At 71.2% G+C, this 54,599-nt stretch carries 54 protein-coding genes, 1 tRNA gene and 3 pseudogenes (2 of these 58 running past the window's edge); 28 read left to right on the plus strand and 30 right to left on the minus strand.

Annotated features, from left to right (window positions below; genetic code table 11):
• The 3 genes in view from AC4IHM_RS26410 to AC4IHM_RS26420 are tightly spaced (each overlapping or abutting the next) and all read right to left on the minus strand, a layout consistent with a single transcriptional unit that may run on beyond the window.
• Positions 1-19, minus strand: partial view of a polysaccharide deacetylase family protein gene (locus tag AC4IHM_RS26410; RefSeq protein WP_490869481.1) — the beginning only. Its footprint begins 794 nt before the window's first position; only the first 19 of its 813 coding nucleotides appear in the window; it begins with the start codon at positions 17-19; its stop codon lies beyond the left edge, outside the window.
• Positions 12-1,022 (minus strand): glycosyltransferase family 2 protein, encoded by a 1,011-nt coding sequence (locus AC4IHM_RS26415; protein WP_490869482.1) that lies wholly within the window; start codon positions 1,020-1,022, stop codon positions 12-14. The genes AC4IHM_RS26410 and AC4IHM_RS26415 overlap by 8 nt, the downstream gene beginning before the upstream one ends.
• Positions 1,019-1,897, minus strand: a complete 879-nt coding sequence (locus AC4IHM_RS26420) for a glycosyltransferase family 2 protein (RefSeq protein WP_490869483.1) — start codon at positions 1,895-1,897, stop codon at positions 1,019-1,021. Before AC4IHM_RS26420 ends, AC4IHM_RS26415 begins: the two co-directional genes overlap by 4 nt.
• Positions 1,898-2,519: 622 nt before the next feature.
• Here AC4IHM_RS26420 and AC4IHM_RS26425 point away from each other — a divergent pair.
• The gene (locus AC4IHM_RS26425) at positions 2,520-3,326 is read left to right on the plus strand and encodes an SGNH/GDSL hydrolase family protein (RefSeq protein ID WP_490869484.1); all 807 of its coding nucleotides are present in this window, start codon (positions 2,520-2,522) and stop codon (positions 3,324-3,326) included.
• Here the strand turns inward: AC4IHM_RS26425 and AC4IHM_RS26430 are convergent.
• The 4 genes and pseudogenes from AC4IHM_RS26430 to AC4IHM_RS26445 all read right to left on the minus strand — a co-directional run bounded on the left by AC4IHM_RS26430 (position 3,296) and on the right by AC4IHM_RS26445 (position 9,601).
• Positions 3,296-4,936, minus strand: coding sequence for a serine/threonine-protein kinase (locus AC4IHM_RS26430; RefSeq protein WP_490869485.1), 1,641 nt, complete (start codon positions 4,934-4,936; stop codon positions 3,296-3,298). The two genes, AC4IHM_RS26425 and AC4IHM_RS26430, sit on opposite strands and share 31 nt — an antisense overlap.
• 78 nt (positions 4,937-5,014) lie before the next feature.
• Positions 5,015-6,488, minus strand: a pseudogene (locus AC4IHM_RS26435) (nickel transporter).
• On the minus strand, positions 6,485-7,942 hold the full coding sequence (locus tag AC4IHM_RS26440) for a tetratricopeptide repeat protein (RefSeq protein ID WP_490869486.1): 1,458 nt from the start codon (positions 7,940-7,942) through the stop codon (positions 6,485-6,487). The pseudogene AC4IHM_RS26435 and the gene AC4IHM_RS26440 overlap by 4 nt, the downstream one beginning before the upstream one ends.
• Positions 7,943-8,074: 132 nt before the next feature.
• Positions 8,075-9,601 (minus strand): DUF4331 domain-containing protein, encoded by a 1,527-nt coding sequence (locus AC4IHM_RS26445; protein ID WP_490869487.1) that lies wholly within the window; start codon positions 9,599-9,601, stop codon positions 8,075-8,077.
• A gap of 288 nt (positions 9,602-9,889) precedes the next feature.
• On the opposite strand from AC4IHM_RS26445, the gene AC4IHM_RS26450 reads away from it, so the two are divergent.
• The 3 genes from AC4IHM_RS26450 (at position 9,890) to AC4IHM_RS26460 (ending at position 11,624) form a co-directional block, all read left to right on the plus strand.
• A complete protein-coding gene (locus AC4IHM_RS26450; RefSeq protein ID WP_490869488.1) occupies positions 9,890-10,432 on the plus strand; it encodes a sigma-70 family RNA polymerase sigma factor in 543 nt (180 codons plus the stop codon).
• Complete coding sequence (locus AC4IHM_RS26455) at positions 10,429-11,238, plus strand: anti-sigma factor (RefSeq protein ID WP_490869489.1); 810 nt, start codon at positions 10,429-10,431, stop codon at positions 11,236-11,238. The genes AC4IHM_RS26450 and AC4IHM_RS26455 overlap by 4 nt, the downstream gene beginning before the upstream one ends.
• A 116-nt stretch (positions 11,239-11,354) precedes the next feature.
• Positions 11,355-11,624: a hypothetical protein gene (locus tag AC4IHM_RS26460; protein WP_055416136.1), complete on the plus strand. Its 270-nt coding sequence runs from the start codon at positions 11,355-11,357 to the stop codon at positions 11,622-11,624.
• A gap of 336 nt (positions 11,625-11,960) precedes the next feature.
• Here AC4IHM_RS26460 and AC4IHM_RS26465 read toward each other — a convergent pair.
• The 3 genes and pseudogenes from AC4IHM_RS26465 to hmgA all read right to left on the minus strand — a co-directional run bounded on the left by AC4IHM_RS26465 (position 11,961) and on the right by hmgA (position 15,238).
• Positions 11,961-13,122 (minus strand): annotated as a pseudogene (locus AC4IHM_RS26465) (type ISP restriction/modification enzyme).
• A gap of 22 nt (positions 13,123-13,144) precedes the next feature.
• On the minus strand, positions 13,145-13,894 hold the full coding sequence (locus tag AC4IHM_RS26470; RefSeq protein WP_490869490.1) for a GntR family transcriptional regulator: 750 nt from the start codon (positions 13,892-13,894) through the stop codon (positions 13,145-13,147).
• Between the two features lie 26 nt (positions 13,895-13,920).
• Positions 13,921-15,238 (minus strand): annotated as a pseudogene (gene hmgA / locus AC4IHM_RS26475) (homogentisate 1,2-dioxygenase).
• Between the two features lie 203 nt (positions 15,239-15,441).
• Between hmgA and AC4IHM_RS26480 the strand changes: the two are divergent.
• The 5 genes from AC4IHM_RS26480 to AC4IHM_RS26500 all read left to right on the plus strand — a co-directional run bounded on the left by AC4IHM_RS26480 (position 15,442) and on the right by AC4IHM_RS26500 (position 19,668).
• Positions 15,442-16,011: a hypothetical protein gene (locus AC4IHM_RS26480; RefSeq protein ID WP_490869491.1), complete on the plus strand. Its 570-nt coding sequence runs from the start codon at positions 15,442-15,444 to the stop codon at positions 16,009-16,011.
• Between the two features lie 67 nt (positions 16,012-16,078).
• Complete coding sequence (locus AC4IHM_RS26485; RefSeq protein WP_490869492.1) at positions 16,079-16,696, plus strand: TetR/AcrR family transcriptional regulator; 618 nt, start codon at positions 16,079-16,081, stop codon at positions 16,694-16,696.
• Between the two features lie 136 nt (positions 16,697-16,832).
• Positions 16,833-17,036: a hypothetical protein gene (locus AC4IHM_RS26490; RefSeq protein WP_490869493.1), complete on the plus strand. Its 204-nt coding sequence runs from the start codon at positions 16,833-16,835 to the stop codon at positions 17,034-17,036.
• 122 nt (positions 17,037-17,158) lie between these two features.
• The gene (locus AC4IHM_RS26495) at positions 17,159-18,547 is read left to right on the plus strand and encodes an aldehyde dehydrogenase family protein (RefSeq protein WP_490869494.1); all 1,389 of its coding nucleotides are present in this window, start codon (positions 17,159-17,161) and stop codon (positions 18,545-18,547) included.
• 23 nt (positions 18,548-18,570) lie between these two features.
• Positions 18,571-19,668, plus strand: a complete 1,098-nt coding sequence (locus tag AC4IHM_RS26500; RefSeq protein ID WP_490869495.1) for a zinc-binding dehydrogenase — start codon at positions 18,571-18,573, stop codon at positions 19,666-19,668.
• A gap of 357 nt (positions 19,669-20,025) precedes the next feature.
• Here the strand turns inward: AC4IHM_RS26500 and AC4IHM_RS26505 are convergent, their stop codons facing one another.
• Both AC4IHM_RS26505 and AC4IHM_RS26510 read right to left on the minus strand, forming a co-directional pair.
• Positions 20,026-20,739, minus strand: a complete 714-nt coding sequence (locus AC4IHM_RS26505) for an ArsR/SmtB family transcription factor (RefSeq protein WP_490869496.1) — start codon at positions 20,737-20,739, stop codon at positions 20,026-20,028.
• Between the two features lie 64 nt (positions 20,740-20,803).
• Positions 20,804-21,445, minus strand: coding sequence for a TetR/AcrR family transcriptional regulator (locus AC4IHM_RS26510; RefSeq protein WP_490869497.1), 642 nt, complete (start codon positions 21,443-21,445; stop codon positions 20,804-20,806).
• 90 nt (positions 21,446-21,535) lie between these two features.
• On the opposite strand from AC4IHM_RS26510, the gene AC4IHM_RS26515 reads away from it, so the two are divergent.
• From AC4IHM_RS26515 to AC4IHM_RS26525, 3 genes are all read left to right on the plus strand, one after another.
• Positions 21,536-22,687 (plus strand): acyl-CoA dehydrogenase family protein, encoded by a 1,152-nt coding sequence (locus tag AC4IHM_RS26515; RefSeq protein WP_490869498.1) that lies wholly within the window; start codon positions 21,536-21,538, stop codon positions 22,685-22,687.
• A gap of 61 nt (positions 22,688-22,748) precedes the next feature.
• Positions 22,749-23,039 (plus strand): YiaA/YiaB family inner membrane protein, encoded by a 291-nt coding sequence (locus AC4IHM_RS26520; protein WP_490869499.1) that lies wholly within the window; start codon positions 22,749-22,751, stop codon positions 23,037-23,039.
• An 82-nt stretch (positions 23,040-23,121) separates the two neighbouring features.
• The gene (locus AC4IHM_RS26525; protein ID WP_490869500.1) at positions 23,122-23,766 is read left to right on the plus strand and encodes a TetR/AcrR family transcriptional regulator; all 645 of its coding nucleotides are present in this window, start codon (positions 23,122-23,124) and stop codon (positions 23,764-23,766) included.
• On the opposite strand, the gene AC4IHM_RS26530 is transcribed toward AC4IHM_RS26525, so the two are convergent.
• Positions 23,757-24,218 (minus strand): MaoC family dehydratase, encoded by a 462-nt coding sequence (locus AC4IHM_RS26530; protein WP_490869501.1) that lies wholly within the window; start codon positions 24,216-24,218, stop codon positions 23,757-23,759. The genes AC4IHM_RS26525 and AC4IHM_RS26530 overlap by 10 nt on opposite strands.
• Positions 24,219-24,354: 136 nt before the next feature.
• On the opposite strand from AC4IHM_RS26530, the gene soxR reads away from it, so the two are divergent.
• Positions 24,355-24,876, plus strand: coding sequence for a redox-sensitive transcriptional activator SoxR (soxR, locus tag AC4IHM_RS26535; RefSeq protein WP_490869502.1), 522 nt, complete (start codon positions 24,355-24,357; stop codon positions 24,874-24,876).
• Between the two features lie 209 nt (positions 24,877-25,085).
• Here soxR and AC4IHM_RS26540 read toward each other — a convergent pair whose 3' ends face one another.
• Positions 25,086-25,688 (minus strand): hypothetical protein, encoded by a 603-nt coding sequence (locus AC4IHM_RS26540; RefSeq protein WP_490869503.1) that lies wholly within the window; start codon positions 25,686-25,688, stop codon positions 25,086-25,088.
• Positions 25,689-25,910: 222 nt separating this feature from the next.
• Here AC4IHM_RS26540 and AC4IHM_RS26545 point away from each other — a divergent pair, with 222 nt between their 5' ends.
• Complete coding sequence (locus tag AC4IHM_RS26545) at positions 25,911-28,718, plus strand: penicillin acylase family protein (protein WP_490869504.1); 2,808 nt, start codon at positions 25,911-25,913, stop codon at positions 28,716-28,718.
• Positions 28,719-28,734: 16 nt separating this feature from the next.
• Here the strand turns inward: AC4IHM_RS26545 and AC4IHM_RS26550 are convergent, their stop codons facing one another.
• On the minus strand, positions 28,735-29,991 hold the full coding sequence (locus AC4IHM_RS26550; RefSeq protein ID WP_490869505.1) for an exo-beta-N-acetylmuramidase NamZ family protein: 1,257 nt from the start codon (positions 29,989-29,991) through the stop codon (positions 28,735-28,737).
• A 162-nt stretch (positions 29,992-30,153) separates the two neighbouring features.
• Between AC4IHM_RS26550 and AC4IHM_RS26555 the strand changes: the two genes are divergently transcribed.
• The gene (locus AC4IHM_RS26555; RefSeq protein ID WP_490869506.1) at positions 30,154-30,924 is read left to right on the plus strand and encodes an SDR family oxidoreductase; all 771 of its coding nucleotides are present in this window, start codon (positions 30,154-30,156) and stop codon (positions 30,922-30,924) included.
• 106 nt (positions 30,925-31,030) lie between these two features.
• Positions 31,031-31,624 carry a TetR/AcrR family transcriptional regulator gene (locus AC4IHM_RS26560; protein WP_490869507.1) on the plus strand — a complete coding sequence of 198 codons (594 nt, stop codon included), beginning with the start codon at positions 31,031-31,033 and terminating at the stop codon, positions 31,622-31,624.
• 303 nt (positions 31,625-31,927) lie between these two features.
• Here AC4IHM_RS26560 and AC4IHM_RS26565 read toward each other — a convergent pair whose 3' ends face one another.
• The 6 genes from AC4IHM_RS26565 to AC4IHM_RS26590 form a co-directional block, all read right to left on the minus strand.
• Positions 31,928-33,142, minus strand: a complete 1,215-nt coding sequence (locus AC4IHM_RS26565) for an acyl-CoA dehydrogenase family protein (RefSeq protein ID WP_490869508.1) — start codon at positions 33,140-33,142, stop codon at positions 31,928-31,930.
• Positions 33,143-33,148: 6 nt separating this feature from the next.
• The gene (locus AC4IHM_RS26570; RefSeq protein WP_490869509.1) at positions 33,149-34,174 is read right to left on the minus strand and encodes a phosphotransferase family protein; all 1,026 of its coding nucleotides are present in this window, start codon (positions 34,172-34,174) and stop codon (positions 33,149-33,151) included.
• A 135-nt stretch (positions 34,175-34,309) separates the two neighbouring features.
• On the minus strand, positions 34,310-34,642 hold the full coding sequence (locus tag AC4IHM_RS26575; RefSeq protein WP_490869510.1) for a DUF202 domain-containing protein: 333 nt from the start codon (positions 34,640-34,642) through the stop codon (positions 34,310-34,312).
• Between the two features lie 2 nt (positions 34,643-34,644).
• Positions 34,645-35,037, minus strand: coding sequence for a YidH family protein (locus AC4IHM_RS26580; protein WP_490869511.1), 393 nt, complete (start codon positions 35,035-35,037; stop codon positions 34,645-34,647).
• Between the two features lie 46 nt (positions 35,038-35,083).
• On the minus strand, positions 35,084-35,593 hold the full coding sequence (locus AC4IHM_RS26585; protein ID WP_490869512.1) for an NUDIX hydrolase: 510 nt from the start codon (positions 35,591-35,593) through the stop codon (positions 35,084-35,086).
• 85 nt (positions 35,594-35,678) lie between these two features.
• Positions 35,679-36,572 carry a DMT family transporter gene (locus AC4IHM_RS26590; RefSeq protein WP_490869513.1) on the minus strand — a complete coding sequence of 298 codons (894 nt, stop codon included), beginning with the start codon at positions 36,570-36,572 and terminating at the stop codon, positions 35,679-35,681.
• 268 nt (positions 36,573-36,840) lie between these two features.
• Here AC4IHM_RS26590 and AC4IHM_RS26595 point away from each other — a divergent pair, with 268 nt between their 5' ends.
• Positions 36,841-37,791, plus strand: a complete 951-nt coding sequence (locus AC4IHM_RS26595) for a hypothetical protein (RefSeq protein WP_490869514.1) — start codon at positions 36,841-36,843, stop codon at positions 37,789-37,791.
• A 34-nt stretch (positions 37,792-37,825) separates the two neighbouring features.
• Positions 37,826-39,364, plus strand: a complete 1,539-nt coding sequence (locus AC4IHM_RS26600; protein WP_490869515.1) for an APC family permease — start codon at positions 37,826-37,828, stop codon at positions 39,362-39,364.
• 72 nt (positions 39,365-39,436) lie between these two features.
• Here the strand turns inward: AC4IHM_RS26600 and AC4IHM_RS26605 are convergent, their stop codons facing one another.
• Together AC4IHM_RS26605 and AC4IHM_RS26610 are read right to left on the minus strand one after the other, a co-directional pair.
• Positions 39,437-40,834: a GntT/GntP/DsdX family permease gene (locus AC4IHM_RS26605; RefSeq protein WP_490869516.1), complete on the minus strand. Its 1,398-nt coding sequence runs from the start codon at positions 40,832-40,834 to the stop codon at positions 39,437-39,439.
• A 46-nt stretch (positions 40,835-40,880) separates the two neighbouring features.
• Positions 40,881-41,408 carry a gluconokinase gene (locus tag AC4IHM_RS26610; RefSeq protein ID WP_490870943.1) on the minus strand — a complete coding sequence of 176 codons (528 nt, stop codon included), beginning with the start codon at positions 41,406-41,408 and terminating at the stop codon, positions 40,881-40,883.
• Positions 41,409-41,545: 137 nt separating this feature from the next.
• Here AC4IHM_RS26610 and AC4IHM_RS26615 point away from each other — a divergent pair, with 137 nt between their 5' ends.
• The 3 genes from AC4IHM_RS26615 (at position 41,546) to AC4IHM_RS26625 (ending at position 43,655) form a co-directional block, all read left to right on the plus strand.
• Positions 41,546-42,247, plus strand: coding sequence for a FadR/GntR family transcriptional regulator (locus AC4IHM_RS26615; protein ID WP_490869517.1), 702 nt, complete (start codon positions 41,546-41,548; stop codon positions 42,245-42,247).
• 192 nt (positions 42,248-42,439) lie between these two features.
• The gene (locus AC4IHM_RS26620; protein WP_490869518.1) at positions 42,440-43,174 is read left to right on the plus strand and encodes a dienelactone hydrolase family protein; all 735 of its coding nucleotides are present in this window, start codon (positions 42,440-42,442) and stop codon (positions 43,172-43,174) included.
• 46 nt (positions 43,175-43,220) lie between these two features.
• On the plus strand, positions 43,221-43,655 hold the full coding sequence (locus AC4IHM_RS26625; protein WP_490870944.1) for a hypothetical protein: 435 nt from the start codon (positions 43,221-43,223) through the stop codon (positions 43,653-43,655).
• 26 nt (positions 43,656-43,681) lie between these two features.
• Here AC4IHM_RS26625 and AC4IHM_RS26630 read toward each other — a convergent pair whose 3' ends face one another.
• The 3 genes from AC4IHM_RS26630 to AC4IHM_RS26640 form a co-directional block, all read right to left on the minus strand.
• Positions 43,682-44,065, minus strand: a complete 384-nt coding sequence (locus tag AC4IHM_RS26630; protein ID WP_490869519.1) for a YchJ family protein — start codon at positions 44,063-44,065, stop codon at positions 43,682-43,684.
• A 162-nt stretch (positions 44,066-44,227) separates the two neighbouring features.
• Entirely contained in the window at positions 44,228-44,998 is a 771-nt protein-coding gene (locus AC4IHM_RS26635; protein WP_490869520.1) for an ISAs1 family transposase, read from the minus strand.
• The gene (locus tag AC4IHM_RS26640) at positions 44,995-45,432 is read right to left on the minus strand and encodes a transposase family protein (protein WP_490869521.1); all 438 of its coding nucleotides are present in this window, start codon (positions 45,430-45,432) and stop codon (positions 44,995-44,997) included. Before AC4IHM_RS26640 ends, AC4IHM_RS26635 begins: the two co-directional genes overlap by 4 nt.
• A 621-nt stretch (positions 45,433-46,053) precedes the next feature.
• On the opposite strand from AC4IHM_RS26640, the gene AC4IHM_RS26645 reads away from it, so the two are divergent.
• Positions 46,054-46,776, plus strand: coding sequence for an HAD family hydrolase (locus AC4IHM_RS26645; RefSeq protein ID WP_490869522.1), 723 nt, complete (start codon positions 46,054-46,056; stop codon positions 46,774-46,776).
• Here the strand turns inward: AC4IHM_RS26645 and AC4IHM_RS26650 are convergent.
• Positions 46,773-47,990, minus strand: a complete 1,218-nt coding sequence (locus AC4IHM_RS26650; protein ID WP_490869523.1) for an NsdA family TPR-like regulatory protein — start codon at positions 47,988-47,990, stop codon at positions 46,773-46,775. The genes AC4IHM_RS26645 and AC4IHM_RS26650 overlap by 4 nt on opposite strands.
• 418 nt (positions 47,991-48,408) lie before the next feature.
• On the opposite strand from AC4IHM_RS26650, the gene AC4IHM_RS26655 reads away from it, so the two are divergent.
• The 4 genes from AC4IHM_RS26655 to tmk all read left to right on the plus strand — a co-directional run bounded on the left by AC4IHM_RS26655 (position 48,409) and on the right by tmk (position 51,804).
• Positions 48,409-48,807: an ATP-binding protein gene (locus AC4IHM_RS26655; protein WP_490870945.1), complete on the plus strand. Its 399-nt coding sequence runs from the start codon at positions 48,409-48,411 to the stop codon at positions 48,805-48,807.
• 135 nt (positions 48,808-48,942) lie between these two features.
• Entirely contained in the window at positions 48,943-49,749 is an 807-nt protein-coding gene (locus tag AC4IHM_RS26660) for a DNA glycosylase family protein (RefSeq protein ID WP_490869524.1), read from the plus strand.
• The gene (locus AC4IHM_RS26665) at positions 49,733-51,196 is read left to right on the plus strand and encodes a B12-binding domain-containing radical SAM protein (RefSeq protein ID WP_490869525.1); all 1,464 of its coding nucleotides are present in this window, start codon (positions 49,733-49,735) and stop codon (positions 51,194-51,196) included. The genes AC4IHM_RS26660 and AC4IHM_RS26665 overlap by 17 nt, the downstream gene beginning before the upstream one ends.
• Positions 51,193-51,804, plus strand: coding sequence for a dTMP kinase (gene tmk, locus AC4IHM_RS26670; RefSeq protein WP_490869526.1), 612 nt, complete (start codon positions 51,193-51,195; stop codon positions 51,802-51,804). Before AC4IHM_RS26665 ends, tmk begins: the two co-directional genes overlap by 4 nt.
• Before the next feature lies 1 nt (position 51,805).
• Here tmk and cyaB read toward each other — a convergent pair whose 3' ends face one another.
• Complete coding sequence (cyaB, locus tag AC4IHM_RS26675; RefSeq protein WP_490869527.1) at positions 51,806-52,345, minus strand: class IV adenylate cyclase; 540 nt, start codon at positions 52,343-52,345, stop codon at positions 51,806-51,808.
• 127 nt (positions 52,346-52,472) lie between these two features.
• On the minus strand, positions 52,473-52,820 hold the full coding sequence (locus tag AC4IHM_RS26680; RefSeq protein ID WP_490869528.1) for a hypothetical protein: 348 nt from the start codon (positions 52,818-52,820) through the stop codon (positions 52,473-52,475).
• Between the two features lie 368 nt (positions 52,821-53,188).
• Between AC4IHM_RS26680 and AC4IHM_RS26685 the strand changes: the two genes are divergently transcribed.
• Positions 53,189-53,695 (plus strand): hypothetical protein, encoded by a 507-nt coding sequence (locus tag AC4IHM_RS26685; RefSeq protein ID WP_490869529.1) that lies wholly within the window; start codon positions 53,189-53,191, stop codon positions 53,693-53,695.
• Here the strand turns inward: AC4IHM_RS26685 and AC4IHM_RS26690 are convergent.
• A tRNA-Leu gene (locus tag AC4IHM_RS26690) sits at positions 53,677-53,761 on the minus strand. The genes AC4IHM_RS26685 and AC4IHM_RS26690 overlap by 19 nt on opposite strands.
• A gap of 149 nt (positions 53,762-53,910) precedes the next feature.
• Here AC4IHM_RS26690 and AC4IHM_RS26695 point away from each other — a divergent pair.
• Positions 53,911-54,599: the 5' portion of a M20/M25/M40 family metallo-hydrolase gene (locus AC4IHM_RS26695; protein ID WP_490869530.1), read on the plus strand. Its footprint extends 637 nt past the window's final position; the window shows 689 of its 1,326 coding nt (coding positions 1-689); the start codon lies at positions 53,911-53,913; its stop codon lies off the right edge, out of view.

Genomic DNA, 54,599 nt, shown 5'->3' on the forward strand with positions numbered 1-54,599 from the left:
GCGCGTCGGCCTCAGCCATGCGCGCCCCCTCCGGCCGGCCCGGCCGGCGCCACCGGGAACGTGGTGCCGCCCCGCCGCGCCCGTACGCTCCCCACCACATAGCCGCCCGCCGCCGTGAGCACCCCGGCGACGATCGCGCCCGCCCGCCCCGCGCCGCCCGGCCGGGCCAGTACGGCGTCGCGCAGCCCGCGCACCACGCCGGCCGGCAGCACCCGGGTGGCGTACCGGCGTTCGGACTCCAGGCCCTTGGCCGCGCCGACACTGCGGGCCACCAGGGCCTTGGACAGCCCCTCGGCGTAGGCGCGGGTGCGGAAGTAGCCGAAGCGCTCGCGTACTTCGGGCACCCGGTGGTGGATCACCGCCCGGTCGTCGATCAGCAGTACGGCGTCGGGCCGGGCGCGGGAGAGCCGGATGCACAGCTCGGTCTCCTCGCAGCCCAGCGGGCGCCGGTCGCCGTCGCGTCCGATGCCGGTGGCGAAGCCGCCCGCCGCGTCGAACGCCGCGCGCCGGAAGGAGGCGTTGCCGCCGAGCACGTTGCGCACCCGGACCCGGCCGGGCGGCAGACCGCGGTACGTGCAGCCCACCACCCAGTCGAACTCCTCCGGGAACCAGTCGGGCCGGCGCCCCGACGCCCAGAGGGGCACCGTGCGCCCACCGACGGCGACGACCGCCGGATCGGCGTACCCCTCGGCGAGATGCCGCAGCCAGTCGCGCTCGGCCACGGCGTCGTCGTCGAGGAAGGCGATCACCTCGCCGTGCGATGCGGCGATCCCGGTGTTGCGGCCGGCCGACAGGCCGCGGGGGCCCGCGTTGGCGAGCACCCGCACGTCCCCGCTCTCCGCGTATGTTTTCGACAGCCGCTCCCGCAGCGCCTCGTTGTGGTCGACGACCAGCAGTGTCTCCCGGGCCGGGCGGGACTGCGTGCGCACCGAGGAGACCGCCGCGAGGATGTCCTCCCAGCGGTCCTCGGTGTAGACGCAGATCACGACGGAGATCGTGGGGGAGGCGGCGGAACCGCTCAAGACGCCTTCCCCCGCACGGAACCCACCGACTCCACCGAGCGGGCCGCGCCCACGGAACCGACCGGGCCGAGCGTCGGCGAGTGGGTACGGCTGCTGCGCAGCGCACGCCGGTTGGAACGCTCGCCGAGGATCACTCTGAGCACCCGCAACCCGTCCCGCACGGCCCGCAGATTGCTGACGCCGTGGATGCGCAGGTACTCGTGGCTGGGTATCTCCTGCACCTTCAGACCGGCCTTGACGACCCGGATGTTCATCAGGGTCTCCACCTCGAAGCCGGTGCAGTCGAGGTCGATCTTGTCCAGGCAGTGCCGCCAGAACGCGTTGTAGCCGTAGCACAGATCGGTGTAACGGGCGCCGAACTTCCGGTTGACCACCGCGCACAGCGCGCGGTTGCCGAGCTTGCGGATGAAGGTCATGTCGTCGGTGCCGCCGCCGTTGGCGAAGCGCGAGCCCTTGGCGAAGTCCGCGCCCGAGACGAGGGCGGAGACGTACGACACGATCTCCTGGCCGTCCGCCGAGCCGTCGGCGTCGACCATCACGACGATGTCCCCGGTGCACGCCTCGAAGCCGGTGATCAGCGCGTCCCCCTTGCCCTTGCCGCGCTGTTCGACGACCTTGACGCCCGGCCACAACTCCCGGGCGACCGCCACGGTTTCGTCGGTGGAGTTGCCGTCCACGAGGACGACCTCGTGGACCCAGTCGGGCAGCGTCTTGAAGACGTAGGGAAGGTTCTCCGCCTCGTTCATGGCGGGTATCACCACGCTCACCGGCGGTGCGATCGCCAGGTGCGAGGAGACGGGCCGGTACTTACCGGCGGGTGACGGGCCGGCCGGCGGATTGCCGCCCGCCGACGCCGGCTGCAGAACTGAGCGCATGAGTCTGGTCCCTCTCGTCCGGCGGACCGCCCGCCCCAGGGGCGGTCCGGCTCTGTATCCGGTTCGAAAGGGGGGTTCTCACCCACGGCGCGCCGGGAGCGGACTCCGTGCGTGCCAGGTGAGTCGGCAAAGCCTGTCGGCGCCGGAAAGAAAACGGCAGCCGACCGCGCGGCGCGGCCCGGTCACCCATGCGGTCACCGAGCACGGCACCCCCCTACCGCGCGTCCCACCCCGGTGCGCCGCGGCATCGAGCCCTCCCCTGAGCCGCTTGCCGACGTACCGATGCGGGAGATGTATGACGGTATTGACGATTGAACCCGTATGGCAAGACCTGGAACCAGGCCTCACGTTTTTGTTGGTTTTGCCGTCATCTGTTCTTCTCGGGGTGCCGATTTCGCGCGGTGTGGGTCCCCCGGACCGTTCCGCTTTGCCCCCCGAAGCCCAAGATGCCGGGCCTCAATGTGGCGCAGCCCGCCACGGAGCGTCAAGGGCGCACCGGCGCACCCGCTGACTTTCGTCCGAATTTGAATGATCGTCAGTTCTTCTTTTGGCATGCACACTTCCGGTCAACGCGCGTAGGTGCTACCACGGTTGTGGCAGAGATCCTGCTAAGGGAGGTTCCATGAGACGTTTCCGACTTGTCGGCTTCCTAAGTTCCGTACTCCTCGCCGCCGGCGCCGCCCTCACCGGGGCCGCGACCGCTCAGGCGGCCCAACCCGCCGCGGCCGACGGCTATGTGGCGCTCGGCGACTCCTACTCCTCCGGGGTGGGAGCGGGCGGCTACATCAGCTCGAGCGGCGACTGCAAGCGCAGCACGAACGCCTACCCGTACCTCTGGGCCGCCGCCCATTCACCCTCGTCGTTCGACTTCACCGCCTGCTCCGGCGCCCGTACGGGTGATGTTCTCGCCGGACAGCTCGGCCCGCTCAACTCCTCCACCGGCCTGGTCTCGATCAGCATCGGCGGCAACGACGCGGGCTTCGCCAACGTCATGACGACCTGTGTCCTGCAGTCCGACAGCTCCTGCCTCTCGCGGATCGCCACCGCGAGGGCCTACGTCGACTCGACGCTGCCCGGCAAACTCGACGGCGTCTACTCGGCGATCCGCGCGAAGGCCCCGAACGCCCGCGTCGTCGTCATCGGCTACCCGCGCTTCTACCGGCTCGGCGCCACCTGCGTCGGTCTCTCCGAGACCAAGCGGAAGGCGGTCAACGAAGCCGCCGATCTGCTCAACACCACCCTCGCCAAGCGCGCCGCCGACCACGGCTTCGCCTTCGGCGACGTGCGTTCCCCGTTCACCGGCCATGAGATCTGCTCCGGCAACTCCTGGCTGAACAGCGTGAACTGGCTGAACATCGGCGAGTCGTACCACCCCACGGCGGCCGGCCAGTCCGGTGGCTATCTGCCGGTCCTCAACGGCGCAGCCTGATCCGAAGCGGAAGGAGAAGAGGAGGAGGGGGAGGCCTCGCCGGTCGGGGCCTCCGTCTCCGTCTCCGTCTCGCAAGTCAGGGAGAACGCCACCGCGTTCGACGTGGCCTCCACCGGAGCCCGCACCTCCACACGGACGGCGCCCTCGAAGCCACCGCTGTCCTCGTTCGCCGTCACCACCACGGTGTCCCGACGCGAACGCTCCCCGTCCGACGGGAAGGACAGCGTCCGCCACCCCGGGTCGGAGACCGACCCGTCCTGGGTCACCCAGCGGTAGCCGACCTCCGCGGGCAGCCGCCCCACCGTGAACGTCGCCGTGAAGGCGGGCGCCAGGTCGTGCGGCGGGGGACAGGGCCCCGCGTACTCGGTGTGCGCGCCCACCACGGACACCCGCACCGACTGCGGCGGGGGACTGCCGCTCCCGGTGCCGTGGCCGCCGGACCCGGTCGAGGGAGCCGGCTGCGCACCGCCCTCGGTCCCGCTCGACTCGGCCGAACCCGCCCCGGGATCCCGGCTGCCGCCCGAACCCTGCGTCCCGCCACCGCCGTCCGAGCGGTTCAGCAGCCCGTACGTCAGCCCGGCCAGCGCCAGCGCGAGCACGGCCAGCCCCACGACCAGCACGGTACGCGCCCGCCCGCGCCGGCCCCCGGACGCGCCGGGCGCGGAGGTGTCCGAGGCCTCCGGCACGGGCATCGGGGGCGTCGGCGCCGCGGCCGGACCGTGGGGGAGCGCGACCGTCGGGGCGTACGCGCCGGACGGCGCCCCCTCCGCGCCCGGTGTGCCGCCCCCGGCGGCCACGAGCCGCAGTTCCCGCTCGGCACGCTCGGCGGGAAGCCGCTCGGCCGGGTCCTTGCGCAGCAGGCCCTCGACGACGGGCGCGAGCGCACCGGCCCGGCGCGGCGGCGGCAACTCCTCGTCGACGATCGCCCGCAGCGTGCTCAGCGGGGTGTCCTGACGGAAGGGCGAGACACCCTCGACCGCCGCGTACAGCAGCACGCCCAGCGACCACAGGTCGGACTCGGGACCTGGCGTGCGGCCCAGGGCCCGCTCCGGGGCGAGGAATTCGGGCGAGCCGATCACCTCGCCGGTCATGGTGAGCGCCGAACTGCCCTCGACCGTCGCGATCCCGAAGTCGGTGAGGACGACCCGTCCGTCGTTCGACAGCAGCACATTGGCCGGCTTCACGTCCCGGTGCAGCACCCCCGCCGCGTGCGCGGCCCGCAGCGCGGCCAGCACCTCGGCGCCGATGCCCGCGGCGCGGCGCGGCTCCAACGGACCCTCGGCGTCCAGCAGATCGGCCAGGGACACCCCGCGGACCAGCTCCATCACGATCCAGGGGCGGCCCTCGTCGGTGGCCACGTCGTACACCGTGACCACGTTGCGGTGCGCGACCCGGGCGGCGGCCCACGCCTCGCGTTCCAGCCGGGCGTACAGCCGCCGCACGTCGGACTCCGGCAGACCGGCGGGCGCCCGCACCTCCTTGACGGCGACCTCGCGGTGCAGCACCTCGTCGCGGGCCCGCCACACCGTGCCCATGCCGCCCTGGCCGAGCGGGGACAGCAGACGGTAGCGGCCGGCGACCAGGCGCTCACCGCCGGGTTCCTCGAACACCGGCGCCCCCTTCGGCGTCTCGCGCGGACAGTGCCCGGGAACGGGCCGTGTCCTGCCCGCATTTCTCCCCAAAGTAGCTCAGCCGAGTGCGGATGCGGCCCCCCTGAACACCAATCCGGCCCCGAGGACCACCACCACGAACGCCGACCCGAGCGGGGTGGCCCGCCGCACCAGGGCGGGCAGCGGGCCGGAACGTCCACCGGGGACGCCGCCGCAGCAGACGGCGCACGCCGCCCCCGAGCCGGACGACCGCGACACCGGCGGCGGTGAGGGTGAGGGCGAGCCCGACGCCGTACGCGACCACGAGGAGCAGCCCGAACCAGGCCTGGCCGAGGGCCGCCGCGCCGACGAGCACCACCACGGCGGACGGACTGGGCACGAGCCCGCCGGCGAAGCCGAGCAGGATCGTGCCGCGCAGGGTGGGGGAGGCGGGGTGGGTGTGCGGGCCGTGACCGTGGTCGTGTTCATGGCCGTGCGGGTGGGAGTGGCCGTGGTCGTGGGTGTGGGTGTGTGCCCGGCCCCGGTTGCGGAGCGCGCGGCGTACGAGGCTCGCGCCGGCGAGGGTCACCAGGACGCCGCTGGCGACACCGAGCCAGGCGACGACCGAGGGCGCGGCCGCCGAGCCCGCGGTGACCAGCAGGCCGAGGGCGACCACGCCCAGGGTGTGCGTGACCGTCACCGAGGCCGCCAGCGGCAGCACGTCCTTCAGCCGGGCCCTGCCTCCCCGGGCGGCGGCCGTCGCGGCCATCAGCGTCTTGCCGTGGCCCGGTGCGAGCGCGTGCGCCGCGCCGAGGACGACCGCGACGAGAAGGGCGAGACCGGCGAAGCCGGGGGTGAGGTCGTGGCGCGCGACCAGGGAGTCGAGGGCGCGGGTCCAGCGGTCCGCGCCGCGCGGCAGGACGGAGCCGGCCGGGGCGTCCTGCCGCTCCCGGTCCAGGGCGGGACCGCCGGGCCGCACCCGCAGCGAGGCGCTCGCCGTGTCCGCCGGGGAGGAGAGCAACTCCTCGGGATACCGGGTCAGTTCACGCGAGGCCGAGGTCGTCGGCACGTCCGAGGCGGTGAGCGTCGTACCGTCACCGCGTGCGGTGACCTCCCGCCAGCCGGGCCCGGCCGAGTCCCCCGCGGCCCGGAAACCCACGCTCGCCGGGCCGGAACCGGGCAGCGGCGCGGTGAGCCGGCACTCCAGACGCAGGGTGTCGAGCCCGGCCTGACCGGGCCGCACGCGGGCGTGGCCGCGCCCCGCGGTGAGGGGGACGGCACGGCCGTCGACGGTGAGCCGGCTGTCCCGCGCCGCCCGTTCGCAGCGCCGCCGGGCCCACTCGGACAGGCCGAGCCGTTCGATGTCGGGGCCGGCCTGGGTCGCCGGGATCTCGGCGAGGTCCTCGACGTGGTCGACGCGCAGTTCGCCGGGGGCCGCGATCAGACCGTCGTAGCGGTTGACGGTGAAGTTGCCGAGCGGATGCGCGCTCGCGCCGGCCGGGGAGAGCAGCACGAGGGCGCAGGCAGCGGCGAGGACGGCGGCGCCGCGCGCGAGGAGACGGCGGGGAGTCAACGGCCGGCCTCCAGTTCCTTCAGCGCGGCACGGGCCTCGCGGGCGCCGAGCGGAGAGAAGCCGGGGTTGAGGTCGAGTGCCGCCGTCAGATGGCGCCGGGCGTCGCTCCGGTGGCCCACGGCCCGCTCGATCACGCCCAGATGGTGGAGGAAGGCGGCGTTGCGGTACCCCGTGGCCGTGGCCCGGCGGGCGTAGGGCAGCGCCTCCCCGTCACGGCCGGCCCTGTGCAGCGCCCAGCCGAGTGCGTCCGCGGTGTGCACGGTGCGGCGGCGCTCCCACTCGGCGCGGGCCGCGCGCAGCGCCGCCTTCCCGTCGCCGTGGTCGGCGGCGGCCAGGGCGGTGTCCAGGTCGGCGTTGACGCCACCGGCTCGGGCGAGCGCCGTCCACGCGTCGACGAGGGCGTACTGCTCACGGGCCCTCGCCCGCTCGCCCCTCGCCTCGTACAGCTCGCCGAGCGCGACGAGGGGGCCGGGCAGCGGGGCGCGGGCGACCACGTTCTCCAGGTCGCCGACCGCACCGTCTGGGTCACCGCTCGCCGCCCTGGCCCGCGCGCGCCCCTCCAGCGCGGGCAGATAGGTGTCGTCGGCGGCGAGGGCGCGGGCGTAGTGGCGCAGGGCGGCCGGATACTGCCCCTGCTCCCAGGCGAGCCGGCCCAGCTGGGTGGCGACGTACGCCACGTCGGCGGGGGAGGAGGCGCCGGCGAGCGCCTGCTCAAGGACCCGGCGCGCGGTGCCCGCCTCGCCGCGCAGCTCGCGGACGTACGCGTACCGCGTGAAGACCGGGATGCCCGGCCGCCGGGTGTCGGCGGTGTCGGCGGCCCGCGCCGCGTCGTCGTAGCGGCCGAGTTCGACCAGGGCGTCGACCCGGGAGCACAGGGCGCGCTCGTTGTAGGGGTTCGCCTTCAGGGCGCGGTCGGCGTAGGTCAGCGCGTCCGCGAAGTCGTGCCGGGCGGCGGCGAGGGCGGCGCGGCCGGCGAGGGCCTGGTCGTTGCCCGGTGCGAGGTCCAGGGAGCGCTTCAGCGCCCGCTCGGCCGGCGGATAGCGCGTGGGGTCGCCGCTGGTGCGGGCCTGTTCGACGTAGGCCAGCCCGAGGGCCGCCCAGCCGCCGAAGTCCCGGGGCTGCTCCCGGAGCCGGGCCTGGAGCGCCGGTACGCCCAGGTCCGCTCCGGCGCCGTTCGGCACCCCGGGGACGCCGCCGGGCACACCGGCCGCCGGGACACCGCCGCCCTCCCGCACGCCGCTCACCGCGACGGCGCCCGCGCTGACCGCCACGGCCAGGAGCAGGCCGCACCCGAGGGTCTGCAACGCCCGCCACCGGCGGGCCGCCGCCGCGACCCGCCGTACGGCGGCCACCCGCGGATCACCACTGCCGGTGGCGCCGCCGCCGGCCTCGCCCGTCGCCGCCCCGGGCGTATCGCCCTGCGGCGGGCTGCTGCTGTTGCTACGCGGTGCCATGCCTCTCCTCAAGCGGTTCATGTCATGCGGTTCGGGCGACCTACGGGAATCAGGCCGGGGCCGGGGACGGGAGGTGGCGCGGCCCGCCGTGGGGGAGGGGAAGAAAGCGGACCGCGCCGGTCGGTGGGGCGCTCAGTACGCCCGGCCCCGCGCCCGGCGCCACCACACCAGGGCGCCGCCGATCAGCAGGATGCCGACGGCACCGGCGCCCGCCGAGGCGGCGATGAGGGTTGTGTCGCCGGTGCCGGCCGGGCGCAGCGCGTCGCCCAACTGGTTGCGCACGTCGTTGCCGTCGCCCGTGCCGTCGGCGAGCGGGCCGCGCGAGCCCTCCGTCGGGTTCGCCAGGTACGGGAAGGCGGCCCCGAACTCCTGGTCGTTGGCGTCGACCGCGTCGCCCAGGTCGTTCTCCGCGCCGACCAGCTCGCCCTCGACCACCTGGAGCGCGGCGTCGATCACGTCGTCGGTCAGCCGGCGCCCGTTGGGGAAGCCCGCGTTGTCGCCGTCGAGGACGCCGAGGCGCTTGGGCTCGGCGGCCGGTGCGACCGAGGTGTTGAGGCGCAGTTGCTCCGAGGGCGTGACGTGCGGCGGCTGGTTGAGGTCCGGAACGCCCTTGAGGAACACGTCGACGAGGTCGTCGCGCGGCTCGGCGGGCGCCTCGATCTCGTAGATCGCCTCGATGAGCTTCGGCAGTTCCGGATGGGTGACGTTCTGGAGGAACTGGGCGTCGTCCGCCGGCGCGGACGCGTTGAACGTGTCCTTGTCCTTCAGCGGGTTGACGACCTCGTTCACCAGCGGGTTGCCGAGCCGCGAGACTTGCGTGAACTCACCCTGGGCGTTCTTGCGCCGGGTCGTCGACCAGATTCCGACCACCGGCTGCTCGGCCGACTCCACGATCATGTCCGTCGGGACCTGGAGGGCGATCGAGTTGACGTTGTACCCCTTGAGGGTGTCGTTGCCGACCTCGGACAGGTCCCCTCCGTACAGCAGGTCGAAGACGCGCAGGTCCAGGAAGAACGGGTCGTCGGCCTGTCCGGCGAACGTCTGTGCCCCGTCCGGGAGTTGGTGGACCGCCGCGTCACGCAGCGCGCCGTAGTCCGGCATCGACGCCCTGCCGACGTTCGACGGTGCCACCGGGACCTCGTGGGCGATCGTGGTCCGGGAGGACTCCTTGCCGCCGTGCAGCTTGATCAGCTCGATGTCGTAGGTCTGCGTGATGTTGAGGTCCGGGTCGTCGAGGCTGGTGACCGGACCGGTGTTGTAGAGGAACGTCTTGTCGTTCTTGGTGTGCGTGGTGAAGGTGTAGCGGAACACCAGGTCCTCGTGCGCGTCGCCGTCGTTGTCGATGCGCAGGTCGTACTGGGCGTCCTCGGCGAACGTGAAGAAGTTCGGGCCGCCGGCCGGCTCCTCGAAGGGGATCCAGTTCGCGATCAGCGTCGTGGTGTCCGGCCGGTCCGGGCTCACGAAGGCGTACAGGTCCGTGTTGTCGTACTGCGGGGTCCCCGATATCAGCGGCGCCTCCCGGTGGCTGGAGGCGGACGCCGCCCCCGGTTCCAGCGCGGTCACGCCGGCGGCCGTGAGTCCTCCCGCGGCCAGCGCGCCGCAGACCAGCGTGGCGACGCGCCGGCGCCCTGTGCCACCGCTTCCGGAGATTGCTGTCATGCCGTCCGTCCTCTGTGCCGATGTGCCGACTTCCCTGACGCACCGGCATTCGGAGCGGGCACGGAGCCGGATTGGTCGACCGCGCGAAGAAAAAAGAAAGAGAACAGAGAGAGCCAGAAGGAGGCCAGAAGAAGGGGAAACCCTCGGATCAGCCGCGGCGGACAACCCGTGCCCCGCCGACCCGCGTTTTTCGTCCGCCGATCCGTAACCCCCTGCGAAGGGCGTGCCGCCGCGCGCCCCGGGGGCGACGACGACGGGCCGGGCACGGCCCGCGGAGAGGGGGACCGGGTGGAGGCGGACGAGCTGCTGACGCTCGTGGCGAACGGCGACCAGAAGGCCTTCGAGGACCTGTACGGGCTGGTCTCCGGCCCGGTGTTCGGACTCGTACGGCGCGTGGTGCGCGATCCCGCCCAGTCGGAGGAGGTGGCCCAGGAGGTGCTGCTCGAACTCTGGCGCAACGCCGCGCGGTTCGACGCGCGCCGCGGAAGCGCCCTGTCCTGGATCCTCACCGTCGCCCACCGCCGCGCCGTCGACCGGGTGCGCAGCGCCCGCGCGGCCGGTGAACGCGAGCAGCGCGAGGCCCGGCGCGCCCACCACCCCGCCTTCGACCAGGTCTCCGAGGAGGTCGAGGCGGGGCTCGAACGCGAGTCGGTGCGCCGCTGCCTGGACCGGCTGACCGCCCTCCAGCGCCAGTCGGTCACCCTCGCCTACTACGACGGCTACACGTACCGGGAGGTGGCCGAGCGCCTCGCCCTTCCGCTGGGCACGGTGAAGACGAGGATGAGAGACGGACTCAACCGCCTGCGCGAGTGTCTGGGAGGTGTCGCATGAGTCTCTTCGGCCGGCTGCCGCGCCGCGGCGAACTCCACTCGCTCGCCGCCCCCTACGCCCTGGACGCCCTCGACGACGCCGAACGGCTCCGTTTCGAACGGCACCTGGAGCGGTGCGGGCGCTGCACCGCGGAGGTGCGGCTGCTGTACGAGGACGCCGTCCGGCTGGCCCGGTCCACGGAGGCCCCCGCTCCCGCCGCCCTGCGCGACCGCGTCCTGGCCGCCGTACGCGGCACCCCGCAGGAGCCCGCGCACGGAAGCGGGCCCGCGCTCCGGCTGCCGCCGCACGTGTGGGGCGGGCAGCCGCCGGAGCGCTCCCGCGCCGCCCGGCCGCGCCCGCTGTTCGCGCCCTTCGCCACGGCGACGGCCGCCGCCGCGCTCGTGGTCGCCTCGCTCTTCGCCGTCCAGGCGAACCGGGCGCAGGACGAGCTGGACACCGCGCGGGACCGGGCGCGTGAGATCGCCCACGTTCTCGCGGCTCCGGACGCCCGCGCGACCAGCGGCGAGGACGAGCGGGGACGCACGATGGGAGTGGTGGCCTCCGCGTCGGAGGGGCGCGCGGTGGTCACCCTGAGCGGGTACGGCGAGCCGTCGGGCGACCGCGTGCACCAACTGTGGCTCGTGCGCCCCGGCGCCGGGCCGCGCTCCCTCGGACTCTTCGACGGCGACACGCCCTTGATCGCCTCCGGTCTCGACCGGACCGCCACGTCACTGGCGGTGACCGTCGAACCCGACGGGGGCTCGGACCGGCCGACGAGCAGCCCCGTTGTCCAACTCACCCTGGAATCTGTCGGATTCGGAGAGTAATCGTCAACCCCCTTACGGGGAAGGTGAATCCTGTGCCCGCGATACACGCATGCCGTACCGGGGCGATAGGGTTACTCTGCCCGGGGCCGGGTGGACTCGTACGGGTGGGGAGTGACATGGAACAGATAACGGTGCGCAGCAGGGCAAGGGTCCCTGCGATCACTTGCGGTAGCAGCGCGACCAGCTCGCGCCTCGACCGTCATCTCGCGGTGCTCGGAGGGCCTGCCCTTCCACAGCGGGAGACCGTGGAGGCGACCTCGCTGATGCGCGAGCTGACCGCGCGTGAGCCCGCGCACAAGCGCAGCAGCAGGGGCGCCAGGGTGCGCCGGGTCTCGCTGTTCGCGCCGCTGCGCCGACTGCGCCGCTCGCTGTTCGGCGGCAACTGACGCCCGCGCTCCGGCGGTCACACCGTCCCGGCAAGGCGCCGCGCACTCGTCCGTAGTCCCCACGGCACGCGGTGGCGCCCCGGTGTGTTCCCGAGCGCGGGTGTCCCCTCCTGTACGTCTCTCCCGAACGTCCCCGTGAGTGCTGTGCCCAGGCCCCCCGTCCCGCCGTCACCCCACCCGACGGCGACACCCACCGACGCGTCCGGCGCTCCCCGCGCGCGTACCGGCGTACGCCGGGCGGTAGGAACACACCGTCGGCGGCCCCGTCCGTAGGGCCGCCCTGCCGAAGAGGTCCCGCGGCGCCGTGCGGCCGGGACGCGGCGGCCTCCCGAGGGCCTACAGCAGCGCCAACTGCCCCTCCGGGCCCTCCTCCCGGCCGTCCAGGACGGAGGCCGGCCGGCGGGCCGACGCGGGCACCGGCAGCACGCCCGCCTCGCGCAGCTCCGCCGCCGTGATCTCCGCGGTCACCGCCAGCTCCCGGCACCGCGGCAGGACCTCGGCGAGCAGGGCGAGAACCGTGATCAGCTCCAGCAGCTCGGAACGTCCAGGTCTGCGGCCAGCCGGCCGGCCGGAGCGCCGCCAGCGTGCCCGGCTCGCCCTCGGCGGTGCGGGCCGCGAACCACTGCTCCAGCACCCGGACCCCGCCCACCTCGAAGTCCCAGGCGCCGGGCGGCACGGGGGAGACCCGGCCCTCGTCCAGATACAGGGCCTCCTCGTCCCGGTCGTAGCGCAGGGTCAGCGGGCGCGGAGGCAGCGGGGCGCGGACGTAGGGGCGGCGGCCGCCGGGCAGCCTGGGGCGCTCGCCGTCCCGGCGCATCAGCCACAGGGCACGGCCGCCCAGCTCGACCCCGCGCTCCCACAGCGCGCGATCCGCGGTGAACGGGACCACGGAGCCGGGCCGCACGGCCGCCACCGCCCAGGCCAGCACCTCCAGCGGGTCGGGGCGCCGGCCGAGCCTGACGGCCAGATGATCCAGCAGACCGGGGGCCAGATTGGGTTCCGCGCCGCCGGGCCTGCGGTGCAGCGGACGGATCCGGGCGGGACCGAACAACGGCAGCCGCGAGGTCGCGAGCAGCAGCGGAGGGCCCGCGGCGTCGGGCGTCTCCACCACGAACACCTGCCGCTCGTCCGCCACCCGCCACAGCTCCGGGCGGGCCGCGTCGATCAGCCGCTGGTCGGGAATCAACCACTGCTCGTCGAACGGCGCCCGCAGCACCCCGACCGGCTCCGGGCACGGCCCCGAGGCGCGTGCCAGCCGCTCGGTGCCACCGGCGCCGCCCGGCAGCCGCCCGACCGCCGTGTGCGGGGTGCGCGAGCGCGTCGGCTCGAACAGGGCTTCGCGGTCGGGCCCCTCGGCCTTCATCAGGGCGTCCCAGCGGGCCTTCAGGGACGCCGCGTCGGGGGCCGTCGGCCACCCCCGGCCGAGCCGCGGCGGTGCGACGGACCACGGCATGAGGTCCGCCAGCGGCGGAGCGTCGTCGCGCGTCACGCTGGGCATCGTACGACGGGCCGCCTCGGCCTCACGTGGCGTCCAGGGTGACCGTGAAGGAGAAACGGTCGCCCCGGTAGTGGATGACGGCCACGTCCAGCACCCGGCCCGCGGTGTCGTAGGTGACGCCCGTGTAGTGCAGGATCGGGCTGAGCAGCGGGACTTCGAGCAGCCGCGCCGTCTCCGGGTCGGCGAGCCGGGCCTCCACCGTGTCCGTGATCCGGCTGATGTCCACGCCCACCACGTCCCGCAGCACCTTGGTCATCGGCCACCGGGCGAGGTCGTCCACGTCGACGCGGAGGGCCAGTTCGGGACGGACGTAGTTGCGGGCGTGGTTGGTGGGCTCACCCGTCTTCTCGTCGTGGCGCAGCCGGTGGTACGTCGCCACCTCCGGCAGGTCCGGGAAGTACTCGGCGAGTCCGGACGGCACGGGGCCGGGGCCGTGGCCCAGCAGTTCGGCCTTCATGCCGGACTGCTGGGCCACGATCGCGTCCACCGACCCCAGCAGCCGCACCGGCGCTCCCCGCCTGGCGTGCGGCTCGATGAAGGTGCCGCGCCGGCGGTGGCGGGTGATCAGCCCTTCGTCCTCCAGTTCCTTGAGCGCCTGCCGCATGGTCAGCACGCTCACCCCGTAGTGGCCGGCCAACTGCTCCTCGGTGGGCAGGCGCAGCGGGTCCCGGGGCGAGCGGCCGAGTATCGAGGCGCGCAGCGACTGCGACACCTGGTACCACAGCGGCAGCTTGCGGTTCAGGACGATGGAGTCCGGGGCGAAGGAGGTCACGGGCCATCCGTACCGGTAGGAAATCCTCAGTGCAAGGGGCGGAAGTGACGCTCCAGGCCCTGCCAGAACGTCGTCGTAGCGCGGTTGCAGATGTTCGGCGCGGGCCGCCTGGGGCGTGAGCGTCACCGGCCACCGGGTCTCGAACATGAACGCCAGCCCGTCGTCGATCCGCTGGGGCTTCAGCTCGGCGGCGCTCGCCCGGTCGAAGGTCTCCCGGTCCGGACCGTGCGCCGACATCATGTTGTGCAGCGAGCCGCCGCCCGGCACGAAGCCCTCCGCCTTGGCGTCGTAGGCGCCCTCGATCAGGCCCATGTACTCGCTCATCACATTCCGGTGGAAGTAGGGCGGCCGGAAGGTGTCCTCGCCCACCAGCCAGCGCGGCGCGAACACCACGAAGTCCACGCCCGCGAGCCCGGGGGTGTCCGACGGGGAGGTGAGCACCGTGAAGATCGACGGGTCCGGATGGTCGTAGGAGATGGTGCCGATCACGTTGAAACGGCGCAGGTCGTAGACGTACGGCACATGGTTGCCGTGCCAGGCGACCACGTCGAGCGGGGAGTGGCCGTAGCGGGCCGTCCAGAGATTGCCGCAGAACTTGTTGACCACCTCCACGGGACCCTCGTCCTCCTCGTAGGCGGCGACCGGGGCCAGGAAGTCCCGGGCGTTGGCGAGGCCGTTGGCGCCGATCGGGCCGAGGTCGGGCAGGCGGAAGGGGGCGCCGTAGTTCTCGCAGACGTAGCCGCGGGCGTCGGCGTCGAGCAGTTCCACGCGGAAGCGGACCCCGCGCGGGATCAGCGCGACGTGCCCCGGCTCCGCGTGCAGCAGCCCGAACTCGGTGCGCAGCAGCAGCCCGCCGCGCTCCGGGACGATCAGCAGCTCGCCGTCCGCGTCGCTGAAGACGCGCTCCATGGAGGCCGTGGCGTGGTACAGGTGCACGGCCATGCCGGTGCGCTGGGTGGCGTCGCCGTTGCCGCCGAGCGTCCACAGGCCCGCGAGGAAGTCCGTCCCGGCCTCCGGCTCCGGCAGCGGATTCCACCGCAGCCGGTTCGGGTCCGGCACGGCCTGGGTGAAGGGGGCCGTGCGGATCGCGCCGTTGCCCGTGCGGGTGAACTCGGGGTGCGCGGCGGACGGGCGGATCCGGTACAGCCACGAGCGCCGGTTGTGCGCCCTCGGCTCCGTGAACGCCGTGCCGCTCAGCTGCTCCGCGTACAGCCCGAGGGGGGCGCGCTGCGGGGAGTTGCGGCCCTCGGGCAGTGCGCCCGGAACCGCCTGCGAGCTGTGCTCGTTGCCGAAACCGGACAGATGGGCCAGTCCCTCCGCGGTCTTCCGCGCGTCCCCGGTCATTGATCGCTCCTTCGCCGTCCGATTCCTATGGCGCACCGTAGGATTGCGGTTTCCCGTGCACAAGAGGTCGTACGGGTGGTTTCCCCGCCCCGCCCGGTTCTCCCTGGTCAGGGAAGCCGCTTCCGGGCCGTCCGCCGGAAGGATGACCGGAACAGGACCCCCGGGGGATCCGGAGTGTCGGACCGGTGTTCTAGTCTCCCGTCATGTCGTGGACGCGGAGAGTGCTCGCCGCGCTCGCGGTCTGTGTCCTGCTGCTGACCGGATCCGTGGGCTGCGGCTCCGGTGACGAGGGCGAACCGGAGGCCCGGGAGTCGGCCGTCGCCGTGGGCAGGCTGCTCGACACCACCGACGAGGAGGGCCGCCGCTACCGGGAGGTGGACGGCGCGCACGCGCCCGAGGTCGGGATCGAGGTGCAGCCCGAGGCCGACGACAGCTGGGACGTACGCCTGACCGTCCGCGGCTTCAGGTTCTCGCCGGACGGTACGCAGGCGAAGGCCGTGGCCGGCCGGGGCGCCGCCCGCCTCTTCCTCGACGGTGACCTCCTCACCCGCCTGCACGGCCCGGCGTACCGGCTCGCCGCCGACCTCGTACCGCGCGGCACGCACCAGGTCACCGTCCGCCTGTACGCCGACGACGACACCGTCTGGGCCGTCGACGGCAAGCCCGTCGAGAACACGGCGGACATCACGGCCTCGGGCGCGAAGCCGGCACAGGCGTCGGACCCGGCCCGGATCGAGGGCCGAACGGTCCCCGGACACACGGCGCCCCGATGAACACACCCACCGTCCGGCCGCGTTGCACCCGAGGGCGCGGTTCACCCGTGCGGGGCGGGAGGGCATCATGAGGGCCGTGTCCCACGCGACTCCGTTCCGCCGGGTCCCCGTGCAGCGCCGCAGCGCCGAACGGCTGACCAGGATCCTGGACGCCTGCGCCGACCTCCTCGACGAGGTCGGCTACGAGGCCCTGAGCACCCGGGCCGTGGCGCTGCGGGCGAACGTCCCCATCGGGTCGGTGTACCGCTTCTTCGGCAACAAGCGGCAGATGGCCGACGCGCTGGCCCAGCGCAACCTGGAGCGCTACACGGAACGCGTCACCGAACGGCTGACGGAGGCCGGGGACGGCGGCTGGCGCGGTGCGCTGGACGCGGTGCTCGACGAGTACCTGGCGATGAAGCGGACCGCACCCGGCTTCTCCCTGATCGACTTCGGCAACCAGATCCCGGTCGGCGACCGCCGCACCGTCCCGAACCACCGGGTCGCCGAGCGGCTCACCGAACTGCTCTCCGGGTACCTGGGCCGCCGCCCCGACGACGACCTGCGCCGCGCCTTCCTCGTCGCCGTGGAGACCGCCGACGCCCTCGTGCAACTCGCCTTCCGCGTCGCGCCGGACGGGGACGAGAAGATCATCGAGGAGGCCCGGGAGCTGCTGCGGGCCTATCTGGGGCGCGTACTCGACTGACGGGACCGGCCCGGTTGCGACCGTGCGTGCGGGCACCGCGGCCGCACCCTCACGCGGTCGCGTGACAAGGGTTGCGAGGCGCTGACAGGATGGCGCACCCGTCGGCCGACTCGGCCCGGTGAACAAGGAGATGGGCATGATCCTGGCTGTTCTGTTCGGCATCCTGATCCTCGTCGTGGGCGGCTGTGTCTGCGTCTTCTGGGCGGCCAGGGGCGGCCCGCCCTGGACCCGGGTGGTGGCGAAGGCGACCCTGCTGACGGGGGAGGTCGTGCGCGTGTCCGGGCGGTCCAACGGGGACCGGAACAGGGGCAGTGGCACGGGGGGCGCCTTGGGCGAGTGAGGCGCCGGAGCGCGGAGGGACGCCCGAGCGGGTCCGCGCCATCGTCCGGTGAGCCCCTGGTGCCGTAAAACTATCGGCGCTAGTTTGGGGCCGGACGACGAGGCCCGCCCGGGAGGAACGCGATGAAGGCACACGACGGCATGTACATCGACGGAGCCTGGCGGCCCGCCGGGGGACAGGACACGATCGACGTCGTGAACCCGGCCGACGAGCAGGTGATCGGCGAAGTCCCCGCCGGCGGCGCCCCGGACGTCGAGGCCGCCGTACGGGCCGCCCGTGCCGCCCTGCCGGGCTGGGCCGCCACCCCGCCCGCCGAGCGCGCCGCACGGCTGGCCGCCCTGCGGGACGTACTCGTGGACCGCAAGGACGAGATCGCGCGGACGGTCACCGCCGAGCTGGGCTCACCGCTGAAGTTCTCGCAGGCCGTGCACGCCGCCGCACCGATCACGGTCGCGGGCTCCTACGCCGATCTCGCGGCGACGTTCGCCTTCGAGGAGAAGGTCGGCAACTCCGTCGTGTACAACGAGCCGATCGGCGTCGTCGGTGCCATCACCCCCTGGAACTACCCGCTCCACCAGATCGTCGCCAAGGTCGCCCCGGCGCTCGCGGCCGGCTGCACGATCGTGCTGAAGCCCGCCGAGGACACCCCGCTCACCGCCCAGCTCTTCGCGGAGGCCGTGCACCGGGCCGGCGTCCCCGCGGGCGTCTTCAACCTGGTCACCGGCCTCGGACCGGTCGCCGGGCAGGCCCTCGCCGAGCACCCGGACGTGGACCTGGTCTCCTTCACCGGCTCCACCGCGGTCGGCCGGCGGATCGGCGCCGTCGCCGGCGCGGCCGTCAAGAAGGTCGCCCTGGAGCTGGGCGGCAAGTCCGCCAACGTCATCCTCCCGAGCGCCGACCTGGAAAGGGCCGTGAACGTCGGCGTCGCCAACGTCATGTCCAACTCCGGTCAGACGTGCAGCGCGTGGACCCGCATGCTCGTCCACCACGAGCGCTACGACGAGGCCGTGGAGCTGGCCGCGCGGGCCGCCGCGAAGTACGGCGAGCGAATCGGCCCGGTCGTCAACGCCAGGCAGCGGGACCGGGTGCGCGGATACATCGAGAAGGGTGTCGCCGAGGGCGCGCGCCTGGTCCAGGGCGGCCCCGAAGCCCCGCGCGAGAAGGGCTATTTCGTCAGCCCGACGGTCTTCGCCGACGTGCGGGAGGACATGACCGTCGCCCAGGAGGAGATCTTCGGCCCCGTCCTGTCCGTCCTGCGCTACGAGGACGAGGAGGACGCCCTGCGGATCGCCAACGGCACGGTCTACGGCCTGGCCGGCGCCGTCTGGGCCGGCGACGAGGCCGAGGCGGTCGCCTTCGCCCGCCGGATGGACACCGGCCAGGTCGACATCAACGGCGGCCGCTTCAACCCGCTGGCGCCCTTCGGCGGCTACAAGCAGTCGGGCGTGGGCCGCGAACTGGGCCCGCACGGTCTCGCCGAGTACCTCCAGACCAAGTCCCTCCAGTTCTAGTCGTCAGGGGAGTTGTCCACGTCATGGCCGTCCCAACCGCTGTCCGTGCCGCCGTCGTACCCGCTGTGGGCGCCCCGCTGGAGGTCACCGGGATCGAGCTGCCCGAGCCCGGCCCCGGGCAGGTCCGGGTGCGGATCGCCGCGGCCGGGGTCTGCCACTCCGACCTGTCCCTGTCCAACGGCACCATGCGCGTGCCGCTCCCCGCCGTACTCGGCCACGAGGGCGCAGGCACGGTCCTCGCCGTCGGCGAGGGCGTCACCCGCGTCGCCCCGGGCGATGCCGTCGTCCTCAACTGGGCCCCGTCCTGCGGCACCTGCCACGCCTGCTCGCTCGGCGAGGTCTGGCTGTGCGCGGGGGCCCTGGCCGGAGCCGCCAACCTGCACGCCCGCCGCGCCGACGACGGCACCGACCTGCACCCCGGTCTGAACGTCGCCGCGTTCGCCGAGGAGACGGTGGTCGGCGCGGACTGCGTCCTGCCGGCCCCCGACGGCATCCCGCTCACCGACGCCGCCCTGCTCGGCTGCGCCGTCCTCACCGGCTACGGCGCCGTCCACCACGCGGCGAAGGTGCGTCCGGGCGAGACGGTCGCGGTGTTCGGCGTCGGCGGAGTGGGCCTGGCCGCGCTCCAGTCGGCCCGGATCGCGGGCGCGTCGAAGATCGTCGCCATCGACGTGTCGCCCGAGAAGGAGGGGCTGGCCCGCGCGGCAGGCGCCACCGACTACCTCGTCGCCTGCGACACCACCGCCCGCGAGATCCGCGCCCTCACCGGCGGGCAGGGCGTCGACGCCGCCGTCGAGTGCGTCGGCCGCGCGGCCACCATCCGCACCGCCTGGGACGCCACCCGGCGCGGCGGACGCACCACGGTCGTCGGCATCGGCGGCAAGGACCAGCAGGTCACCTTCAACGCCCTGGAGATATTCCACTGGGGCCGCACCCTCTCCGGCTGCGTCTACGGCAACGCCGACCCGGCCCGGGACCTCCCGGTCATCGCCGCACACGTCCGGGCCGGCCGCCTGGACCTCGCCGCCCTGGTGACGGAACGCATCGCCCTGGACGGCATCCCGACGGCCTTCGAGAACATGCTGGCGGGCAAGGGCGGCCGGGCGCTGGTGGTGTTCTAGCGCCCCCGGCACAGACCCGCCGGACGGTCGGGCGACACGCGCCACGGCCGGAGCGCGTCGCCGACCCACGCCCGCCCCGCGTCGGACTCGTGCGGCACAGCCGCCGCGCCCGGTTCCGTAGCCACCGCGCGCTTCCCGGCCCGCGACCGCGACTGCCGGCGGGGACGGCGGTGTCGTTCGCCGGTGCGGTGACCGCGGGCCTTGCGATGTCCGGCGAGGGCGGCTCCCCGCTCTTCGGGGTGGGCTGTGCCTGCCGGAGGCGGCGTACCGCGGATCGAGACGAAGGCGGAGGCCCACGGGACGACGGCGACCGTGGCCGCGCCCGCCGCGAGCGGTTCCGGACGACGGAACCGGCGCTCAGCGCAGTGCCGCCGGGGCGATGCCCAGCAGTTCGGACAGCGCCTCCTCGCCCGTCGGTGTCACCTTCACCGCCCGCTCCGAGCCGATCCGCACGCACCAGCCCGTCTCCAGGGCGTGCCGGCACAGGGCCGCGCCCGCGACCCCCGCGAGATGGGGGCGGCGCTCGGTCCAGTCGAGGCAGGCGCGGGCCAGCGGCCGGCGACCGCTGGGCTCCAGGACGATCCCGGCGGCGTCGAACCAGTCGAGCCCCGCGTCGGTGAGCGCGAAGCCGGTGTCCTGGCGCAGCAGTCCGCGCCCGGTCAGCGCGTCGGTGACCGCGATGCCGAGCCGCCCGGCGAGATGGTCGTAGCAGGTGCGCCCCCGGGCCATCGCCGACCCGGCGCTGGAGGCCCGCAGGGTGCGCGGACGCCGCGCGGCGGCCTCGGGCGCGACCCGCGAGGCCAGGTCCTCCACCAGCTGCGCGCCCCGCTCGTCGGCCAGCCGTACGTACCGGTGCCGGCCCTGCCGTTCCTCGGCGAGCAGTCCGCCCGCGACGAGCTTGCCCAGATGCTCGCTCACCGTCGACGCGGCGACCCCGGCGTGCCGGGCCAGCTCGCCGGCGGTCCACGCCCGCCCGTCGAGCAGTGCCAGCAGGCAGGCGGCGCGCGTCTCGTCCGCGATCAGCCCGGCCAGCCGCGCGAGCCCGTACGCTTCGGCGTCCCTTTCGGTCATGCGTTCCAGGATGCGGTACGCACGGTTCGGCGGGCGCCGAAGTGTCCTCGCGCGACCGGTGTCCTCAGACCCCCCGCCCCACCTGCTCGTACTGCCGCGCCAGCCCGTCCAGGAGCGCCGTCAGCCCGGTCTCGAAGGCCCGCTCGTCGATCTTCTCCTGCTGTTCGGCCAGGAGATGGGCCTGCTGGAGGTGCGGGTAGTCGGCGGGGTCGTAGGCGCCGGCGTCGTCCACGAAGCCCCCGGCGAAGGAACCGAGCGCCGAGCCCATGATGAAGTACCGCATCAGCGCGCCGATGGACGTGGCCTGGGCCGGCGGCCAGCCCGCCTCGACCATCGCGCCGTAGACGGCGTCCGCGAGGCGCAGCGCGGCCGGGCGGCGGCCGGGGCCGTGGGCCAGTACCGGGACGATGTTGGGGTGGTCGCGCAGGGCCGCGCGGTAGGAGACGGCCCAGTCGTGCAGCGCGGTCCGCCACTCGCGGCCGTCCTCGAACACCGACAGGTCGACCTGCGCGCTCACCGAGTCGGCGACGGCCTCCAGGATCTCGTCCTTGGTGCGGAAGTGGTTGTAGAGCGAGGGCCCGCTCACGCCCAGCTCCGCGGCGAGCCGGCGGGTGGAGACGGCCGCGAGGCCCTCCGCGTCCACCAGCGCGCGGGCCGTCTCGACGATCCGGTCGGTGCTGAGCAGGGGCTTGCGCGGTCGGGCCATGGCGCACATAGTAGGGCTGCGACCGTAAACTAGCAGTGCTAATTTAAAGGTCCGGCCGCCAGGGCCGGTACTTCTGTGGGGTGACTCGGCATGGACCTGGGGCTCAGCGAGGAGCAGAGCGCGGTGCGGCGGCTCGCGCGGGACTTCGTGGCGCGCGAGATCGCCCCGCACGTCGTCGCCTGGGACCGCGCCGAGGAGGTGGACCGCTCCCTGGTCGAGAAGCTCGGCGAGGTCGGCTTCCTCGGGCTCACGATCGACGAGGAGCACGGCGGCTGCGGCGGCGACCACCTCGCGTACTGCCTGGTGACGGAGGAACTGGGGCGCGGCGACAGCTCCGTGCGCGGAATCGTGTCCGTCTCCCTCGGCCTGGTCGCCAAGACCATCGCCGCCTGGGGGGACGAGGAGCAGAAGCGGCGCTGGCTGCCGGGGCTCACCTCCGGCGAGTACGTCGGCTGCTTCGGCCTCACCGAGCCCGGCACGGGATCGGACGCCGGGAACCTCTCCACCCGCGCGGTCCGCGACGGCGACGGCTATGTCGTCAACGGCACCAAGACGTTCATCACCAACGGCACCTGGGCCGATGTCGTGCTGCTCTTCGCCCGCTCCACGGACGCCCCCGGGCACAAGGGCGTCTCCGCCTTCCTCGTCCCCACCGACACCCCCGGCCTCACCCGCCGCACCATCCGCGGCAAACTCGGGCTGCGCGGCCAGGCCACCGCCGAACTGGTCCTCGACGACGTCCGCATCCCCGCCTCCGCGATGCTGGCCCCCGAGGGCAAGGGCTTCTCGGTCGCCATGTCGGCCCTCGCCAAGGGGCGGATGTCGGTCGCGGCCGGCTGCGTCGGCATCGCCCAGGCCGCGCTGGACGCGGCCGTGCGGTACGCGGGCGAGCGCGAGCAGTTCGGCAGGACCATCGCCCACCACCAGCTGGTGCAGGAGCTGATCAGCGACATCGCCCTCGACGTGGACGCCGCCCGGCTGCTGACCTGGCGGGTCGCCGACCTGATCGACCGGGGGCAGCCCTTCGCCGTCGAGTCCTCCAAGGCCAAGCTGTTCGCCTCGGAGGCCGCCGTCCGCGCCGCCAACAACGCCTTGCAGGTCTTCGGCGGCTACGGCTACATCGACGAGTACCCGGCGGGCAAGCTGCTGCGCGACGCCCGCGTGATGACCCTCTACGAGGGCACGAGCCAGATCCAGAAGCTGGTCATCGGGCGTGCGCTGACCGGGGTCTCGGCCTTCTGAGTACCCGAACTGAGTAGCTCGGCGGATGTGGCCCGGACCACATCCGCCGAGACTTGTCCCCATGAGTGACACACCGGTCAAGCAGCAGAGCACGGCGGCCTTCTACGGCCAGGCCGTCGCCTCGTTCGCGGTCGCCATGACCGCCACCGCCGTCGGCATCTACAACCTCCAGACCGACGCATGGGTGCGCGCCTTCCTCGCCGTCGCCGTCCTGTACCTGGTCACCTCGGCCTTCACGCTGGCGAAGATCATCCGAGACCGCCAGGAGGCCGGGCAGATCGTGAGCCGCGTCGACCAGGCCCGGCTGGAGAAGCTCCTCGCCGAGCACGACCCCTTCGAGAAGGTGCTCTGACGCGCCCGCCGGGCGCCCCTAAGCGCCCGCTCAGCCTGGGCGGTATGGTGGTGCTCCTGTCACCGAGAGGGGCGAACGAGCGATGAGTACGGCGGCCGAGACGGCGGGCGGCGACACCGAGCCGTGGGAAGAGGTCACGCCCGACGCGGCCCGGCGACTCCTGGTCGCCGCCGTGGAGGCGTTCGCCGAGCGCGGGTACCACGCGACCACGACCCGCGACATCGCCGGGCGGGCCGGCATGAGCCCGGCCGCGCTCTACATCCACTACAAGACCAAGGAAGAGCTGCTCCACCGCATCAGCCGGATCGGCCACGACCGGGCGCTGTCCATCCTGCGGACGGCGGCCGAGGGCGAGGGCAGCGCGGCGGAGCGGCTCGCCGACGCCGTGAGTTCCTTCGTACGCTGGCACGCGGGACGGCGTACCACCGCGCGCGTGGTGCAGTACGAGCTGGACGCGCTCGGACCCGAGGCCCGCGACGAGATCCTCGCGCTGCGCCGGCAGGTCGACGCCGAGGTGCGCGGGATCGTCGAGGACGGGGTGGCGTCGGGCGAGTTCGACGTGCCGGACGTGCGGGCCACGACGCTCGCGGTGCTCTCGCTCTGCATCAACGTCGCCCGCTGGTTCAACGTGAACGGTCCCCGGACGCCCGACGAGGTCGGCGCGCTCTACGCCGACCTCGTCCTGCGGATGGTGGGAGCCGGACCCTCCGGCGCCGCTCAGAGGTAGTAGCGCGAGACCGACTCGGCGACGCACGCCGGCTTGTCGCCGCCCTCGCGTTCCACGGTGAAGGCGACGGCCACCTGGATCCCGCCCTTGACATCCTCGACACCGGTGATCGTCGCGGTGGCGCGCAGCCGCGAGCCGACCGGCACGGGGGAGGGGAAACGGACCTTGTTGGTGCCGTAGTTGACGCCCATCTTCACGCCCTCGACCTTGATCAGCTGCGGTCCGAAGAGCGGCAGCAGCGACAGGGTCAGATAGCCGTGCGCGATGGTGGTGCCGAACGGGCCCGCCGCGGCCTTCTCCGGGTCCACGTGGATCCACTGGTGGTCGCCGGTCGCCTCGGCGAACAGGTCGATGCGCTTCTGGTCGACCTCCAGCCAGTCGGTGTACCCCAACTGCTCGCCCACCGCCGCCTTCACCTCGTCGGGGGAGGTGAAGATCCTCGGCTCTGCCATGTCCCGGCCTCTCTGCTCGCGCGATCTGCTCGACCCGCTCGATGGAACCTAAGCGACTGCTTAGCATGGTCGTCCGGGAGGCCCGTGTCAACGGACCGGGCGGGGCCGGGGCGGCCGAGTCGGTAGGCTTCGAGGGGTGCCTCAGATTCCCGAGAAGATTCACGAACTCACGGTCGGCCAGCTCGCCGCGCGCAGCGGCGCCGCCGTCTCCGCCCTGCACTTCTACGAGTCCAAGGGCCTGATCAGCAGCCGCCGCACCGCGGGCAACCAGCGTCGCTTCGGCCGCGACGCGCTGCGCCGGGTGGCCTTCGTGCGCGCGGCCCAGCGGGTCGGCATCCCGCTCGCCACGATCCGCGAGGCGCTCTCCGAGCTGCCGGAGGAGCGCACCCCCACGCGGGAGGACTGGGCCCGGCTCTCCGAGTCCTGGCGCTCCGAACTGGACGAGCGCATCAAGCAGCTCGACCGGCTGCGCGACCACCTCACCGACTGCATCGGCTGTGGCTGTCTGTCCCTGGAGACCTGTGTCCTGTCCAACCCCGACGATGTCTTCGGCGGGCGCCTCACCGGCTCCCGTCTGCTGGTGGAGCGCCGCGACCCCACCACCCCCGGCGGGCGTGCGGGCCGCGGGCGCGACCGTGGGACGGAGTGCCGCGGCTGACGGCCGGGTGGCCCGGTGCCGGGGCATGCGGCTGCGGCGTCTTCGGTCCGGCCCGTCAAGTGCGGTGCCGCGCCGCCCGGTCGGTCGTCCTGTCCGCCGAGGCCGTGACGCGGCGGTCGCGGTGACCCGGTGGTGGGCGTCCCGCCGGCCGTGCCCGCCGGTCCGCCGTCATCGGGGGTACGGCATCCCCTGCGCACCCCCGCCGCCGGCTACGCCGACATCAGCAACCGCCCCCGCCGGGCGTCCGTGAGCGCGTCGGCGGTGAGCACGGGGCGCGGGACCAGGATCCCGCAGTCCGCGCAGACGGGGCCCGTGGAGGGTTCGTGATCCAGGTCGTACTTCCACACGAGGCGGTCCCCGTGGCACACCGGGCACCCGGAGCCCGGCTCACGCTCCAGCGCGGAGATCAGACCGCGCAGCACCTCCGCCAGCGCCCCGCCGGGGTGGACGCGGGGGTCGTCGCACCAGGCGACGCCGAAACCGCCCCAGGTCAGCCGGTGCCAGTCGTCCACGCTGCCCGGCCTGCGCAGCCCGTCGTGCTTCTCCTTCCTGCGCCGCTCGGCGAACTCGACCTCGTAGGCCAGCCACACCGAACGCGCCTCCTCCAGCTCCTCCAGTGCGGCCACGAGCCGCGCTGGGTCGGGGGAGCGGTCCTCGGGACCGAACCCGGCCCGGGAGCAGAGATGGTCCCAGGTCGCCCTGTGCCCGTAAGGGGCGAAACGCTCAAGGCACTTGCGCAGCGAATAGCGCCGCAGCGCCAGGTCGCACCGTGGATCGCGGACCTGTCTCGCCAGACTTCGGAAACCGGCCATAGCCCTGCACCTCCGTCACACCTGCACCTGTACTTCGGTCACTTCGGCGTCGTCATACGGACGTCGCCGAGTAGACGTATCGACAGGCGGTTCGGCTCCATCCGATTTCCGATGCCCCCCATAAGCCGATCCACCCACTCCAAAAAAGTGACGCATGTTCATCTTCCAACTCGGGGATACCGGCGGTAACGTCCCGCCCCACCCCCGTCGGGAGGAGCTGCCATGCCACGGCGCACCCCACGCAACGTCCTCGACACACTGAGAACTCCCCGCGGCTTCCACGGGTTCCTGAAGAGTGCATTCGTATGCACCCTCATTGCCGGTCTTTTGTCACCGCTTTCCCCGGCGTTGGCCGCCGGGCCGGACACCGCCGGGACCACGGCCGCCGAGGCGGCGGCCAACGACCACTGCGGCGGGCAGTGTTCCGACATCCTGCCGCCGGGCCAGAACGGCAACGCCACCCTCGCCGAGATCCTCCTCAACCAGGCCTTCGGCACCCAGCCCGCCCACGCCGAGGACCAGCTCGGGCCCTACGCCGGACTTGCCACCGGCTACTCCGCCCTCACCAACGACAAGATCAACACCTTCTTCAACGACGCCTCCTTCGGCGTCCCGGCCGACCAGGTCGCCTCCACCCTGCGCCCCGCCGGACGCGACGACGTGAGCATCGTCCGCGACAAGAAGACCGGCGTGCCCCACATCACCGGCACCACCCGCTACGGCACCGAGTTCGGCGCCGGCTACGCGGCGGCCCAGGACCGGCTGTGGCTGATGGACCTCTTCCGGCACGTCGGGCGCGGCCAGTTGACGCCCTTCGCCGGCGGCGACCCCGCCAACCAGGGCCTGGAACAGCAGTTCTGGCGCAGCGCCCCGTACACCGAGGCCGACCTGGAGGCCCAGATCGAGAGCGCCGCCGCCAAGGCCGGCGAGCGCGGCGAACTGGCCCTGGCCGACGTGGACGCCTACGTCGCCGGGGTCAACGCCTACATCGACGCCTCCGACAAGGGCCGCTACTTCCCCGGCGAGTACGTCCTGACCGGCCACAAGGACTCCATCACCAACGCGGGCACCATAGCGCCCTTCAAACGCGCCGACCTGATCGCCCTGGCCTCCGTCATCGGCTCCCTCTTCGGCGCCGGGGGCGGCGGCGAGGTCGACAACGCGCTCTCCCTGTTGGCCGCCCAGGAGAAGTACGGCGTGGCCGAGGGCACCGAGGTCTGGGAGTCCTTCCGCCAGCGCAACGACCCCGAGGCGGTCCTCACCCAGCGGACCGGCAGCTTCCCCTACCTGCCCACGCCGGACGACCCGCAGGGCCGCGCCCTGCCCGACGCCGGGACGGTCGAGGCGGAACCGCTGGTGTACGACCGTACGGGCAGCGCCGTCCCGGCGAGCGCGACCGGCGCCTCCGCCGCCGCGGCGAAGACGGCGGCGGCCTCGGCCAGGCGCGGCATGTCCAACGCGCTCGTGGTCAGCGGCGAACACACCGCGAGCGGCCACCCGGTCGCCGTCTTCGGCCCGCAGACCGGCTACTTCGCACCCCAGCTCCTCATGCTCCAGGAGATCCAGGGCCCCGGCATCAGCGCCCGCGGCGCCTCCTTCGCGGGGCTGAGCATGTACGTCGAACTCGGCCGCGGCCAGGACTACGCGTGGAGCGCGACCACCTCCGGCCAGGACATCATCGACACCTACGCGGTCGAGCTGTGCCAGGACGACCACCACTACCTCTACCGCGGCACCTGCACACCGATGGAGCAGGTGGAACGCCGCAACGCCTGGAAGCCGACCGTCGCCGACTCCACCGCGGCGGGCTCCTACACGATGCGGGTCTGGCGCACGAAGTACGGCCCGGTCGAGTACCGCGCCACGGTCGGCGGCAAGAAGGTCGCCTACACCACCCTGCGCTCCTCCTACCTGCACGAGGCCGACTCCATCATCGGCTTCCAGATGCTCAACGACCCCGACTACCTCGACGGCCCCGAGCGTTTCCAGGGCGCCGTCCAGCACATCAACTACACCTTCAACTGGTTCTACGCCGACTCCGAGCACACCGCGTACTACAACAGCGGCGACAACCCGGTGCGCGCGGACGGCGTCGACGCCGAGTTCCCGGTCTGGGCGCGGCCCGCGTACGAGTGGCGGGACTGGGACCCGGCCGCCAACACCGCCCGGTACACACCCGCCTCCGCCCACCCGCGGTCGGTCGACCAGGACTACTACATCTCCTGGAACAACAAGCAGGCCAAGGACTACCCGGCCGCCTCCTGGGGCAACGGCTCCGTCCACCGCGGCGACCTCCTCGACGACCGGGTCGGGAAACTGGTCGCCGAGGGCGGCGTCACCCGCGCCGCGCTGGTGCGGGCCATGGCCGAGGCCGGCCTCGCCGACCTGCGGGCCGAGGACGTCCTGCCCGGCCTGCTGAAGGTGATCGACAGCGCGCCGGTGACCGACCCCGGGGCCAGGACGGCCGCCGACCGGCTCAGGGCGTGGCTCGCGGCGGGCGGCCTGCGCGCGGAGACCTCGGCAGGCTCGAAGAGGTACGCCCACGCCGACGCGATCCGCACCCTGGACGCCTGGTGGCCGCTGCTGGTGAAGGCCGAGTTCGAACCCGGCCTCGGCGGCGACCTGTACACCGCCTTCACCCGCAACCTGCCCGTCGACGAGTCCCCGTCCGCCGCCCACGGCCCGACCGGCGCACACGCCGGCAGCGCCTTCCAGTACGGCTGGTGGAGCTATGTCGACAAGGACATCCGGGTGGTGCTCGGCGAGTCCGTCCAGGGCCCGCTGGCCCGCCCCTACTGCGGCGGCGGCGACCTCGCCGCCTGCCGGGACACCCTGGTCGCCACCCTGAAGGAGGCGGCGGGCCGCACCGCCGCCCAGGTCTACCCCGGCGACGAGAACTGCTCGGCGGGCGACCAGTGGTGCGCCGACTCGGTGATCCACCGCACCCTGGGCGGCATCAGGCACGGCGGCATCGGCTGGCAGAACCGGCCGACCTACCAGCAGGTCGTGGAGTTCACCTCCCACCGGTGACCGGCCGGCCGGGGGCTCACCCGTAGAGGAGGTACTGGCGGCGCGTCCTGCGGAACGCCGCCAGTTCCCCCTGCCAGGCTCCCACCACCTCGTCGGTGTCCGCGCCCGCGTCGATCATCGTGCGCACCCGCGTGGAGCCGGTGAGGCTGTCGATCCAGTCGTCAGGGCGCCAGGCGAAGCCCTCCCAGGCCCGTTTGGCGCTCACCAGGAGGGCGATCCCGGTGCGCACCGGGTCGAAGGCGGCCCGGTCGTGCACGTGGAGCTGCACACCGCCGACGGTCCTCCCCTCGAACTTGGAGAAGGTCGGGGCGAAGTACGCCTCGCGGAACCGCACACCGGGCAGACCGAGTTCGTTCGCGGCGGCGGCCCAGCCCCCGTCGAGGCCTTCGGCGCCGAGCAGTTCGAACGGACGGGTGGTGCCGCGCCCCTCCGACAGGTTCGTGCCCTCGAACAGACACGTGCCGGAGTAGACCAGGGCCGTCTCGGGCGTCGGCATGTTCGGGCTGGGCGGCACCCAGGGCAGTCCGGAGGCGTCGTAGAAGTCCGACCGCCGCCAGCCCGTCATCGGCACCGTCTCCAGCGGCACCGGCGACGGCAGGAACTCGCGGTTGAACAGCCGGGCCAGCTCGGCGACCGTCATGCCGTGCGCCTGCGCGACGGGCTGCCGGCCGACGAAGGTCGCGAACTCCTTGTGCAGGACCGGGCCCAGCGCCGCCCGCCCGGTCACCGGGTTCGGCCGGTCCAGGACCACGAACCGCTTGCCCGCCGGGACGGCCGCCTCCATGCAGTCGAACAGCGTCCAGATGTAGGTGTAGAAGCGGGCGCCCACGTCCTGGATGTCGAAGACGACGGTGTCCACCCCGGACGCCGTGAAGATGTCCGCGAGCGGCTGCCCGCTCTTCAGATACGTGTCGTAGACCGGCAGGCCGGTCGCGGGGTCGTCGTAACGGCCCTCGGAGCCGCCCGCCTGAGCGGTCCCCCGGAAGCCGTGCTCGGGGCCGAAGACGGCGGTCAGGTTCACCCGGTCGTCGGCGTGCATGACATCGACGATGTGGCGCGCGTCCCGGGTGATGCCGGTCGGGTTGGTGACGATGCCGACCTTCTGCCCGTCGAGCAGGGCGTAGCCGTCGCCGGCGAGGCGCTCGAAGCCGGTGCGCGGCTCCCGGTCGCCGTGGCCCCCGCCCGTCGCCCGTGCCGGGCCCGCGGTGGCGGCCGTGGCACCGGCCGCCACCGCGGCCGTCGAGGCGAGCAGATTCCGTCTGGACAGCGTCATGCGGTGACCTCCGTGATCGCGGCGGGTGTCATGCGCACGCACGCTAACCCGTGTCCCCCGCCGCACGGAACGAGGCGAGGCGCGCTTGACCTCTTCCGTCGCACATACCGACTGGTTAGTCTGGCGCTGCCAGCAGCGCCAGAGCCGTGTCGAAGGAGACCGATGAGTCAAGCCGTGCGGGATGCCGGAGTCGTCGTCACCGGGGCGGGAGGCGGCATCGGGGCCGCGCTGGCCCGCCGCTTCGCCGCCGAGGGCGCCCGGGTCGTCGTCAACGACCTGGACGCCGGCCGCGCGAAGGCCGTCGCCGACGAGATCGGCGCCGTCGCGGTCCCCGGCGACGCCTCCGCGACCGTCGCCGAGGCCCGCGAGGCACTCGGCGGCCGGGTCGACGTGTACTGCGCCAACGCGGGCGTCGGCGCCGGGGGTTCGGAGGCGGCGGGCGAGGCCGTCTGGGCGCTCGCCTGGGACGTCAATGTCATGGCCCATGTGCGGGCGGCCCACGAGCTGATCCCCGACTGGCTGGAGCGCGGCGCCGGCCGCTTCGTCTCCACCGTCTCGGCCGCCGGACTGCTCACCATGATCGGCGCCGCGCCCTACAGCGTCACCAAGCACGGCGCCTACGCCTTCGCCGAGTGGCTGTCCCTGACCTACCGCCACCGCGGGATCAAGGTCCACGCCATCTGCCCGCAGGGCGTGCGCACCGACATGCTGGCCGCCACCGGCAGCGCGGGCGACCTGGTGCTCCAGCCCACCGCGATCGAACCGCCGGAGGTGGCGGACGCCCTCTTCAAGGGCATCGAGGAGGACCGCTTCCTGATCCTGCCGCACCCCGAGGCCGCCGAGTACTACCGGGCCCGCGCCGCCGGACCCGACCGCTGGCTGCACGGCATGAACCGGCTCCAGCGGCAGTGGGAGGAGTCGACCGCCCGGTGACCGGCTCCGCCGCGAGTGGGAAGATCCTCCGTCGGGACCGCGTTCCTCCCGCAGGCGTCGGGACGCACAGTGAACGGACAGCGAAACGGAAAGGCAGGTGACGGCAGTGCCCAGGACCACGGACGGGGACGGCACTCCGGTGCCGCAGCGGCTCCTGGCCGCCGCCACCCGGCTCTTCGCGGAGCGGGGCTACGACCGCACCTCGGTGCAGGAGATCGTGGAGGCGGCCGGCGTCACCAAGGGGGCGCTCTACCACTACTTCGGCTCCAAGGACGACCTCCTGCACGAGGTGTACGCGCGCGTGCTGCGCCTCCAGCAGGAACGCCTGGACGCCTTCGCGGGCTCGGACGACCCGGTCGAGAAGCGGGTGCGGGACGCGGCGGCCGACGTCGTCGTCACCACCATCGACAACCTCGACGACGCGTCGATCTTCTTCCGCTCCATGCACCAGCTGAGCCCGGAGAAGAACAAGCAGGTACGCGCCGAGCGCCGGCGCTACCACGAACGCTTCCGCGCGCTCGTCGAGGAGGGCCAGCGGTCCGGCGTCTTCACCAAGGAGACCCCGGCCGACCTGGTGGTGGACTACCACTTCGGCTCCATCCACCACCTGTCCACCTGGTACCGCCCCGACGGCCCGCTCAGCCCCCAGGAGGTCGCCGACCACCTGGCGGACCTGCTGCTGCGGGCACTGCGCCCGTGAGGTGACCGGCGGGCACCACCACGCGACCGCGGCCCGCCGCGGCACGAACGCCACCCCGATCCCGGCCCCGACCGGATCCACCGGCGTCCGATCCGGGTGGCGTCGCCGCTCACCGGCCGGCCGGTGACCGGTCCCGCGCCCGCCGCGCCCGCGAGTCGCGTCTCCTCGGCACCGGCCGGCGGTGTGCGGGCCCGCGGCGAGACGATCCGCCGGAGCGCCGGCGGGGCCTTCGCGCGGCCCCGTCTCGTCTCTCTCCTCCGGGCCCGCGCGGATCACCACCACTTCGGCCGCCGCCTGCGGCCGTTACGCGTACTTCTTGATCTCCCGGCGTGCCAGCGAGCGCTGGTGCACCTCGTCCGGGCCGTCGGCGATCATCAGCGTCCGGGCGCCGGCGTACAGCTCGGCCAGCGGGAAGTCCTGGCTCACGCCGCCCGCGCCGTGCAACTGGATCGCCCGGTCGAGGATGCCGACCACCGCGCGGGGCGTGGCGATCTTGATGGCCTGGATCTCGGTGTGGGCGCCCCGGTTGCCGACGGTGTCCATCAGCCAGGCGGTCTTCAGCACCAGGAGCCGCAACTGCTCGACGGTGACCCGGGCGTCGGCGATCCAGTTGTGGACCACGCCCTGCTGGGCGAGCGCCTTGCCGAAGGCGTTGCGGGAGACCGCGCGGCGGCACATCAGCTCGATCGCGCGCTCGGCCATGCCGATCAGCCGCATGCAGTGGTGGATGCGGCCGGGGCCCAGGCGGGCCTGGGCGATGGCGAAGCCGCCGCCCTCCTCGCCGATCAGATTCGACACCGGCACGCGCGCGTGGTCGAAGGTCACCTCGGCGTGGCCGCCGTGGTCGTGGTCCTCGTACCCGAAGACCCGCATCGCCCGGTTCACGGTGACGCCGGGCGTGTCGCGCGGCACCAGCACCATCGACTGCTGGCGGCGGATGTCCGCGCCCTCCGGGTCGGTCTTGCCCATCACGATGAAGATCCGGCAGTCCGGGTTCATCGCCCCCGAGATGTACCACTTGCGGCCCGTGACGACGTACTCGTCGCCGTCGCGCTCGATGCGCGTGGTGACGTTCGTGGCGTCCGAGGAGGCCACGTCCGGCTCGGTCATCGCGAACGCCGAGCGGATCTCACCGGCGAGCAGCGGCTCGAGCCACTGCTTCTTCTGCGCCTCGTCGGCGAACTGGGCCAGCACCTCCATGTTCCCGGTGTCGGGCGCCGCGCAGTTCGTCGCGGTCGGCGCCAACTGCGGGCTGCGGCCGGTGATCTCGGCGAGTGGCGCGTACTGGAGGTTGGTGAGTCCCGCGCCGTACCCGGCGTCGGGCAGGAAGAGGTTCCACAGGCCCTGGCGGCGTGCCTCGGCCTTGAGGTCCTCCACGACCTGGGGCGTGTCCCACGCGGAGGCGAGGCGGGCGCGCTGCTCGTGGGCCACCCGCTCGGCCGGGTAGACGTACTCGTCCATGAAGGCGAGCAGCCTGGCGCGGAGTTCCTCGGTGCGTGCGTCGAACGCGAAGTCCATGGCGGATCAGCCCTCCTGAAGGGTGGTCAGGCCGTGCTCGATGAAGACGGGGACGAGGTCGCCGATGCGGTCGAAGCCGCGGCCGACCGTCTGGCCCAGCGTGTAGCGGTAGTGGATGCCCTCCAGGATCACGGCGAGCTTGAACCAGGCGAACGCCGTGTACCAGGAGACGGCGGACACGTCGCGGCCCGAGCGGGCGGCGTACCGCTCGACCAGCTCGGAGGGCGAGGGGTGGCCGGGGGCCTCGGCGGTGGTGGAGACCGGGGAGTCGGGCATGCCGAGCGGCATGCTGTACATCACCAGCAGGCCGAGGTCGGTCAGCGGGTCGCCGAGTGTGGACATCTCCCAGTCGAGGACCGCCCGGATCCCGTCGTCCTCGCCGCCGATCAGGACGTTGTCGAGGCGGTAGTCGCCGTGCACGACGGCCGGGGCGGGGGAGCGCGGCAGCTCCCGGCCGAGCGTGGCGTGCAGCTCGTCGATGCCGGCCAGGTCGCGGTCGCGGGAGGCGTCCAACTGCTTGGCCCAGCGGCGCAACTGGCGGTCGAGGAAGCCCTCGGGCCGGCCGAAGTCCGCGAGGTCCACGTCCGCGGGGTCCACGGAGTGCAACTCCACGAGCGTGTCGACGAGGTTGAGCACGGCGGTGCGGGTGCGTTCGGGGCCGAGCGCGGCGAGCTGGTCGGCGGTGCGGTACGGGGTGCCCTCGACGAACTCCATGACGTAGAAGGGCGACCCGAGGACCTCCTCGTCCTCGCAGAGCAGGACGGTGCGCGGCACCGGTACGTTCGTCGGGTGCAGGGCGCTGATGACGCGGTGCTCGCGCCTCATGTCGTGGGCGGTGGCGAGGACATGGCCGAGCGGGGGGCGCCGCACCACCCAGCGCGCGGTGCCGTCCGAGACCGTGTAGGTGAGGTTCGACCGTCCGCCCTCGATCAGCCGGCCGGACAGCGGGCCGGCCACCAGACCCGGCCGCTCGCGGTCGAGCAGACCGCGCAGCCGGTCGAGATCGAGTCCGGGCGGGTGGTCGGGGCTCATCATCGCTCCCTGCGGCAGGTGAACAGTACCCGACTCATGATGCCGACCGGTCGGTATGTCGTCCAGTGGGGAAACGGAACGTGATCGGCACCACGGACGACTCCCGCCCCGGCCCGCGCAGGCGCGGGCCGGGGCTCAGAGGACGAGGAAGGCGCCGCAGGCCGCGAGGGCCACCGTGCACAGGACCGCCGCCGTGGCGTGGGGCGGGGTGAGGGCGCGGGGTCTGTTCGTGGCGGCGAGGTCGCGGATGCGGCCGTGGGCGACGCGGAGGAGGGCCAGCCAGAGGGCGCAGCACACGGCGGCCGTGAGCACCGAGGCGGTCGTCGCGCCGCCGTGCAGCACGGTCTTCGCGGCGAGTACGGCGACGACGGTGCCGGAGAGGGTCGTGCGGCGCCAGGCGAGCCGGGTCCGCTCGGGCTGGAGCCCGGGGTCACGGTCCGGGGCCGTGGTGCCGGCGTCGGCGGTCACGCTCAGCCCTCCCAGTCGACGAGGACCACGACGACCATGGCCACGGCGACCACGGCGACGACCAGGCTGAGCAGGGCCGGGAAGCGGGAAACGGGGAGATCCTCGCCCCGGCGCATGGCCCGTTCGCAGCGCACCCAGTGGTTCACGGCGCGCAGCGAGCACAGCACGCCGGAGGCGAGCAGCGCGAGCGCGAGCCCCACCCGCCAGCCCCAGCGCAGGTCGGGCAGGAACTGGTCCACCGCGAACCCGCCGCCGATCAGCGCCAGCGCGGTGCGCAGCCAGGCCAGGAAGGTGCGCTCGTTCGCCAGCGAGAACCGGTAGTCGGGGGTGCCGCCCTCCTCCCGGACCTCCCCGGGCGTGAACCAGAGCCGGGCGTTCCGCACGAATTCGATCACTTGGTGACCCTATCGGGCGGTGGCTCCCGGCCGGCCGTGGGCCGTGTCACCCCCGCCGGGTCCGCAGCCGCTTGTAGGCCGCCAGGCCGTCGGGCACCCACTCCCACTCGTCGAGCCGCCGCTCCAGTTCCGCCTCCGGCAGGAACCCGTGCCAGGCCACCTCCTCCACCTGTGGAGCGACCGGGCCCGCGCAGCGGACCTCGTACACCGACGACCACCAGGTCCGCCCGGCGCCGTCGTCGTACAGGAACGTGAAGAGGTGCCGGGGGCGCGGCAGTCCGCTCACCCCGAGTTCCTCCTCCGCCTCCCGCAGCGCCGCGTCGTCGTAGGACTCGCCCGCGCCCACCACTCCGCCGACGAACATGTCGTACAGGCCGGGGAACACCAGCTTCGTCGCCGTGCGGCGGTGGACGAACACCCGTCCGGCGGGGTCCCGGGCCCACACGAACACACAGCGGTGGCGCAGCCCTTGGGCGTACACGTCACCCCGCCGGGCATGCCCGACGACGCGGTCGTTCTCGTCGACGACGTCGAGGATCTCGTCAGCAGCGCTCATACGCCCATCCAAGCAGCGCGGGTCCGGGTGGCGCCGGTCCGAGGGGCGTCCACCGGGCGCCGCGTGTCCCGGTGGTGCGCTCCGCTCAGCCCCGTTGGAGGGTCCGCGGCCGTCCGGTCTCGCCCGTGCCGCGCGGCATCGCCGGGTGCAGGCCGAGCAGGACGATGCCCGTCACCACCGCCGCGAGTCCGCCCGCCTCCCACGCCAGCGCCCCCGTGTCGGTCCGCAGCCGGTCGCCGAGGAAACCGACCCCGCAGGCGATGCCCGCGAGCGGCTGGGCCGCCGTCAGGGCGGGCAGCGACCTGCGCAGGGGCGCCGTCTCGAAGGCGCTCTGGACCAGGACCAGCCCGGTGACGCCGAGCACCGCCACCGCGTACGGCTGCCAGCCCGTCAGCAGCTCCGCCAGGCCGCCCGCAGAGAAGCGCCGGCCGCTCACCCGGGTCAGCGCGTCCTGCACCCCGTACAGCAGACCGGCGGCCAGGGCCAGCAGGGTCGGGCCCCAGGTCAGCCGGGAGCGCCCGGCGCACGCCGTGAGCAGCAGGGCCAGGCCCAGCATCACGCCGACGATCAGCCAGTGCCGCAGCGGATCGGTCGGCGCGCTGCCGCCGCGCGGCTCGCCCGCCACGATGAACGCGGTGACCCCGCCCGCGAGCAGCGCGAGGCCGGCCCAGCCCTGGCGGCCCAGCGGCTGCCGGGTCTGGACGCGGGACAGGGCGAGGGCGAAGAGCAGGTTCGTCGCCAGGAGAGGCTCGACGAGGGTGAGTTCGCCACCGCCCAGCGCGAGCGCGCCCAGCACCATGCCGGCCACCATCAGTCCCATGCCGGCCAGCCAGCGCGGCACCCGCACGAGGTCGAGCAGCAGGCGGGGCGAGAGGAAGTCGCCCAGCGGAGCGTGCTGGGCGGCGTTCTGCTGGAGGACGAAACCGAAGCCCAGACAGCAGGCGGCGCTCACGGCGAGAGCGAGGACCAGAACCGACACGCTGCGTACCTCGATCGGCAGTCGGGTCACGGGGGCGTCGGGGCCGACTCTAGCGCCGACGGCTGCCGGACGCCGGGCGACTGGCGCATCCGGGGGCCGGGGGGAGGCCGGGGCCGGTGACAAGTTCCGCTGATATGACATGAGTTGACGCGGGTAGCGGACCGGTTCCCCTTGACGCCAAGCCTTGGCTGGGGGTTTGCTGTGTGTGATCGGTTCATGGCAGTCCGGCTACGACGACCTACCGCGTCGCGTGAGGAAGTTTCCCGCGGTGTCCCCACCCCCGCCTCCCCTCGGCCGCGCTCGCAAACGCGCGGCCCAGGCCTTCGACGAGGCCCTCGACGACGCCGAACTCATCGCGGCACGCGCCGCCTTGGCCCAGGGCCGATGGCAGTCGGTCCGCTCCCTGCTGGTCCACACGGGCGACGACTGGGACCGCCGCGGGCACCGGATGACCGTACTGGCCAAGGAGCCCCACTGCGTCCCCTGGGCCCGCGAGTGGCTGCTCGCCGAACCCGACTCGGCCGACGCGACCGTCCTGCTTGCCCTCGCCCAGGTCCACCGCGCCCTGCGCGGCAAGGAGAAACCCGACCGGGCCCGGGAGGCCTGCCGGGGCGCCGTCGCGCTCGTCCCCGACGACCCCACACCCTGGCTCGGACTCCTCGTGCTGGAGCACTCGCTCGGCACCGACGAGGACGTCGTACGGGCCTTCGAGCAGGTGCGCGGACGGTACGCCGACCACCACCACGCCCATCACCTGATGGTGGCCCGGCTCGCCCAGCGCGGCGTCGACGACGGCCCCGACCCGCTGCACGAGGTGTACGACTTCGCCAACTGGGCCGCCGAACAGGCCCCCGCCGACTCCCCGCTGGCCATCCTCCCGGTCGTCGCGCACGCCGAGCGCTACCGCGTGCTGGCCGCCGCCGGCAACGAGCCCCCCGACCCCAACGCTTCCGGCCACTGGGTCGGCCGCCGCGCCCGGCTGGTGATGAAGGCCGCCTTCGACTGGTGGCTGGAGTGGGAGCAGGAGGGCCATCCGCGCCGGCTGATCGACCTCAACTTCCTCGCCCACGCGAAGTACTGCGAGGGCCGCGGCGCCGAGGCCGCCGCCCTGTTCCACCGCATCGGCGAGCACGCCACGCCCGCCCCGTGGTCCTACCCGGACCGCGACCCGTACTCCGCCTTCCGTGCCGCCCGCGCGAGCGCCCTCGGCACGGCCTGACACCCCACGAACACGGAAGAAGGACAGTTCCCCGATGACCACGGGCAGTTCGAGCACGAGCAGATCCGCGAACGGCGGGGACATCAGCACCTTCAAGGGCCAGGAGCGGGCACTGCGCGCCGACCGGCTGGGCACGGGCGGCCTGCTGCTGTCCGTACTCGCCGCCACCGCCCCGCTGATGGTGGTCGCGGGCGTCATGCCCACCACCTTCGCGGTGATGGGCATCGTGGGACAGCCGCTGCTCTTCGTGGTGCTCGGCGTGGTGCTGATCCTCTTCAGCGTCGGATACGCCGAGATGAGCCGGCACGTCCACAACGCGGGCGCCTTCTACGCGTACATCTCCCGCGGACTCGGCGGCACCGCGGGCGCGGGAGCCGCCCTGGTCGCGCTGGTCGCGTACAACTCCCTCCAGGTCGGCATCTACGGCATCTTCGGCTTCGAGGTCTCCGGCCTGCTGTCGACCTACGCCGGTCTGGAGGTGGCCTGGTGGATCCCGGCGCTGCTGGCCGTGGTCGCGGTCGGCACGCTGGGCTGGCTGAAGATCGACGTCAACGCGCGCGTGCTCGGTGTCCTGCTGCTCATCGAGGTGGTCCTCGTGGTGGTGTTCGACATCGCCGCCGTCGCCGACCCGGGCGCGGAGGGCCTGTCGCTGCACGCCTTCAACCCGGACACCCTGACCGGCGCCGGTGTCGGGACCGCGCTGTGCTTCTGCATCGCCGCCTTCCTCGGCTTCGAACAGGCTCCCGTGTACGCCGAGGAGACCAGCCGGCCGCACGTGCTCGTGCCGCGGGTCATGTTCCTCGCGGTGGGCGGTGTCGCCGTCTTCTTCGCGTTCAGCAGCTGGGCCCTGACCGTGGCCACCGGGCCCGGCCAGATCGTCGGCACCGCGCAGGAGCAGAGCGCCGGGCTGCTGTTCTTCCTCACCGAGTCCCGGCTCGGCGGCACCTTCACCGACGTGCTGCACGTGCTCTTCGTGACCGGCATGTTCGCCGCCCTGCTCAGCTTCCACAACGTCGTCGCCCGGTACGCCTTCGCCATGGGGCGCGAGGGGCTCCTGCCCGCCGCCTTCGGGCGCACCAGCGGCTCAAGCGGCGCCCCGGGCACCGGCTCGCTGCTCCAGACCGCCGTGTCCGCGGTGGTGGTCGTCGGCTTCGCGATCGCCGACGACAAGCCGGCCGGCGACCCGACCCAGCCCGTGCTGCACCTGTTCACCTGGGGCGGCAACGTCGGCGCGCTCGGCGTCATCGTGCTGATGGCCGCCGCCTCCTTCTCCGTGGTCGCCTTCTTCGTCCGCCGCGGCGCCGCCGGCACCCAGGGCGTGCGCCTGGCCACCTCCGCCGTCGCGGGTGTCGCCCTGCTGGTGATCGCCGGCTACACGGTCAAGGACTTCGACGTGCTCGTCGGCGCCGGCCCCGGATCCGCCCTCAGCCGGCTGCTGCCCGGCATCATCGGCCTCGCCGCGGTCGCCGGCGTGGTCCAGGGGCTGTTCCTGCGCGCCCGCGCACCCGAGCGGCACGCCCGCATCGGCCAGGGCAACGAGGCCTTCCAGCTGGACAAGGCGGCCTCCTCCTGACCGGGGGGCGCGGGGCCGCGTGGCCGTGCGGACGTACGTCCGCACGGCCACGGATGTCCGGTCGTACGACCGCTATATGACCAGCGACAGGAGCAGGACCAGCGCGCCCGCGACCACCGAGATGATCGTCTCCATGACGGACCAGGTCTTGACGGTCTGGCCCACGTCCAGGCCGAAGTACTCCTTCACCAGCCAGAAGCCGGCGTCGTTGACATGGCTGAAGAACAGCGAGCCGGCGCCGATGGCCAGCACCAGCAGGGCGGCGTGCGCCGTCGACATGTCGGCCGCGAGCGGTGCGACCAGACCGGCCGCGGAGACGGTCGCCACGGTCGCCGAACCGGTCGCCAGCCGGATCGCCACCGCGATCAGCCAGGCCAGCAGCAGCGCGGGTATGGACCAGTCCTCGGAGATCTCCAGGATCATCCGGCCCACGCCGGAGTCGATCAGCGTCTGCTTGAAGCCGCCGCCCGCGCCGACGATGAGGAGGATGCCCGCGATGGGCGCGAGCCCCTTCTCGACCAGGCCGGAGAGGCGGTCCTTGCCGAACCCGGCGGGCCGCAGCAGCGTGAAGATGCCGACGAGCACGGAGACGAGCAGCGCGATCAGCGGGTTGCCGATCACGTCGAAGGCGCGCTGCACCGCGTTCTCCGGGTCGTCGACGGTGATGTCGACGAGCGCCTTGGCCAGCATCAGCACGACCGGCAGCAGGATCGTGGTCAGGGTGGCGCCGAACCCGGGGCGCTTCTCCAGCTCTTCGGAGGCGCGCTGCGGGATCATGCGGTCGGGCGCGGGAACATCCACCCAGCGGGCCGCGTACTTCGAGAACAGCGGACCGGCGACGATCACCGTCGGGACGGCGATCAGGACCCCCAGCGCGAGCGTCACACCGAGGTTGGCGCCGACCGCGTCGACCGCGACCAGCGGGCCGGGGTGCGGCGGGACCAGGCCGTGCATCACGGACAGGCCGGCCAGGGCCGGGATGCCGATGCGCATCAGCGAGTAGTTGCCGCGCTTGGCGACCATCAGGACGACCGGGATCAGCAGGACGATGCCGACCTCGAAGAACAGCGGCAGCCCGATGACGGAGGCGATCAGCACCATCATCCACGGCATCGACCGGGGGGTCGCTTTGGCGAGGATGGTGTCCACGATCTGGTCGGCGCCGCCGGAGTCGGCGAGCATCTTGCCGAGGATCGCACCGAGGGCGATCAGGACGCCGACGCCCGCGACGGTGGAGCCGAGTCCGGCGGTGAAGCTGGTGATGACCTTGTCCAGCGGCGCGCCCGCGAACGCGCCGAGCGCCAGTGACCCGATGGTCAGCGACAGGAAGGCATGCAGCTTGAACTTGGTGATGAGCAGCACGATGACGGCGATACCGAGGAGCACGGCGATGCCCAACTGGGCATGGCCGGCCGAGGTGATCGGCTCGACGGTGTCCGCTGCCAGCACCTCGACGCTGAGTCTGGTCACGGTGGTTCCCTTGCGGTGATGGGGATTCGGGGGAGGGTGCGGGGGGTTACTGGACCGGCTCGGGAAGGTCCTTGAGGGCGCTTGTCGCCCGCTCGGCGATCTCCTCGGGCGTACCGGCAACGTCCACCGCGATCCCCGCCTCGTCCGGCTGGAGCGGCTGGAGCGTGGCGAACTGGGAGTCGAGCAGGGCGGTCGGCATGAAGTGCCCCCGCCGGTGCGCCATCCGGTCCTCGATCAGCTCACGGCTGCCCGTGAGATGGACGAAGACGACATCGGGAGCGGCGGCCCGCAGCCGGTCGCGGTACGACCGCTTCAGCGCCGAGCTGCTCACCACCCCACCGAGCCCCGCACGCGCGTGGGCCCAAGCGCCGATGGCGTCCAGCCAGGGCCGGCGGTCCTCGTCGGTGAGCGGGGTCCCGGCCGTCATCCTGGCGATGTTGGCCGGCGGGTGGAAGTCGTCGCCCTCGGCGTAGGGAACGCCGAGCCGGGCGGCGAGCAGCGGGCCGACGGTGGTCTTCCCGGTGCCCGCCACTCCCATGACCACGACGACGTGGGGGGTGTGCAGTTGCTGCATCGCACTCTCGCTGTCTGCTGTCTTCGTCGACATGTGATGTCGACGCAACTGAAACCCATTAGGTACGACGAATTCAAGAGCCTGTGATGCATAAGTCTGACTTTTTGTTCCCGTGACGCGCCCCGTACGCTGAGTGCATGAGCACACTGGACCGGGGGCTGCACGGCCGCGTACTGGACACCCTCGGCCCCGCGATCACGGCGGGTGAATACCCCGCGGGCAGCGTCCTGCGCACGGACGAACTGGCACAGCGTTTCGAGGTGTCGCGCTCCGTGATGCGCGAGGCGGTCCGGGTGTTGGAGTCCATGCATCTCGTCGAGTCGCGCCGTCGGGTGGGAGTGACGGTTCTACCCGAGTGCGAGTGGAACGTCTATGACCCGCAGGTGATCCGCTGGCGGCTGGCCGGCGCCGAACGCCCGCGCCAGCTACGCTCGTTGACGGTGCTGAGGTCGGCGATCGAGCCGGTGGCCGCGGGCCTCGCGGCGCGACTGGCCACGCCCGAGCAGTGCGCCGAGCTGACCGAGTGCGCACTCGGCATGGTCGCCAACTCGCGCGGCCACCGGCTCGACGGGTACCTCTTCCACGACGTGGCCTTCCACCGCGTCGTCCTCACCGCCTCCGGCAACGAGATGTTCGCCCGCCTCGGCGGTGTCGTCGCCGAGGTGCTGGCCGGCCGCACACACCACGACGTGATGTTCGAGGACCCCGACCCGGCCGCCGTCACCCTGCACGTCCAGGTCGCCGAGGCGGTACGCGCACGAGACGCCGAACGCGCCGAGCGCCTGACCCGCGAGATCACGGTGGGCGCACTCCAGGAACTGGACATACTGGCGCCGTAGCGGACGCCGGAGCCTCCGCGGAAACCTGCTGGCGGAACCACGGCAGCCACTGCTACGTTTCCGGAAGCCGTGCGAGAGAGCGAGGAGGTGGTACCCGTGAACGTATCGACATGGGTGCTTCCCTCCGGGGTCACGGTCGGGCGATAGGTCGTCCGGGAGCGCCGTTCAATGGCACTCCCGAAAGGCACGACCATGCAATTCACTTCTGAACAGCGTCTCGACGACGCTGTTTTCGAGCGCCGGTTCACCCTGGGCGAGATCCCCGGCATCCTGTGGACGCCCGCAACCGCATCCGCACCGGCGCCGCTGATCCTGCTCAGCTCCCCTCCTCTCGGGCTGCGCAAGATGTACCCCCGATTGGTGGCCCGAGCCCGGCACTGCGCGGCGGACGGCTTCGCCACGGCCACCATCGAGCTTCCCGGAAGCGGCGACCGGCCCCGCCTGCCCGCCGCCGAGCAGGCCCGCGCCGACCTGCGTCGCGCCATGGAGGCCGACGAGCCGGTCAGCGACGAGATCATCGACGCCCTCGTCCTCCCCCTGGTCGACAAGGCGGTCCCGGAGTGGCAGGCCGCCCTGGACGCCCTCCTGTCGCTGCCCGAGATCGGCGGCCCGGTCGGGTACTCGGGGGGAGTGATCTCCATCGGGACCCGGCTGGCGGTGGTCGAGCCGCGCATCTCGGCCGCCGTTCTGTTCGCCGGGAGTTTCGTCCCTCGCGCCATGTTCGAGGAGGCCCGCCAGGTCACCATTCCGCTGCACGTCCTGCTGCAGTGGGACGACGAAGGCAACGACCGGCAGGCGGCCCTCGACCTGTTCGACGCCTTCGGCTCCAAGGAGAAGACGCTGCATGCCAACATGGGAGGGCACACCGGCGTCCCGCAGTTCGCGGGAGATGCCGCGGCCCGGTTCTTCACCCGACACCTGAAGTGACGCCGGGCCGTCAGGCCACCAGCTGACGGTCGCCGTGTTGGCCAGGATGCTGCTCATCCAGGGACAGATCCCGGCCCTCCTCGGCCTTCTGCACCACGGGCTGTGCCTGCTGGATCCCGAGCTGCTGGAACGGATCACCGTGCGGCGCGCGGAACTGGACGAACTCGAAGAGCACCTGGCCATGCAGTTGTCGGAGACACGGGCCGAGCGGGATGAACTCGCCGTCGGACGAAAGGGGCCGTCCGATCTGCCCGCCGCCCGACCCGGCCGCACCCACGACGTCACCGCCGCCCGCCACGACCACATCCTGGCCCACCTGCGCGCCGCCGGCCTCGGGGCGCTGGCGGACCCCGGCTTCCATGGCATGGACAACGACGTACTCGACCCCGTGATCATCACCGGCCGCACCGCCACCCGCGCCCGCCTCCTGCGCACCCGACCGGTGGGAGCACCCCGAATACCGGTCACACCAGCCCTTTGACCTGTGACTTCAAGTTGGCGGAGGCCCTACGCGAGGAACTCCCCGTCCACGTACACCCACGCCCCGTCGACCCGCTCGAACCGGCTGCGCTCGTGCAGCGAGCCACCGCGGTAGGACGCCCGGAATGTCACGGTGCCGGTGGTGTGGAAGGCGGAACCGTCGCTCGTGTCCAGGATCTCCAGGCCGGTCCACCGCATGCCCGGGTCGAGATCAAGGCGCTCCGGCCGCGTCCGCGGATGCCAGGTGCGCAGCAGATAGGCCGCGTCCCGGCGTACGAAGGCGCTGTAACGCGAGCGCATCAGGGCCTCGGCGGTCGGCGCGGGCATCACACCGAGGTGCCGCCGCCCACAACACTTCCCGTACGGCTCGGCCGGCCCGCACGGGCAGGAAGACACGATCATGACGACCATTGTGCCCGGCCCGCACCCGGGCAAGCAGAAGACCCCCGCTTCGCGGGGGTCCCGACTGGTGTCCGAGGGGGGACGTACGCACTAACCACACGTCTCCAGTTGCCCACGCCGATGCAGGGGAGCACCCAGGGTCATTGCATGATTGAGATCTGTCTGGGTTCGTCACGTGAGACCGAGGGCTCGTAGGGGCCGGTGATAGTCGCGGCCGGTGTGGCGGAGGGCGGCGGCGATGTTGGTCTGGCCGTCCTGGCGGAAGAGGCTGATGGCGAGGCTGCGCAGGGAGGCCGTGGCGCGGGGCAGGTGGCCGGTGCGGACTTTTGAGTCGTCCTCGCGGAACGTGCGGTCCCGCACGTGGTGCAGGTGGTTCTCGATGCCCCAGTGGCCTCTGATCCAGGTGGCGAGTTCGGTGTAGGTGGCGTCGAAGACGCTCAGGCTGGTGATCAGGTAGACGCGCTCGATGGTCAGCTTCCCGGTGCTCAGGCCGCGTCGCCACCGTACGGCTTGGATCGCCTGGCGGGCGCCGGGGTAGTCGAGGTGGCTGAACGCGGTGACCTTGAGCCGGCGGATCTCCTCGCGGTGGTGGGCGTTGTCGCGGGTGCGGTGCCCGAGCGGGATGTCCCCCCAGGGCAGCTTCCTGACCTTGGCATACAGGCCCGGATGGTTCTTCTTCACGACGGCCACGTAGTGCGCGCCGCGACTGGTCAGACAGGCCCCGTGGTCGTGCTGGGTGTGCAGGGCGCCGGCGGTCACCACCGTGTTCTCCAGCTCAAGACCGTCCAGCAACGGCGCGAAGGAAGGGATCTCGTTGCTTTTGGAGGCGGCCTGCCGCTGGGCCAGGACCACGCCGTGGTGATCCATCGCCGCCGGCAACTGGATGGCCGCGGCCGTTGCGGTTCGTGATCCGCGGACCACCTTGCCGTCGACCGCGGTCACCCGTCGCGCTGGCCCTTTCTCCGCTCCCGGCACGACCGGGGATGGCGTTCTGGCCTCAGATACGCGCTGATCGCCGCGTCCAGCGCGTCACCGTCCACACGCTGCAGCAGGCGGCGCACGGTTGCGGCGTGCGGCACCGGCCGCAGACCGGTGAGTGGACCGGCAGCGAAGCCGGGGATGCCCAGCACATGCTGCGGGGCATCTGTGATCCACTCGCTGATCGCGATGAGTGAGCGGGCCCCGGTCAGTACCGCCGAAACGGCTGCGCACAGCAACGTGAGAGCTGGATACCGCAGTCCGCGCGCATCGCGGGGATCGGCGACCAGGATCAGGAAACGCCGCAGGTCAGCGACATCGCTTGAGGTGAGGGGAGCAGTCGGGGAGCCCAGTTTCCCCGGTGTGGAAGGAATGGGCGATGATGTTCGGGCAGGCACGGTCTCGCTCGGTTCTCATGGGTCTCGACAACCACATGATCACCAGCACCGTGCCTGCTCTGCTCTCCCGGACCCCTTGCTGCACAACGGACATGACGCCGCGTCACTCACGAGACCGACGAACCGGACCAATCCCAATCACGCAATGCCCCTGCAAGTAGACCTGTCTTGTATTACTTGCCATCTCTTCCGTGACATTCCTGAATCCGAGAAGTACAAGTACACACTGTGTCTCAGACACGCGCCGATGCCCTCCGAGCCTCGCTTATTCCGTTCTTTCCGATGTTTGTTGTGCCGCAATCGAATTGAGGAGATCAGGCCCGGAGTTTGGCGGCATCTCCCTACGAAACATTCTCAATGGGGTCCGGTCTGTCTGACCAATCCGGAGCCTCTGGAGTGGCCTCCGCCTATCACTGCTGCCAGAGGGCCGGTGTAGCGGATGGCCGGTGCCCAGGGCGGCGGCGCGAATCCCCAACCGCGACGAGCCAGCCCACCCCTTGCTCACGGCTCCCCACTGGGGCCGCTCTGGGTGCCCATCCCAACCTTCAGCCCGCCGGGCAGGCCGGGCCGCTCTCGCGGTCTCTGTGCCCGCGTCGGGGGCCGTGAGAGCATGCCGGGGTGATGACGACAGGCAGCAAGAGCAGCTACGACGGTGCCGCCCTGGTGCTCTGGGATGTGGACCACACCCTTGTTGATGCCGGGGGCGTTGGCCGGATCTTCTACGCCCGTGCTTTTGAAGCCGTGACTGGGCGGCTTCTCACCGAAATGCCACCGATGACGGGCCGCACTGAACGAGCGATTATCACCGACACCTTGCGGCTTAACGGGGTCAGTAATCCCGACGTGTTGTTTGACAATTTTTATAGTGCCCTCGGCGTCGCGGCCGAGCAATCAAAAGGCCGCATCCGTGAACTTGGCCGGGTGTTGCCGGGTGCTGCTGAGGCTATCGGCTCCTTTGACGGCGGTCACGCGGTTCAGTCGTTGGTGACCGGGAACATTCGTCCTATCGCTATCGCCAAACTTCGGGCGTTCGGTCTCGCGGCGAGCATTGACTTTGAGGTAGGCGGATACGGGGACGACGGGCACGACCGCGCCGACCTCGTTAGGCTTGCCCGCGAACGAGCCGAAACGAAATATGGCACGAGCTTTGCGGGAAAGCGCACGTTCATCATCGGCGACACTCCGCATGACATCACCGGGGCGCACGGTGCCGGTGCTTTCGCGATCGGTGTTGCCACCGGAAGCAGTAACGCCGACGAGTTGGAAGCCGCCGGGGCTGACCTTGTTCTAAGTAGTCTCACCGAGCTTGATGCTTTGCGCGCCGCGATCCTCGGACGTGTTTAGACAGGTTCGCCCGCAGCAGCGAGACGGAACAGCTCTTTAAACTCACCTACGGCCGGGATTCGGTGCAGAGGCTCTAGAGCGGTGTTGAATTCTCCGAGCCGTTCGGCGACGCGCGCTGAGCCGATGACTTGCCCAAGATCCAAAGCATCACGCCCGGTTTGGCAGGCGTGTTCTACGTCGCCATCGAGTAGGTAGCATTTCGCGAGGCGAGACAGGTAGTGCACGTGATCCCGGATGCGGTTCGGGGCGCGGGTCTTAATCAGGTTGACAGCAGTCGTCAGCGCGTCCTCTGCCTCATCGGCCATGCCCAATTCGAGATAGCAGGCGCCTTGTTGGGCAGCGACCTCGATATCATCCACGTAGGACAGATAATACGGTTCGGGACGGGTTCTGGCTTGACTGAAATCCTCGCGCACGGTCTCCAAAATCCGCAGGCATTCATTGTCGTTGCCGAGTCCGGCATGTGCGCGGGCAAGACGCGTTCCTAGACTCGTGCGGGCAAGTGGCGTGAGCTGCTGGGGACTTGCGGCGAGGGCGGTTTGTGCCAGGGAAAGCGCGGGACCGAGTCTGCCCCGGTAGGTTTCTTGCAAGCTCATGTAGGCCAGGGCACTGGCGGATAGTCCGGGGTCGTCGGCTTCGTGTCCGACCTGGATAGCGGCGGTCAAATAGCGTTTCGCGGCGGTGTGGTTGTTGGAATCCAGGGCGAGCCAGCCGGCCATCTGGTTCAACTGACCGAACTCTAGAAGTCCGTCGGCGGGGTTTTCTCGCACGTTGATGGCCATGCGTGCCACGTATCGGGAGAGCGGCAGATAGAGACTGTCTCCGCCGAGTTCTCCATCTAGGTGCAGGAAAGTCTTTAGTAGGCGGTCGCCGCTTTGCTGCATACTCATACCCGGAAACGGAGATATCCCACCACTCAACACACCAGCCGTTGCGTCCCCTTGCGGTTCGTCCCACAACGAAAGTGCGGGACTCAACGGCGGTTCAGGCTCGGGGGCGCGGCGTTGGCTAGGGAGTTTGAACCACAACAGTGCGGCCGGAATACGCAAGACTTCGGCCCAGTGGGTCAACTTGCTGAGGTCTTGTGGGGCTTGGCCCTTTTCGATGCGGCTTAGCTGAGCTTGTGTCATGTAGAGCCAGCCCGCGACGAGTTCTTGCGGGAGTGGGCGCTCGTGGTGGGGATGGGTGCGGTAAGCGTAGAGCACTTTGCCCATGTGCCAGGTATCTAGCGCATCTCGCATTTGGTCGGTGTGCCAAAACGCCACCGGCACAGTGGGAGGCCGCATGGGATTAGCGCGCTGCGTTTTTCGGCATGCGGCGCAATGACGCTCGGTGTTGTCCCGCGCAAGACGCGTCGCGCAGTTGGCGCAGTAACGCGGCTGTGCTGGCACGCCCATAGTGCTTGCTCCGGGGGAAGGTCCGTCAAGGCTCATTGCCTGCTGTGGAGTTCGAGTCTACCGACGTTACCGGCTCCGCCCGCCCGGTTTCATACGTCGCACGCATACCCGTCATCCCTTACATCCCTGGCCCGCGCGGCGCCCGGTGGCCAGGCTTAACGACGCCCCGCCACTGCGGAGCGGCCCCGCCCCCTTGGAGGTGTCACGCGTGGCCAATCCACCCCCGCCCCCATACATGAGTCAGCTCAACCTGCAAGCGCATCCAGGCGCCTCGCCCTGGGCCAGACGGCACACCCGCGATGTACTCGCCGCCTGGTCGGTCGGGGGCGACCCCATGGACGCCGTGGAGTTGGCCGTTAGCGAGTTGGTCACCAATGCCATCAAACACATTCAGGATGCGCCCGAACTCTCGTCTTCCCCCGAGTCTGTCCGGCTGAGTCTGCGGCACATGAGAACTCACGTCCTCATTGAAGTGGCTGACAGTCGACTGAACCCGCCGGTTGTCGCTACCGATGTTCCTTGGGACGCCGAGAGCGGACGGGGGTTATCCATCATTGCGAGCGTTTGCAAGGAATGGGGCTGCTATTGGCCTCTGACTGGCGGGAAAGTCGTCTGGTGTGAAATCTCGCTCTAAGCGCGCTTCTAAAAGCGGCACTGCCGCCGCTGCGGACAGTTCCAGCGTCGGCGGTGTCTTCCCACCCGCTCAAGGCTGCGCCACATGCGATGATCTGCCGCCAGCAACAGCCCCGCATCCGTAAGGAGTTCCACTGTGTCCAGCGCTCAACTCACCATGACCGAACACCCCGCATGGCGTCCCATCGACGGCCAGCACACCCGCGTATTTGCCATGCCGGGCGGCGAACGGTGGGCCGTGCGCGCCTTGGGCGCCCAACTCACCGTTACCCCCCTCGACGGCGCCTCTACGGCCCCGCAGGCCGAAGAGTTCGCGCTTGACGCGGGTTCGCCTGGGGGTGCTGCCGAGCTGCTTGCCGCCCTCGGTGGCATCACCCCCGTGCGGCGTTTCCGTAACCCGTCGCTGTGGGACGCCATCGGTACGGCGATCGTCCGCCAGGTCATCCGCGCCCCGCAGGCCACCAAGCTCTACCGGCTGTTCTGCGACACCTACGGCGAAAAAGTCGCTCTGCCCAACGGACACACGTACGCCCTGTTTCCGACTCCGACACGGACGCTTTCTCTGTCCGATGACGACTTTGTGCGCGTCGGTATGGCGTTCAAGCGCCGCCCTTTGCGCCAAGCGGCCGAGGCTTATTGGAAGCACCACAAGGCGTGGGAATCCCTGACCCCGGCCGAATTGGTGGCCACGCTGCCGAAGGTCAATGGAATTGGTGTGTGGACGGCCGGCGCGGCCGTCGCCGATTACTGGAACGACTGGGCTTTGTACCCATACGCGGACTTGGCCGTGCGTACGTGGGCTAAACGTGCCGCGCCGTCGATGACGTGGCCGAGCACCGAAACCGAATTCAGCAACACGTGGCGGGGGCTGTGTGGTCCTCACCTGTCGGTAATGACACTACTCACCCTTGCCTGGGGGAATCATCATGCAGGAACAAGTTAAGCCGCTCATCGCCGGAGCTGACACGTCACGGCCCATTGACGCCCTGTTCGTGAACGCGCCGCTTCGTGACTACACGGAGCGTCCGCGTGTCAACGATTTCACGTTACCGGTGCTGGGCATGGGGTATATCGCCACCTACGCCGCACAACAGGGCTTCAACGTGGGCGTGTTGGACGCTGAGGCAATCGGGCTCGGCATCGAGGAAACCCAACGCATCATCAACACGTTCGCGCCCCGCTGGGTGGGCTTCAATCTCCTCGCGCCCACGTACGAGTTGAGCGCGCGCATCGCTTCCGGCCTGGACCCTGGCACTTCAGTGATGGTCGGCGGCCACCAAGCCAAAGCCATGCCCACCGAAATCATTACGGACTCCCGCTTTCACCGCCTAGAGGCCCTAGTGCTGGGCGAGGGCGAAACACGCGTGGTCGAGCTGCTGCACGACAAACACCGCCGCACCGAGTTGCCCGGCGTGATGTGGATCGACCCCGATACGAGTAAGCCCGTCACGGGCAAGCGCGCGGGAAAGGCGCATCATTTGGCGCCGGACATCAACGCCCTGCCCTTTGTGGATCGCCGCTTTCTCACCGATGACCCCTACCGGGCGAATGACGGGCGACTTGAAGCGAATATGGTCGGGGCTCGCGGTTGCCCTTATGACTGCTCTTTCTGCGGCGCGGCGGTGAGTGCGAATAAGGACATCACCATTCGCACACGTAGGCCGGAAAACATCATGGCCGAAATGGCGGCCCTGAACTCCGACTACAACGTCACGGCTTTCCGCTTCGTCGACGACCTGTTCCTGGGCTATGAGCGATTCATCCGCCAATGCATGGACGCTTTTACCGCCGAGCGCATCGGAAACTCCTACGTCTGGGACGCCACCGGGCGAATCAACATCCTGCACCGCGCCGACGACGCACTACTAGACACCCTCGTGGCCAACGGATGCCGCGAGGTCGCGCTAGGCATCGAATCCGGCAGCGAACGCCTATTGAAATACATGGGCAAACGCATCACCCCGGAAATGACAAAGTCAGTCGTGAAGCGGCTCACCGAACGTGGCATCTCGGTCAAGGGCTATTTCATTCTCGGGTTCCCGACCGAAACCCGCACCGAGATGTACCAAAGCGTGCGGCTCGTGCAAGAACTTTGGGATCTCACCGACAACATGCCGGGCCGCTTTCGGGCGAGCGTGTTCGAGTTCCGGCCCTACCCTGGAACCCCGGAATGGTCCCGGCTGATGGCCACCGGGAAATATAAGCCGGAACAGCTTCTCGACTACTCGGCCGTGGACCTCACGAGCGGCGGTCTTGATGAGGCGATGCGCGGCCGGGACGAATTCAACTTCTCCGTTGGTATCCAATTCGGCGAGGCCAGCGTGCCCCTGATCCGGCTGCAACTCATTAAGCTTTCTCGTGCCCAATACGAGCGGAGCGGCAGGAAATGACGGGCTTCTTTGTCACCATCGACGGCCCTAGCGGCATCGGGAAAAGCACCGTTACTGGGATGATCGCCCAGCGGCTCACCGAACACGGCTATTCGGCCATGGCCACTAAGGAACCCACGAGTACGCCACTTGGAAATCTGGTGCGTTTCGGCACCGACGAATACCAAGGGCTTACTCTGGCGTGCTTGGTGGCCGCTGATCGCTATCAGCACCTCGTAAACGAAATCCATCCCGCCCTAGAGGCCGGCCACGTGGTGATCTGCGACCGCTACGTCGCCTCATCGCTGGTTTTGCAAAACCTCGACGGGGTGCCCACTGATTTCGTGTGGCAACTCAACCAACACGCCCAAGCTCCCGGCCTCTCGGTAATTCTGACCGGCGAACCGACGCGCGCCCGCGAACAGGCCAACCGCCGGGGTCTGTATAGCCGCTTTCACCGGGGTGGTTTGGCCTGCACCGCAAGTGAAATAGAGCTATACGGTCACGTTGCCCAAGCGCTGGAAACGGCGGGTTGGCCCGTGTTCGTCCACCACATCCGTCAGGAATCCGCGCACACTGTCACCGACACGTTGTGCGCGGAAATCCTCGGTCGGATATCGGCTTGCTGAATTACTCAGCTTGCGCGGAGCGCACCACCGAATCGTAAGACTCGGTGGTGCGCTCCGCTGTTGTTCCGAGACCGGCGACGAATGCGGCTAGCTCGTCTTGCACGGTGCTTTCGCTCACGCCCTCGGGCACCATGCGCTCTAGCTCCAGGAAAGTTCCGACACCTTCGAGGTAATCCACGCACAGCGAGATTCCATCGAATTCCGCTGTCTGTCGAGTCTTCGCTACTCGTACTGTGGGGTAGAAACCCATTTGCATGATGGCCTGGTGCATCTGCTCCCGGTCGGATACCTCGGATTCGTGTTCAAGGCAGCTCAGCGCGTTAATGGTCGGCTGCTTGAGCGTGAACGTGTGCCGCCCGTTGACCGTGCGCAACCGCAGGAAAGAGACTCCTAGCTTGTTGTCTCCGAACTGCCACCCATTCGGGGCGTATGCCTGGTCGTCTTGATAGATCGGCTCACCGAGCTTGATGCCCTGCTCTTTCAGCGCCACGTGCAGCGCCTCACGGTCGCTTACTCGGAATTTCACTTCAACTTCGCGCATGTGCGCCCCACGCTCCCAGCACAGAAAGACAGGACAGGCAGCCTCCCACCCCGGCTTGACCGTATGCAAGTTGCCCACCGGCCAGCCGCGTGCCGCTACTCGATCCCGCACGCCGGAGCGTGGGGGATCATTTCCAGGTGAAGTACCGGAAGCCGATCACGCCTGTGGCATTGGTCGCAGGTTTTTCGATGATGAGCATTGAGAATCGGCCTTCGCTGGGTTTGACGCAGATGGCACGGCCTGCGGCCAGGCTGTAGACATCGCTATACAGTCGAGCCCAGTTGACCGCACGTGCGCATTCGTGACGCTCGGTTTTGGCCTGGCCTGGTAGGACGGTGTATTGCACGGGCTGGGCCATCGCTCCGATGTGGCTTGTCTGGCCGTAGAAACTGATATCTACGCCGAGGGCGTTCTGGTCGGCGGTGACACCCCTGTCTAGGTCGATGCCTTGTTTATCGTCAAGAGCGTCAATCACCCCGGACCAATGCAGCGGCGGGGAATTTTGCGCGGAGGGCTTAGCGGAGGGCTTAACCGTTTCGACACGGATTTCCTTGCCTATGGCTGCGCTCGGACTTTGGGGGGTTTCCTGCCCATTAGCAATGGCCTTGTAGATGCCCGTCCCTGTGCCGGTCGCGACTGCGAGGACCAGCGCTAGCGGCGGCCCGTAAACAGGAATGCAGTGGTCGATTAACCAAGCGTGAGTACATATTCCGGGGTCGTGTCCGCTGCTTGGTATGCACGCGAAAGATGGAAGCCAGCCCACGTGCTCATGGGATGTATTACCGCTGTCCGTCACGCACTCTTGCCCCAAACTCGCCCGTGCTGGCATCGCACCCGCCAACGGTGTACTTGCGTGAGGAGCCACTTCGCGACGAGGTGAACGAGTGGATTGGCCGCCTGTTCGCCCCCGAGAACGTAGACAACACGATCGCGGAGCTACTCGGCACTCAAGAGGCCGGACGCGACGGGGGACGGGACTTGCTGGCCGCAGCGAAGAAGAGGCTTGCGAGTGCCGAGGAACGGCTACGGCGGCATCAGGCGGCCATAGAGGCGGGGATAGATCCGATGGCGCTGGTTGAGGTGATCAACCAAGCTCAAGCGGAACGAGCGTCGGCACGCTCCGAGCTGGACTGTGCCCCGGTCGCCGACACGCTGAGCGAGGACGAGATACGCGAGATGATCAACAGTCTTGGGGATATTGGCGCCAAGCTGTCGGATTCAACCCGCCTAGGGGATCTCTACAAGGCGTTTGACCTGCAAGTTTCCTACGATCCAGCCGCCCACGAGGCCGATGTGGCCATCATCCCCGTGGGACGGGTGAATAGTGCGCGTGTCCGAGGGGGGACTTGAACCCCCACGCCCGATAAAGGGCACTAGCACCTCAAGCTAGCGCGTCTGCCATTCCGCCACCCGGACCAGGTGTCTGTCGTGCGGGGCGCTGCCCGCGGCGACGACGTAAACATTACCAGGCTTTCCGGGGTGGCCGATCACCCCCTTCTTGGGCGTGGAGGCCCGGCGGGGGAGGATGAGGGGGACCCACCAGCAGTGACAGCGGGAGGAACCACGTGAGTGACTCGGGCACGGCCAGGAGCGTCACCGGCGAGGACGAGGTCGTCGACCTCTGCCGCGAGCTGATCCGGATCGACACCAGCAACTACGGCGACCACTCGGGGCCCGGTGAGCGCAAGGCCGCCGAGTACGTCGCCGAGAAGCTCGCCGAGGTGGGACTCGAACCGAAGATCTTCGAATCGCACCCCGGACGCGCCTCCACGGTGGCCCGGATCGAGGGGGAGGACCGGTCCCGGCCCGCGCTGCTCATCCACGGCCACACCGACGTCGTCCCGGCCAACGCGGACGACTGGACCCACCACCCCTTCTCCGGCGAGATCGCGGACGGGTGCGTGTGGGGGCGCGGCGCGGTCGACATGAAGGACATGGACGCGATGACCCTCGCGGTCGTCCGCGACCGGCTGCGCAGCGGGCGCAAACCGCCCCGTGACATCGTGCTGGCGTTCCTCGCGGACGAGGAGGCCGGCGGCACGTACGGCGCCCGTCACCTGGTCGACAACCACCCCGACCTCTTCGAGGGCGTCACCGAGGCGATCAGCGAGGTGGGCGGCTTCTCGTTCACCGTGAGCGAGCAGCGCCGCCTCTATCTGATCCAGACCGCCGAGAAGGGCATGCACTGGATGAAGCTGACCGTGGCCGGTACCGCCGGGCACGGCTCGATGATCCACCGCGACAACGCCATCAC

Source organism: Streptomyces sp. SL06, from assembly GCF_058244745.1.

Excerpts from the sequence above, each read along its gene's own strand:
- AC4IHM_RS26495 (WP_490869494.1), top strand. The coding sequence starts at position 17,159 with ATGAAGGCACACGACGGCATGTACATCGACGGAGCCTGGCGGCCCGCC.
- AC4IHM_RS26550 (WP_490869505.1), bottom strand. The coding sequence starts at position 29,991 with ATGACGCTGTCCAGACGGAATCTGCTCGCCTCGACGGCCGCGGTGGCG.
- AC4IHM_RS26490 (WP_490869493.1), top strand. The coding sequence starts at position 16,833 with ATGATCCTGGCTGTTCTGTTCGGCATCCTGATCCTCGTCGTGGGCGGC.
- AC4IHM_RS26600 (WP_490869515.1), top strand. The coding sequence starts at position 37,826 with ATGACCACGGGCAGTTCGAGCACGAGCAGATCCGCGAACGGCGGGGAC.
- cyaB (WP_490869527.1), bottom strand. The coding sequence starts at position 52,345 with ATGCGCGAAGTTGAAGTGAAATTCCGAGTAAGCGACCGTGAGGCGCTG.
- AC4IHM_RS26480 (WP_490869491.1), top strand. The coding sequence starts at position 15,442 with ATGTCGTGGACGCGGAGAGTGCTCGCCGCGCTCGCGGTCTGTGTCCTG.
- AC4IHM_RS26505 (WP_490869496.1), bottom strand. The coding sequence starts at position 20,739 with ATGACCGAAAGGGACGCCGAAGCGTACGGGCTCGCGCGGCTGGCCGGG.
- AC4IHM_RS26650 (WP_490869523.1), bottom strand. The coding sequence starts at position 47,990 with ATGGGCAAAGTGCTCTACGCTTACCGCACCCATCCCCACCACGAGCGC.
- AC4IHM_RS26420 (WP_490869483.1), bottom strand. The coding sequence starts at position 1,897 with ATGCGCTCAGTTCTGCAGCCGGCGTCGGCGGGCGGCAATCCGCCGGCC.
- AC4IHM_RS26515 (WP_490869498.1), top strand. The coding sequence starts at position 21,536 with ATGGACCTGGGGCTCAGCGAGGAGCAGAGCGCGGTGCGGCGGCTCGCG.
- AC4IHM_RS26620 (WP_490869518.1), top strand. The coding sequence starts at position 42,440 with ATGCAATTCACTTCTGAACAGCGTCTCGACGACGCTGTTTTCGAGCGC.
- AC4IHM_RS26645 (WP_490869522.1), top strand. The coding sequence starts at position 46,054 with ATGACGACAGGCAGCAAGAGCAGCTACGACGGTGCCGCCCTGGTGCTC.
- AC4IHM_RS26510 (WP_490869497.1), bottom strand. The coding sequence starts at position 21,445 with ATGGCCCGACCGCGCAAGCCCCTGCTCAGCACCGACCGGATCGTCGAG.
- AC4IHM_RS26570 (WP_490869509.1), bottom strand. The coding sequence starts at position 34,174 with ATGAGCCCCGACCACCCGCCCGGACTCGATCTCGACCGGCTGCGCGGT.
- AC4IHM_RS26445 (WP_490869487.1), bottom strand. The coding sequence starts at position 9,601 with ATGACAGCAATCTCCGGAAGCGGTGGCACAGGGCGCCGGCGCGTCGCC.
- AC4IHM_RS26625 (WP_490870944.1), top strand. The coding sequence starts at position 43,221 with ATGCTGCTCATCCAGGGACAGATCCCGGCCCTCCTCGGCCTTCTGCAC.
- AC4IHM_RS26500 (WP_490869495.1), top strand. The coding sequence starts at position 18,571 with ATGGCCGTCCCAACCGCTGTCCGTGCCGCCGTCGTACCCGCTGTGGGC.
- AC4IHM_RS26440 (WP_490869486.1), bottom strand. The coding sequence starts at position 7,942 with ATGGCACCGCGTAGCAACAGCAGCAGCCCGCCGCAGGGCGATACGCCC.
- AC4IHM_RS26460 (WP_055416136.1), top strand. The coding sequence starts at position 11,355 with ATGGAACAGATAACGGTGCGCAGCAGGGCAAGGGTCCCTGCGATCACT.
- AC4IHM_RS26520 (WP_490869499.1), top strand. The coding sequence starts at position 22,749 with ATGAGTGACACACCGGTCAAGCAGCAGAGCACGGCGGCCTTCTACGGC.
- AC4IHM_RS26455 (WP_490869489.1), top strand. The coding sequence starts at position 10,429 with ATGAGTCTCTTCGGCCGGCTGCCGCGCCGCGGCGAACTCCACTCGCTC.
- AC4IHM_RS26665 (WP_490869525.1), top strand. The coding sequence starts at position 49,733 with ATGCAGGAACAAGTTAAGCCGCTCATCGCCGGAGCTGACACGTCACGG.
- AC4IHM_RS26530 (WP_490869501.1), bottom strand. The coding sequence starts at position 24,218 with ATGGCAGAGCCGAGGATCTTCACCTCCCCCGACGAGGTGAAGGCGGCG.
- AC4IHM_RS26655 (WP_490870945.1), top strand. The coding sequence starts at position 48,409 with ATGAGTCAGCTCAACCTGCAAGCGCATCCAGGCGCCTCGCCCTGGGCC.
- AC4IHM_RS26425 (WP_490869484.1), top strand. The coding sequence starts at position 2,520 with ATGAGACGTTTCCGACTTGTCGGCTTCCTAAGTTCCGTACTCCTCGCC.
- AC4IHM_RS26545 (WP_490869504.1), top strand. The coding sequence starts at position 25,911 with ATGCCACGGCGCACCCCACGCAACGTCCTCGACACACTGAGAACTCCC.
- AC4IHM_RS26630 (WP_490869519.1), bottom strand. The coding sequence starts at position 44,065 with ATGGTCGTCATGATCGTGTCTTCCTGCCCGTGCGGGCCGGCCGAGCCG.
- AC4IHM_RS26565 (WP_490869508.1), bottom strand. The coding sequence starts at position 33,142 with ATGGACTTCGCGTTCGACGCACGCACCGAGGAACTCCGCGCCAGGCTG.
- tmk (WP_490869526.1), top strand. The coding sequence starts at position 51,193 with ATGACGGGCTTCTTTGTCACCATCGACGGCCCTAGCGGCATCGGGAAA.
- AC4IHM_RS26555 (WP_490869506.1), top strand. The coding sequence starts at position 30,154 with ATGAGTCAAGCCGTGCGGGATGCCGGAGTCGTCGTCACCGGGGCGGGA.
- AC4IHM_RS26585 (WP_490869512.1), bottom strand. The coding sequence starts at position 35,593 with ATGAGCGCTGCTGACGAGATCCTCGACGTCGTCGACGAGAACGACCGC.
- AC4IHM_RS26610 (WP_490870943.1), bottom strand. The coding sequence starts at position 41,408 with ATGCAGCAACTGCACACCCCCCACGTCGTCGTGGTCATGGGAGTGGCG.
- AC4IHM_RS26525 (WP_490869500.1), top strand. The coding sequence starts at position 23,122 with ATGAGTACGGCGGCCGAGACGGCGGGCGGCGACACCGAGCCGTGGGAA.
- AC4IHM_RS26485 (WP_490869492.1), top strand. The coding sequence starts at position 16,079 with ATGAGGGCCGTGTCCCACGCGACTCCGTTCCGCCGGGTCCCCGTGCAG.
- AC4IHM_RS26615 (WP_490869517.1), top strand. The coding sequence starts at position 41,546 with ATGAGCACACTGGACCGGGGGCTGCACGGCCGCGTACTGGACACCCTC.
- AC4IHM_RS26540 (WP_490869503.1), bottom strand. The coding sequence starts at position 25,688 with ATGGCCGGTTTCCGAAGTCTGGCGAGACAGGTCCGCGATCCACGGTGC.